This is a genomic window from Amycolatopsis sp. NPDC054798 (assembly GCF_053611505.1).
This window is the reverse complement of the sequence record NZ_JBSHAM010000018.1, coordinates 56,637-111,571: the sequence shown is the minus strand read 5'-3', so window position 1 is coordinate 111,571 and position 54,935 is coordinate 56,637. Positions and strand designations below refer to the sequence as shown.

Genomic DNA, 54,935 nt, shown 5'->3' with positions numbered 1-54,935 from the left:
GCGCCGGCGACCCCGGCGCAGACCACCGTCCGCTACCAGCGCGGCGACTTCTTGTTCGCGACCGCCCGGCGGGCCCTGCTCGCCCGCGGTGCGCTCGAGACCGTCACCGACGCCGACCCGCGCCGCCTCGCCCGCTCGGCAGCCGCCGAGCTGGACCGTTCCGGCGTGCCGCTCGCCGTCGGCGTGCTGCCGTTCGACACCGGACCCGGCGCGACCTCGCCGGGGCACCTCGTGCTGCCCCGGACGGTGCATCGCGCCCAGGCGGACGCTGAGACCCCGCCCGCGCCTCCCGCCGCCGCTCTGCCCGCCCCGGCGGCCACCCGGCGGCTCCCGTCCGCTGACGGCCACCGCGAGAACGTGCGCGCGGCCGTAGCCGCTCTGCGCGACCGCGACCTGCGCAAAGCCGTGCTGGCCCGTGCGCTCGAGCTGGAATTCGACGCGCCGATCCCGGTCGAGGCGATCGTGCGCAACCTCGCGCGCGGCAACCCGCGCCACTTCACCTATGCCGCCGAACTCCCCGGCGGCCGCACCCTCGTCGGGGCCACCCCTGAGCTGCTGCTTTCCCGGACGGGCGACTCCGTGTTCACGACCCCGCACGCCGGGTCGATGCCGCGTTCGGCCGACCCGGAGACCGACCGGGCCAACGGCGAAGCCCTCCTCGCGTCCGCGAAGGACCGGGAAGAGCACGATCTGGTCATCGACTACGTCGTCGAGTCGCTGCGGCCGTTCTGCCGGAAGCTCGACGTCCCCGCCGGTCCTGAGCTGGTGTCCACGCCCGCGATCTGGCATCTGCGGACGTCCATCACCGGCGAGCTGGCCGACCGCTCGGTGACCGCTCTCGACCTCGCCGCCGCGATGCACCCGACGCCCGCGGTCTGCGGCACCCCGACCGTCGCCGCGCGCGACCTGGTGCAGGAGCTGGAGCCCTTCGACCGCGGTTACTACGCGGGCGCGGTCGGCTGGGTCGACGCGGCGGGCGACGGCGAATGGGCCGTCGCGATCCGGTGCGCCGAGGTGGCCGAGCAGTCGATGCGGCTCTACGCGGGCGGCGGCATCGTGCCCGCGTCGGATCCGGACACCGAGTACCAGGAGACGATCGCGAAGTTCCGCACGCTGCTCGGCGCGATGGGGCTGGACGACAGCGCCTCGTGACGGTTTACGGCAGCCAGCGCTCCTCGGTGACGCTCAGGCTGTCCGAGGTCAGCGCCGCCACCGCCGCCCGATGCCCGTCGGCCGCCTTGAGGTCCGCGAGCCGGGTCCGCGCCGGGTCGAGCGCTTCGTCGCCGGAGACCACCAGCTCGGCGGGGGCGTCGTAGCGGGAGAACGTGATGCTCTGCAGCGGGATTTTCAGCCCCTTGCCGGTGGCCTTCATCACCGCTTCCTTGCGCGTCCAGTAGATGAAGAACGCCGCCGAACGCTCCTCGTCGGACAGGCCCGCGACGGCTTCCCGCTCGGCCGGGCTCAGCGCGTAGTCGACGAGCGAGGCGTCCGCCTTGCGGCTGGCGGTTTCGACGTCGAGGCCCACTGGCACCCCGTCAGTGACCGCGAGACCGATCAGATTGCCCGAATGCGAGATCGACAGCACGAGGTCCGAGCCCGGCACGCGCGGACGGCCGTGCGGTTTGCCGCAGTCGTCGCAGGTCGCGTCGAAGCGCACGGACTCCGCCGCGCCGCCGAGACGTTCCGCGACGAGGGTCTTCGCGAGCACCCGGCCGGTCAGGAAGCGGCGCTGGTCGATTTCGAGCCGGTACGCGTCGTAACGGCCGCGTTCCAGGTCGTCCAGCAGCTTCAGGTAGCGATCCTCCGCGGGCAGCGGTTCGGACCAGCGCACCACGATTTCGGTCACCGGCATTCCCTCCCTCGTCCGCCTCCGATCTTGCCGGGGCGCGGCGAGGTTTGTCATGCCCCTATCCGAAACGCGGCGAAGGCCCCCTCGGACTCCGAGGGGGCCTTCGCGGCGGAATGACGAGACTACTTGTTGTTGCGCATGGCGATCGGGACTCCGGCGAGGTCTTCCTCGTTGCAGAGCACCTTCACGTCGTAGTAGGGCGATCCCTGTCGCTCGTCGTAATCGAGGTGGATCGCGAGCACGTCGAGCGGTTCGCCGAGCCACTCCTGCGCCTGACGCAGCCACACTGCACAGCGTTCCAGCGCGCTGGGCAGATCGTCGTCGCGGAATTCGACCGGCCGATACGGGACGTCCTGGACCTGATCGCGAGGGTTGGCAGGTACGGGCAGGCCGGGCGAGAGCCCCGAATCGTCCAGTTCGAGTTGGATCGTTTGCTCACTCACCCTTCGAGCGTCCCCCACGTTCGCCGTCTGAGCAAGGCGTACGGCCCTAAAAGCCCTCCTCGCCGGGCAGATCCCACACTTGGGCGACCACTTCGAGGCACTGCCGGAGGTCTTCCGCACGGACCGCGACCGGATGGCCGAGCGCTCGCAGCGCCAGTTCGGCGTAGTGCGTGGCCAGGCCTTCGAGCTTGAGCGGGCCCTTCGGCGAATACCACCTGGCCACGCCGCTGCACATTTCCAGCAGCGCGAGCCGCGTCACGGTCGGTTGTGCGGTGTGGAACACGTTCGCCGCGGCGCCGTCTTCGATCGCCTTCGCCCAGTACTGCTCGTATTCGTCCCGCAGCGCGACGACCCGGGCACGCGCCGGAGCCGAAAGCGCGTCGACTTCGTTGTCCACCACCCGGGTTTCGCCAGGCTGGGCGGCGTGCGCGAGGACATGCAGCGCGACCAGCGTGCGCAGCCGGACCACCGGATCGTCGCTGCCCGCGGTGGCCTTCGCGACCGCGTCGATCAAGCGGTGCAGCGAGGTCGTCATGATTTCGACAAGAAGATCTTCCTTGGTGCCCATGTAGTGATAGAGCGTCGCCGAAGAAAGCTCGGCTTCCTGCGCCAGATCCCGAATGCCTGTGCCGTGGAAACCCTTGGTGGCGAACAGTTTCACGGCTGCTGCCCGCACCCGCTCACCGCTGCTCACTGCCACTCCCCGGTGCTGCGGTCCCACGAGCCGGCTCGGAGGTCGGCGACTTTCCGCAGTTCACCCTTGGCGACGCGTTCCGACGGCGTGCGCGGCAGATCGTCGGCGAAGGTCCAGAACCTCGGCACCTTGAAGTACGCCAGTTGCTGAGCGCAGAACTCCGCCAGCTCCTCGGGCGACGGGCGGTTCTCGCCGCACACGACGTACGCCTTCACTTCCTCGCCGCGCAGCTCGTCCGGCACCGCGAGCACGGCCGTGAGCTGCACTTTCGGATGCTGCAGCAGGGCACGCTCGACTTCGTCGGCGGAGATGTTCTCGCCGCTGCGCCGGATCATGTCCTTGGTGCGGCCGAGGTAGTAGACGCGACCTTCGGTGTCCATGCGCGCGAGGTCGCCGGTGTGGAACCAGCCGCCGGCGAAGGCGCGCGCGGTCGCTTCGGGATCGTCGTGGTAGCCGTGCATCAGCCCGATGCCGCGGATCAGCAGTTCGCCAGTTTCCCCGCGTGGCAACGGTTTCCCATCTTCGTCGGCGATCATCACTTCGCGGTCGCGGGTCGGCCGGCCGATGCAGCCGGTGCCCACCGCGGCGTCGTGATCGGCCTCGGAAACCCGGATGTCGCCGCCGGTCTCGGTCATCCCGAACGCCTCGTACCACGGCACGCCCCAGCGTTCTTCCAGCTGAGCGTGCAGATCAGGGGGGATCGCCGACGCGCTGATCGCGCGGACGCGGTGGTTCCGGTCGTCCGGATGCGGCGGCTGGCGCAGCAGCAGCGTCGGCATCAGGCCGAGGCAGTAGAACCAGGTGACCTCGTACTCGCGGACCTTCGCCCAGAACGTGGACGGGTGGAAGCGGTCCAGCACGACGAGCGTCGCTCCGGCGGCCAGCGCGAGCGCGACGTTCCACTGTGGATCGATGTAGTGGAAGGGTTGCGCGGTAAGCAGAATGTCGTCTTCGCTGACGGCGGGGAAGCCGGTGGCGAGGCCGAGCGCGAGCGTGGTCCAGTAGCGGTGCGGCAGTACGCAGCCCTTCGGCGCGCCGGTGGTGCCGGACGTGTACTGGATGTTGACCGGCTGTTCGGCCACTACGGCTGCCGGTTCGTAGCGCGTTTCCGACACCAGCGCGGCTGGCGTGAGGACGCGTTCCACCGCTGTTTCCGGCGCGATCTTCTCCAGCAGTTCCACGAACTCTTCGGCGGCTACAGCCAGTCGCGCGCCGGAGTGGCGCAGAACGTGCGCGCCGTCGAATTCGCGGTAGTTGATGTTCACCGGAACCAGTACGGCGCCGAGTTTGGCGAGCGCGAGCCACAGGAGCGGGAACTCCGGCTCGTTGCGGAGCATTACCGCTACGCGATCGCCCGCCTGGATGCCTTGGTCTTGGAGCGCTTTCGCCAGGCGTCCGCTGCGGTCGTCGACTTCGGCGAAGGTGAATCGGGTGCTGGTGCTGTCGAAGATCCACGCAGTGCGTTCCGGCCAGAGCTGCGCGGCGTGCGTAACCAGCGCGACCAGCGTGTCGATGTCCTGCAGCGGCGTCACGCCCGGCTCCGGAACGCTTCGGTCGACTCGCGGACGGCGGCCGAGTGCTCGGTGATCAAAGCGTGGGTGACCTCGAGTTCCAGCGCCGAATCGAAGGCGTGGTCGATCCCGGCGTCCAGCGCCCGCTTGGCCATCGCGGCGGCCTCCGGCGGATGATGCGCGATCTTCTCCGCCCAGCCGAGCGCGAGCGGCATCAGCTCGTCCGCTGGCACGGCGGCGTTGACGAGGCCGATGTCATGCGCGCGACGGCCGTCGAACCGGTCGCCGAGCAGGAGCAGTTCCTTGGCCTTGACCGGCCCGACCAGCAGCGGAAGCAGCCTGGACGCGGCACCGGTGACGCTCAACCCCAGCGACACCTCAGGGAACGCGAACACCGCGTCCTCGGCAGCCAGGATGAGGTCGCAACCCAGCGCGAACTCCGCACCCGCGCCGATCGCGTACCCGTGCACAGCTGCGATGACCGGCTGACGCAGCGCGCGCAGCCGGCGCGTGACGTCCTGGAGCCGCTCCAGCCGGGCGCGGGAATCACCCGCCGGGGTGGGTTCCTTCAGGTCGTGTCCGGCACAGAAGGCGCGGCCGTTGCCCGACAGCAGCACGACGCGGGCGTCACTGTGCGCGACCGCCTCCAGCGCGGTCAGGAAGTCGTCCACCAGCACGGGCGCGACGGCGTTGAGCCGCTCGGGCCGGTTCAGCCGGATCTGCGCGATGCCGCCCTCGACGGCCAGGTCAACGGTGCTCATGACGGTGAGCCTAGACGTTCGATCGATCGATCGATAGTGTCGGAGGCATGCAGGTTGACGCGGTGTACGAGAACGCCAGGCTGGTCACCGGCGACACCGCGCTGGCGGTGCTGCACGGCCGGATCGTCGCGCTGGGCGACGACGCGCGCGAGCTGTCCGCCCGCCGCCGGGTGGATCTCGGCGGGGGCTTCGTCGCGCCCGGGTTCCACGACGCGCACAACCACATGGCCTGGTTCGGCATGGGCCTGGACGACGTGCCGCTCAGCGACTGCCGCAGCGTCGACGAGGTGTACGCCGCCGTGGCGCGGCGCGCGGCCGAACTGCCCGCCGGGAGCTGGGTCGTCGGCAGCGGCTACGACCAGAACAAACTTGCCGGCGGCGAGCATCCGGACCGGCACGGCCTGGACCGCGCCGCCCCTGGCATGCTCGTGCGGCTCAAGCACACGTCCGGCCACATGACGCTCGTCAACTCCGCGGTGCTGGACCGGCTGGACCTGGCGAACGTGCCCGTCGGCGGCGACGTAGTCCTGGGTCTGGACGGCTCGCCGACCGGCTTGCTGCGCGAGCAGGCACAGCTGCTGCTGCGCCCGCTGACGTATCCGACGCCGCTCGAGTCGGTGGTCCGCGGCCTCGACCGAGCGAGCCAGCAGTACCTGTCCGAAGGCATCACGAGCGTCCAGGAAGCCGGTATCGGCGGTGGCCTGGTCGGCGAGACGCCCGCGGAACTGGCCGCGTACCAGCTCGCGCGCGAACGCGGCGTCCTGCGCGTGCGGAGCACGGTGATGGTCGCCGCGAGCGTCCTGCACGACCTGCCCGACGGCGCCGGCTTCGGCCTGGACCTGGGCCTGCGCACCGGCCTCGGCGACGAGTGGCTGCGCGTCGGCCCGATGAAGCTCTTCGCCGACGGCTCGCTGATCGGCCGCACCTGCGCGATGCACGAACCCTTCGCCGGCGAACCGGACAACCGCGGCTACTTCCAGGTGCCCGAGGACGAACTGGCGCGCACCATCCGCCAAGCCCACGACGCCGGCTGGCAAATCGCGACCCACGCCATCGGCGACCGAGCCGTCACGGTCGTCCTGGACGCCTACGAAGCCGCACTGGCCGCCAACCCGCGCGCCGACCACCGGCACCGCATCGAGCACTGCGCCGTGCTCCCGCCCGCGGAGCTGACCCGTCTGGCCTCGCTGGGCCTGATCGCCTCCCCGCAAGGCCGGTTCGTCAACGAGCTGGGCGACGGCATGCGCGCGGCACTCGGCGAATCGCGGGTGCCGTGGTGCTACCGCCTCCGCAGCGTCCTCGACGCCGGATGCGTGCTCCCCGCCAGCTCAGATCGCCCGGTCGTCGACGGTGCCCCGCTGCTGGGCCTCGCCGACATGGTCCACCGCCGGACGTCCACCGGCGAACCGTTCGCCGTCGAGGAGGCGCTGACCCCGGCGGAGGCCCTGCGCGCCTACACGTACGGCTCGGCGTACGCCACCTTCGCGGAAAGCTACCTCGGCACGCTGGAGCCGGGGAAGCTCGCGGACTTCGTTGTGCTGTCCGCGGATCCACTGTCCACTGTGGAGGACGCGCGGGTACTCGGCACCGCGGTGGGCGGCGAGCTTCTTTACGAGGCGGCGTGATGGGGGTGGCACGGGTTCGCTCGGCTGGCGGGCTGGGTTGCTCGCCGGGTGGGTGGCGTGCTCGCCGTTGCTCCGCAGTTGGGCGGCGTGCTGGCCATGGCTCTGCGGTTGGGTGGCGTGCTCGCCATGGCTCTGCGGTTGGGTTGCGTGCGTTCCGCCGCTCACCGGTTCGCTTGCGCGTCCGGCACGGTTCGCCGATGAGCTGGCCCGCGTCTCGCCGCTCAATGGTCAGCGCGCGTGTCCGGCACGGTTTGCCGATCAGGTTGGGTGCGCCTCGCTGCTCGGTGCCCAGCGCGCGGGTTCTCCGCCGTTGGCCGATCGGCTTGGGTGCGCCTTGCCGTTCGGCGGTGCGTTTGCCTGCTCGGCACCGTTTGCCGGTTGGCTTGCCCGCACGTCGCTGCTCGGCGGTCAGCGCGCGTGTCCGGCATGGTTCGCCGATCAGGTTGGGTGCGCCTCGCCACTCAGCACCCAGGGCGCCTGCTCTCCACCACTCGCCGCTGCGCTCGCCCACTCATCGCCTTATTCAATTGTCGATTCACCCCTCAACAACCACCACCTCCTTCCACCTCAAAACGCTCCACCCCGGCTCCGCCGCGCCGGACTCCCACAGCCTTGCTCTGATACCCGCACCGTAGCCGCCACCACCGACAAGAAAGGGGCGCCCGATGCCCGTTCGCGACGCCGTCTTCGAGGACGTCGAGGAAATCTGCAGCCTCATCGAGGAACACGCGGTCTACGAGGACAAGCACGACCTCAAACTCGACCGCGCCGAAATGAGCGGCCACCTGTTCGGTCCGGAGCCGAAGGCGTGGGTGCTGATCTGCACGCCGCCGGGACGTCCGGACGTCGTCGCCGGGTTCGCCTTCTGCAGCTGGAATTTCTCCACCTGGGAGGGCCGCCCGGGCATCTGGCTCGACGACCTGTTCATCCGCCCGGAGCACCGCAGGTACGGACTGGGCCGGGAACTGCTCGACGCACTGCGCGCCCGCACGGCGGGGCGGGTCGAATGGGACATGCAGGCGGGCAACGCCAAGGCGGAAGCGTTTTACGCGCAGCTCGGCGCGGAGCCGGTGCCGGGCTGGATCCGCTACCGCTGGCGGCCGTGAGCAGGCAGAGTCTGGTGACCGGGACGATTGGGCGCGAGCCCGGCCAGTAAAGCCGCGTCGATCATGACGGGGCCGGCTGGTTCCCGCTGACCGGCACCACCGTCCGGAGAGCCGAAGCGACCGAGACAAGCCCGACCGGGCTACCGCGGGCCGCGCTGACCGGCCGACCGCGGCGGGCCGGGCCCCGTATCGTATGCGGCATGGGAGATGGTTCCGTCCGGAGGTCGTCGTCGGTCGAGGACTACGTGCGGGTGATCTACGGGCTGGTCGAACGGGGCGAGGCGGTCACCAACGCGTCGCTGGCCGGGCGGCTTGAGGTGAGCCCGTCGTCGGCGTCGGGCATGGTCACGAAGCTTTCGCAGCTCGGCCTGGTCGCGCACGTGCCCTACCGCGGCATCGAGCTGACCGCCGAGGGGCGCCAGCTCGCCCGGTCGGTGCTGCGCAGGCACCGGCTGATCGAGACGTACCTGGTCTCCGAACTCGGCTACACCTGGGACGAGGTGCACGCCGAGGCCGACGCGCTGGAGCACGCGGTCTCCGACCGGCTCGTCGAGCGCATCGCGGCCAAACTCGGCAACCCGGTGCGCGATCCGCACGGCGACCCGATCCCGGCCCCGGACGGCAGCGTCGAGGAACTTCCGATGCGCATCCTGGACGACCTCCCTCCCGGCGCGGTCGGCGAGATCGTCCGCGTGTGGGACACCGATCCGGACCTGCTGCGCTACCTCACCGAGCACGCGATCGGCCTCGGCGAGCGCATCGAGGTGGTCGAGCGGCAGCCGTTCGGCGGGCCGATGGTGGTGAAGGTCGGGCAGCCGCCGGACGCCGCCACGCACGCGATCGGCAAAGAGATCGCGCAGGCGTTGTCGGTGACCCTGCGCTGAGGGCACGGCGTAGCCGGGCACGGCGGCTGCGCCGAGGAGCGTACGCGCGAGTGTCGCTGCCGGACGGATGTGCCGGACCGCGCCCGCGCCGACGATGGTCGGCATGACCACTACCAAGCCGTTCCGCTTCGGGATCGTCGCCGGGTTCGCCCCGGATCTGGAGTCCTGGACCGCGCAGGCCCGCCGGATCGAGGAGCTGGGCCTCGACACGATGTTCGCGACCGACCCGGTCGGCGGGCTCGATCCGTTGACGCTCGTGCCGGCCGCCGCCGCGGTCACGAGCAAGCTCACCGTCGGCACCTTCGTGCTGGCGGATCCGTTCCGTGAAGCCCGGAACCTCGCCTGGCAGGCCGATTCACTGCATCAGGCGACTGGCGGCCGGTTCCTGCTGGGGTTGGGCGTCGGCCATCCCGGGGCGGGCGAACACGCCGGAACGCTGGGACGCGAGTTCGCTTCGCCGGGGGAACGCGTCGCCCGGTTGGCGGAAACCATCGAGGTGCTTTCGCAGCGCCCCGACCGGCCGCGGTTATTGCTCGCGGGTTCCGGGCCCAAAATGCTCGCGCTCGCCGCGCGCACCGCCGACGTCGTGACGTTTTCCTGGGGACCGCGCACCACCGAGGAACAGGCTGACTCCATTGTGGACACTTTCCGCTCGTTCGCGGGAGACCGGGACGTCGAATTGGCGGTGAACCTGACCGCGATCGGGGACAAGCCTTCGCCGCACGTGGCGCGCTACACCGGGGTTGACGTGCCGCAACTGGTCGCGGAGAAGGCCGTGACCGTCGTGCCGGAAAACCCTGACGCCGCTGGGGAAATGCTTCTCCGCTGGCGCGAGCGGTGGGGGATTTCCTGTGTCACGGTCAATTCCGGCTACACGGAACCGTTCGCCGCGATTGCCCGGGCACTCTCCGCACAAGGGTGAAAACCCTTCCGATCATGGGTGGTCCGGCCTACGCTCCGAGGTTTCCCAGCGACGTGGTTCGGAGCGTGTGCGATGACCGGTCAGCGAACACCGACTATCGACCGGGGGAGTGCAACAGGGCGGGATCTCGGGCAATTGCTCGAAACCGGCCCGTTCGCCGAAGCGCTGCGCGCGGCGATCCGGGCCCGCGGGCTCGGCCTTGAACGCATCAGATATCGGCTTCGGGGAAGGGGAACGACGGTCAGTCTCGCGACCTTGAGCCACTGGCAATCCGGGCGCTGCCGCCCGGAACGCCCGGAATCGTTGCGGGCGTTGCGAAATCTCGAGCAGATCCTCGGCGTGCCGGACGGGTCGTTGCGCAGGTTGCTCGGGCCGCCGCGTCCGCGAGGCCAGTTCCATCAGCCGGGCCAGCCGCTTCCCTGAGTGCGGCCCGGCCGCGGCGGGACGGCGAAGCGCGCCGGGGGCATTCCGACGCTTACGCACCGTCGTTCACCCCGGCCTGCCCTACGACGATGGTGAGCGCCAGACCGCCCTATCGGCTGGGTGAGCGCGTGCCCCGATAAACCCCAATGTGGCATTGGGTGCGTGAGATGCACCGAACGCCACATTGGGTGCGTGAGATGCACCCAATGCCACATTGGGGGCACGCGAGCCCGGGTGAGCTGAAGCCAGCGGCCCGCGAGACGGCTTCTACGATCGGACCTATGCGTGCGGTCGTGATCGAAGAGTTCGGCGTGCTTCCGGAAGTGCGGGAAGTACCGGATCCGGGAACCCCGGACGGCGGGGTCGTCATCGCGGTCGAAGCGACCGGGGTGTGCCGCAGCGATTGGCACACCTGGCAGGGCCACGACAGCGCGGTCCGGCTGCCGCACGTCGTCGGGCACGAACTCGCCGGGCGGATCGTCGAGGTCGGGACGGGCGTCAAGGGCTGGGCCAACGGCGATCGGGTGACGGTCCCGTTCGTGTGCGCGTGCGGGGTCTGCGCGCAGTGCGCCAAGGGCGACCAGCAGATCTGCGACGACGAGTTCCAGCCCGGCGCGACCCACTGGGGTTCGTTCGCCGAGTTGGTCGCCATTGAGCATGCCCAGACGAACCTGGTCGCCTTGCCGGACTCGATGTCGTCGGCGGAAGCTGCTGCGCTCGGTTGCCGCTTCGGGACTGCTTTCCGCGCAGTGTTGCGCCAGGGCGGCGTACGCGCGGGGCAGTGGGTGTCTGTGTACGGCTGTGGCGGCGTAGGCATCTCTGCAGTCCTTCTGGCGGCTGCTGCGGGTGCGAAGGTGGTGGCGGTGGACGTCTCGCCGCAGGCGCGTGCGTTGGCGGAGCGGTCCGGTGCGGTGCTGAGCGTGGACGCCAGCGCGTTCGACGGGCCGGAAGCGCTGGCCGCGTACGTCCGTGAGCGCACTGAAGGCGGTACGCACGTGTCGCTGGACTGTCTCGGCTCCCCAGCCACCTGCGCGGCCTCGGTGGGTAGTTTGCGCAAGCGCGGCCGGCACGTGCAGGCCGGGTTGATGCCGCCCGGCCAGGGGGTGCCGCCGATCCCGATGCATCGGGTGGTCGGCGGCGAATTGGAGATCGTCGGGATCCACGGGCTGCAGGCGTACGAGTACCCCGAACTGCTCGGCGTGGTCGAGCGGTCCGGGATCGACCTGGCCGGGCTGATCGGCACGCGGATCGGGCTGGACGGAGTGCCGGCGGCGCTCGCTGCGATGAGCGATCCGGTGCCTGCCCGGGCCGGGGTGACCGTCGTCGAGTTCGGGTGACGAATGGTGACTGGCGAGCACCCTCGGTGGCGAGTCCGAGTTGTAGCTGACGAAGACCTGGCGGGTCCCGCGGCGGTGTGGGATTCTCCGAAGCTTGGCGGCAAATGGCGAGGGGAAACCGCCGCAGGAGCGCCCGGGAGGGCGGCTCCTGCGGCCGCCCTCCTCGGAGCGGCGTGATGGAGCTGCTGCCGCGTCCGCGCCGGGAGATTTCCCCGGGAGCGGTGCACGTCCCGGATTGGCTCACTGAGCAGGAACAACGCGACCTCGTCACGGCCTGTCGCGGCTGGCGTGGTTACCGTTCGACCCGGCTGCCGGGCGGCGGGGTGATGTCGGTGCGCACGGTCTGTCTCGGCTGGCAGTGGCGGCCGTACCGCTACGACCGGCTGCGCGAGGACGGTTCGCCGGTGGAGCCGTTCCCGGACTGGCTCGCCGATCTCGGCCGCCGTGCGCTCGCCGACGCCTACGACCGGCCAGCCGAGGGCTACCAGCCCGACGTAGCGCTCGTGAACTACTACGACGCTACCGCGAAAATGGGCATGCACCAGGACAAAGACGAGCTTTCGACCGAACCCGTGGTCTCGCTGAGCCTCGGTGACACGTGCTTGTTCCGCTTCGGCAACACCGAGCACCGAAACCGGCCATACACCGACGTCGAACTGCGCTCGGGCGACCTGTTCGTGTTCGGCGGCCCTGCCCGGCTGGCGTTCCACGGAGTGCCGAAAACCCTGCCGGGCACGGCGGATCCGGATCTTGGCCTGACCGGCCGGCTCAACCTCACGCTGCGGGTGTCGGGGCTCTGAACCGGACCCGTTGCCCGGGCCGGAGCTGGGCGGCGAGATCCAGGTCGTCCTCGTCCACGACGGCGGCGACGGGATAGCCGCCGGTCACCGGATGGTCGGCGAGGAACAGGATCGGCACCCCGGAAGGCGGCACCTGCAGCGCGCCCGGCACGGCGGCTTCCGGGGCCAGTTCGCCGGCGCGGGCGCGGGTCAGCGCGGGGCCGTCCAGGCGCACGCCGACGCGGTCGAGATCGCTCGTCACGGTGTAGGCACCAGTGAGCAAAGTGGACAGTGCGGACTCGGTGAACCAGTCCAGTCGCGGCCCCGGCTCCAAGCGCAGCACGGGTTCTTCCGTGAGCCGCGGCAGCGGGGCGAGGTCGACACAAGGGGTGTTCCGCACGACGGAACCGATCGGCAGCGACATCCCGGCCGCGAGGACCGGCGGCCCGAGTTTGCCCAGCGTGTCGGTGGCTCGCGCGCCGAGCACCGGCGGCACGTCCAGGCCGCCGCGCACCGCGAGGTAGCTGCGCAAACCGAGAGAAGGGACGCCGAGTTCGACTTCGTCCCCTGGCCGCAGGACGATCGGCGCACCGGCGGCAGCGGCTCGCCCACCTGCGCGGATCGGCAGCTGCGCGCCGGTGACCGCGATGACGGTGTGCTCGGAAACCCGCAGCCTCAGGCCGCCGAGGGTGACCTCCAGCGCGGCGTGCGTTTCGGGGTTGCCGACGAGCCGGTTCGCCAGTTTCAGCGAACCCCGGTCGGCCGCGCCGGACCGGCCGACGCCAATTGCCGCGTATCCGGGCCTGCCGAGGTCTTGCACGGTCGAGAACGGGCCGGGCGCGAGGATCTCGATTTTCCCGGTCACCGAACCGCCTCGAATCGCACTCGGGTGCCGGGGACCAGCAGGTTCGGCTGCTCGCGTTCAGCGCTCCAGACCTGCGCGCCGCTGTGGCCGAGCAGATGCCAGCCGCCGGGCGAGGGATGCGGGTAGATCGCGCTGTACTCGCCCGCGATCGCCACCGCACCCGCTGGCACGCGCGTGCGCGGCGTGCTCCGGCGCGGCAGGTGCAACACCGGGTCGAGGCCGGTCAAGTAGGCGAAACCGGGTGCGAAACCGCAGAACGCCGCGACGTAGGAGCCCGCCGAATGCCGTTCCACGACCTCGGAAACGGACAGTCCGGTGGCCTCGGCGACGTCCGCCAGATCGGCGCCGTCGTAGCGCACCGGCAGGGTGACGGTCTCGGTTTCCCGAGCAGATACGTCCACTGTGGACAGTGAAGCGAGCGAGCGGGTCAACGTGGCGGAATCGGTGCGAGCAGGGTCGAACCGGACCAGCAGGGTGCGGGCGGCCGGGACGAGTTCGACGACGCCCTCGGGCTGGGCGGCTTCGCAAGCCGCCTGAAACCCGAGCACGTCATCGACCTCGACCAGCAACGCGGAACGGCCGTAGCGCAGCACAGTGCTCACACGAACGACCTCAGCACCACTCCGGATTCGGTGAGCAGCTCCCGAATCCGCCGGGCCAGCTCGACCGCACCGGGCGTATCCCCGTGTACGCAAAGGGAATCCGCCCGCAGCGTGAGCTTGCCGCCGTCGATGTCGACAACCTCGCCGGTGGTCGCCATGGTGAGCGCCCGCGTCGCGACTTCGTCGGCGTCGTGCAGCACTGCGGTTGGCAGTTTGCGCGACACCAGCCGTCCTTCGGGCGTGTACGCGCGATCGGCAAACGCTTCTGCGTACGCAGGCACGCCAGCCGCTTGAGCCGCGCGCAGCATCTCGGAATCCGGAGGACACAGCAGGGCCAGATCGGTGTGATAGCGCCGTACGCCTTCGACAAGCGCAGCTGCCTGCTCTGGGTCAACAGCCGCGGTGTTGTACAGCGCGCCGTGCGCCTTCACGTAACGCACGCAGCTGTGCGCCGCGCGCGCGAAGGCGTCGAGAGCGCCGATTTGGTACAGCACTTCGTCCGCGAGGTCTTCCGGCGCGATGTCGAGCGCGCGACGGCCGAAGCCGGCCAGGTCGCGGTAGCCGACGTGCGCGCCGATGGCGACGCCGCGTTCCGCCGCGCTTTCGCACACGCGGCGCATCACGCTCGCGTCGCCCGCGTGGAAGCCGCACGCGATGTTCGCGCTGGTCACGATGTCGAGCATGGCTTCGTCGTCGCCCATCGTCCAGGCACCGAAGCCTTCGCCGAGGTCGCTGTTGAGGTCCATGTCATCCCACCTGGTAATCGCGGTCGGGCCGGTCGGTCAGGAACATGTAGCCGGGGGCGTGCGTGATGGCGAACGGCGGCCGGGACGCCATCAGCGCCGCCTGCGGAGTGACGCCGCAGGCCCAGAACACCGGCACGTCACCGGGTTCGGCATCGACCGGATCGCCGAAATCCGGCAGGGCGAGGTCGGCGATGCCCAGCTCGGCCGGGTCGCCGACGTGCACCGGAGCGCCGTGCACCGCGGGCATCGCGGCGGTGATGCGCACGGCTTCCTCGACCTGGGTTTCCGGAATCTGCCGCATCGACACCACCATCGGGCCGCTCAGCCGTCCGGCCGGTTCGCACTGCCGGTTTGTCACGTACATCGAAACGTTGCGGCCCTGCTCCACGTGCCGCAGCGGGATGCCCGCGGCGCGCAGCAACGTCTCGAAGCTGAAGCTGCAGCCGATGGAGAACGCGACCATGTCGCTCCGCCACACCCCGGTGGCGTCGGTGATTTCGCTGGTCAGCGCGCCGTTGTGCCAGACGCGGTAGCGCGGCAGGTCGGTGCGCAGGTCCGCGCCGGGCGCGAGCCGCGTGGTCGGATCGCCGGGTTCGCTGACGTCGAGTACCGGGCACGGCCGCGGGTTGCGGGCGCAGAACTCGCGTACGTCGTCAGCCCAGTCCGCGGGGACGGCGATCAGGTTGGTCTGCGCGTAACCATCGGCCCAGCCGGTGGTCGGGCGTTCGGTGCCGGCGCGGAAGAGCGCGCGGGCCTCGGCCGGAGCGAGCGTCGACGGATCGTAGGAGGTGGTCATACCTCCACCAGTTCCTTGCCTCGCGTTTCCGGAAGCCCGAGCAGCGCTACCGCGGCGATCGCATAGCCGACCGCACCGAGCACGATCGCGCCGCCTGCCCCGAGAAAGCCCACCACAGCGGGGAAAGCGGCACCGACCGCGCGGCCGAAGTTGTAGGTGAAGCCCTGTCCGGTGGCGCGCAGCGCGGTCGGGTACAGCTCGGCGAGGTACGCGCCGAAGCCGCTGAAGATCGCGGAAGTCGAGAAGCCGAGCGGGAAACTGATCAGCAGCATCAGCCCGTTCGCGCCGTAGGGCAGCTGCACGAACAGCACGATCAGAAGCGCGGAAACCACGGAGAACAGCAGGAACGTCTTCTTCCGGCCGAGCAGGTCGGTGAGATAGCCGCCGCAGACGTAGCCGATGAACGCGCCCGGGATCAGCAGCGCGAAGTAGCCGCCGGTGTTGACCACCGACAGGCCGCGGCTGCTCTGCAGGTACTTCGGCATCCAGGTGAACAGGGTGTAGTAGCCGCCCTGGACGCCGGTCGCGAGCAGCGCGGCGAAAACCGTCGTGCGCAGGAGATTCGGCCGGAAAATCCCGGCGAGCGAGCCTTTGACCTTGGCCGAAACCCGGCGGGCGGCGGCCTCCGGCGCGTCCTCGACGCTGCGCCGGACCCACAGCACGAGCAGCGCCGGGAGCACGCCGACCCAGAACAGCACGCGCCACGCGATGTCCTGGTCGAGCACGCTGAACAGCACCGTGTAGACGATCACCAGCAGGCCCCAGCCCACCGCCCACGCGCTCTGCACGAACGCCACCGTGCGGCCGCGGTACTTGGCCGAGCAGTACTCGGCGACCAGCGCGGCCCCGACCGCCCACTCGCCGCCGAAGCCGAGCCCTTGCAGGCCGCGGAAGATCAGCAGCGTCTCGAAGTTGGGCGCGAATCCGCAGAGCACGGTGAAGATCGTGTACATCGCGATGGTCAGCTGCAGCGTGCGGACCCGGCCGATGCGGTCGGCGAGCACGCCGGCTCCGACGCCGCCGATCGCGGACACGACCAGCGTGACCGTGCTGAGCAGGCCCGCCTGTCCGGACGTGATGCCGAAGTAGGCGGTGATCGCGGCCAGGCCGAAGGGGAGGGTCTGGTAGTCGAACGAATCGAGGCCGTAGCCGCCGAACGCGCCGAGGAAGGCGCGGCGGCCCTTGTGGCCGAGCGAGCGATACCAGCCGAACGGGCGGGCCGCGTTCGCGGTGCCGTCGGCGACGTTGACGTTCATAGGGCACCTCACAGGGGGACGAACTCATGGTGGCACGAGTCACATGGCCGCTACCGTACGGATCGTTCAACAATTCCACAAGTCCCTCATTTTATTGTTCATCGTCAGCTGGCTACGCTGGGCGACGTGGTCACCGACGGAGAGCCGATGGGCCTGGAAGCGGATCGCGGACTGCTCGGCCGGACGAGCACCGCGGAGCGGGTCGCCGGCGTGCTGCGCACGCGCGTTTCCGAGGGGTACTTCCTGCCCGGGGTGCGGCTTTCGGAGCAGGACATCGGCAGCGCGCTCGGGGTCTCGCGCAACACGCTCCGTGAAGCTTTCCGGCTGCTGACCCACGAACGGCTGCTGGTGCACGAGCTGAACCGAGGGGTTTTCGTGCGGGTGCCGAGCGTCGACGACGTGCGCGACATCTACCGGGTCCGCAAGATCATCGAGTGCGCGGCGGTCCGCGACGTGACCGAGAAGCCGGCGGAGTACGCGAAAATCGCCAGCACGGTCGAGGACGGCGATCGCGCGGCGAAGCAGGCGCAGTGGCAGGACCTGGGTACCGCGAACATCCGTTTCCACGCGGAACTGGCGGCGCTCACCGGCAGCGAGCGCATCATGGAGCTGATGCAGGCGCTCGCCGCGGAGCTGCGGCTGGTGTTCCACGTGATGGCCGATCCGCGCCGCTTTCACGAGCGGTACCTGCCGCGGAACCACGAAATCCTGGACGTGCTCGCGACCGGTGACGGGATCCGTACCGCGGAGATGCTCGCCGTCTACCTCGACGACGCGGAAGCGCAGCTGGTCGAGGCTTACGCGGAGCTGTCCGGCTCGCGCTGAGACGTTCGGTCGAAACCGGCCGGTTTGCCCGGGAAGGCAGCGAGAATGGCCGTTCGGCCCCTCCTGCCGCCCGGAACGCTCCACGGCGCCCGTGGTCTGGCTACGGTCGGCAGTGGGCCGCGTGAAAGCGCCGCCCCGGGCGCCGGGACCCCCAGCCGACGCGCGGTGGACGGCCCTACGGCCGGGCGGTCGACCTTGGTTCCCGCCCGGCCCGCGCGGCTTTCGCGGCGGGCCGTGGCCACCGGGGGGAGGTTACGGCCCGCCGTCTCTAGTCCACAGTGGACGGCTACTGGTTCACCGACCATTTCTGGTTGACATTGCCGGTGCACGTCCACAGCTGCAGTTTCGTCCCGTTGGCCGAACTGACCCCGGCGGCGTCGAGGCATTTGTTCGCGTGCGGGTTGACGATGTCGCGGGCCGCGGTCACGACCCACTGCTGGGCGTCGCTGTTGTTGCAGTCGTACATCTGGACCGGCGTGCCGTCGGCGGTGCCGGAGTACTTGACGTCCATGCACTTGCCGAGCGCGCGAATGGTCCCGTCGCCGCCGATGGTCCAGTTCTGCGCGGCGTTGCCGTTGCAGTCGGTGATCTGCAGCTGGGTGAAGTTCGCCGGATTGGCCCAGGGCACGTCGACGCATTTGCCGCCGATGCCGATGATCCGGCCGGTCGACCCGCCGGCGCCGCTCGTGCTCACGTGCACGTAGTCGACGACCAGCTGCTGCGGGAACTGCGTGTTCCCGTCCGGATCGCCGGGCCAGTCGCCGCCGACCGCGAGGTTCAGGATCAGGTAGAAGGGATGGTCGAAGACCCAGCGGTTGCCGTTCAGATCGGCGGGCGTGCGGGTCTGGTACGCGTTGCCGTCGACCGACCAGACGATTTTGTTCGGCGACCAATCGACTGAGTAGGTGTGGAAACCGTCGGCGAAAACCGGGCCGTTGTACGCCGCGCCGATCCCGCCCGCGCCGGAATAGCCGGGGCCGTGGATGGTGCCGTGCACGGTGTTCGGTTCGCGGCCGATGTTCTCCATGACGTCGATTTCGCCGTCGTTGGGCCAGCTTCCGCCGCCGAGCATCCAGAACGCGGGCCACATGCCCTGGCCGCGGGGGATCTTCATCCGCGTCTCGACGTGGCCGTACGCCTGGCCGAATTTCCCGGCGGTGTTGAGCCGGGCGGAGGTGTACTGGCAGGTGCCGTACCAGCAGGTGTGGCCGGAGTTTTCGCGTTTGGCGGTGATCACCAGGTGGCCTTGGCCGTCGAGCGCGCCGTTGGCGGCTCCCGCGGTGTACCACTGGCGTTCGTGGTTGTTCCCGTTGTTGTCGCCGGTTTCGTAGGTCCATTTCGACGCGTCGGCGGCGGCTCCGGCCGGGCCGTTGAAATCGTCGGTGAAACTGTCGGCGGCGGCCGCGGTGGGCGGCGCTAGAACGGCCGGCGCGGCCTGGAGGCCGAGTGCCAGCAGCGCGGCGGCGGCGAGAGCGGTGGGGAGACGTCTGAGGAAACTGGGCATGCGTTGTCACCTCGGTTTCGGGGAGGAACCTAGAGCGAGGGAGTGCTTTGTTGTGGCGGGCAACAAAGTAGGAAAAGTATGCCTGGTCTGGACCTCTGCGGCAATGGTCACGCACAGTCGCGGGTCACCTGGCCGAGGGTAAGGCTGTCCCCACCGCACTGAGGCCAGTCGGCACCATGGTCCGCCGCGGGTACCCCTCCTACGTTCGGAAGTGCCAGCCGAGAACGGATGACGGAGAGAGGCGATCATGACGGCGGGGACGGATCTTCGACCACCGCGGGCCACGCCCGCAGCGGAGCGAACGGTACGGGTCGAGCCGAAGAAGCACTGGTGGCGGAGACCGTGGGTGGGGCCGCTTGGGCTGGTAGTGGTCGCGTTCCTGGCGTATTCGCTGCCGCCGTATCTGGCGTTCGATCCGGCGCGGTCGAGGGTCCCGTCGACCTTCCCGGCGCACTATTTGTTCCTGGTGGGGCACGTGGTGTTCGGATCGATCGCGATGGTGACCGCGTTGCTGCAGGTCTGGCCGTGGCTCCGGCGGAAGCATCCGGTGCTGCACCGCTACTCCGGCCGTGCGTACGTGTTCGCCGGGGTGCTGCCGTCCGGGCTGCTGGCGCTGACGATCGGGGCGGCGACCCCGTTCGGTCCGGTGACCCGGGCCAGTGACGTCCTGCTCGCGGTGCTGTGGCTCGGTGCGACCTGGGCGGGCTACCGCGCCGCCCGCGAACGCCGGTTCGGCGATCACCGGCGCTGGATGGTCCGCAGTTTCGCGCTGACGATGTCGATCATCCTGAACCGGCTCATCGGCCCGATCGCGGCGATTTTCCTGGAACCGCAGCTCGCGACCACGTTCGGCGGCAGCGAGATCGCGCTGGGGCAGTCGATCGCGGCGCTCGGGGCGTGGGTGAGCTGGACGGTCGCGCTGATCGCGGCGCAGCTGTGGCTGGACCGGAAACCGAAGCGCCGCGCGAGTGTTTAGTTCTGGCTTAATAGTTTGTCGTCCGCGCCGCCCGCTTGTTAGAACACCGAGCAGGCGGCGCGGATGCGTTCACGGCATTCGGTGCGAGGGGTACACCGAACGCCGGCTCATCCGCGCCGCTGCAGGGACCGCGCGATGATCGTCCTCTGGATCTCCGAGGCACCCTCGTAAATGCGGGGCGCCCGGACTTCGCGGTAGAGATGTTCGAGCAAATGCCCTCGCCGCAGCGCGCGTGCGCCGTGCAATTGCACCGCTTGGTCCACCACGTATTGCGCGGTTTCGGTCGCGAACAACTTCGCCATCGCCGCACGGCCGGCCAAGTTCTGCTCGCCCGCGTCGTAAGCCGCTGCGGCAGCGTAGACGAGCAGACGGCCAGCTTCGGTCCGCGTCGCCATTTCGGCCAGCGTGTGCGCCACCGTCTGCTGCTTCACCAAGGGACCGCCGAATGCTTCGCGTGAAGCTGTGTACTCCACGGTCGCGTCGAGCGCGGCTTGCGCCATGCCGACGGCGAAAGCGCCGACGCTCGGGCGGAACAGGTCCAAAGTCCGCATCGCTACGGCGAAACCGCGGTTTTCCTCACCCAGCAGTTCGTCGCGATTCACTCGTACGCCGTCGAAAACCACTGTGCCGATGGGGTGCGGGCTCACCAAATCCAGGTGCTCGCCGCTGAGTCCGGCGCGGTCGCCAGGGACGACGAAAGCGCTGACCCCGCGCGAACCGGCGTCGGGGGTGGTGCGGGCGAAGACTGTGTAGAAATCGGCTTCGGGAGCGTTCGAGATCCACATTTTCGTGCCGGTGAGCCGCCAGCCGTCGCCGTCTGGTTCGGCGGCCAGTTGCAGGGCGGCGGCGTCGGATCCGGCGTCCGGTTCGGTCAGTGCGAAGGCGGCCACCGCGTCACCGGCGGCGACGGCGGGAAGCCAGCGCTGAACCTGTTCGTCTAAACCGGACTGGAGAACCGGGTAGCTGCCCAAGCCTTGCAACGCCAAGGCGGTTTCCGCTTCGGTGCTTTGGGTGGCGAGGGCTTCCCTCAGCAAGCACAGATCGGTGGCGGCGGCTTGCCGGGTTGGCTGTCCACTTTCGACACCGGGGAACAGGCGGGCGAGCAGGCCGTGCGAACCCATTGCTTTCAGCAGCGGCCGGTTCACCGCGCCTTCGGCGCCGGCGGCGGCCAGTTCGGCTAGCTGTTCGGCGGCGATCTTCCGGACGGAAGCGGCGTAGGCGGTTTGTTCCGGAGTGAAAGCGAAGGCGTTCATCGGGCGTCCTCCGGTCGCCAGCGGGCATGGGCGGTTTGGTGGCCGCCGGTGCGGACCAGGTCCAGTCGTGGCTCCGGGCCGTCGGTACGCCCGGTCTGCGGCGGCCGTTTGCCCGCTGCCCACTGTTTCGGCCACGCCACCGGATACTCCTGCGCAGCGGCCGCGTGCAGCGTCCATTGTGGATTGAACAAGTGAGTGCGGCCGAGCGCGCACAGATCGGCTCGGCCCGCCAGGATGAGCGAATTCACGTCGTCGTACGAGGAAATCGCGCCTACGGCGATCACCGCGGTGCCGTAGCGGCGGCCGACCTCGTTGCGGATCCGGTCGGCGTACGGAGTCTGGTAGCTGCGGCCGAACTTCGGCTTCTCCTCGCTGACCACCTGACCGGTCGACACGTCGATCGCGGCCGCGCCGTGTTCGGCGAACGCCTGCGCGATGGCCACGGCTTCGTCGGCGTCGTTGCCGCCCTCGAACCAGTCGGTGGCGGAAATCCGGACGGTCAGCGGGCGGTCCGCCGGCCACGCGGCGCGGACCGCGTCGAAGACTTCCAGCGGGAAGCGCAGCCGGTTTTCCGGGGAGCCGCCGTAGGAATCGGTGCGGTGGTTGGTCAAGGGGGACAGGAACGACGACAGCAGATAGCCGTGCGCGCAGTGCAGTTCCAGCAGATCGAAACCGGCGCGCGCGGCTGCTTCGGCGGCCGAAACGAACTGGTCCCGGATCTCGCCCAGTTCGGCGACGGTCAGCTCTCGGGGCGTCTGGTTGTTCGGCGAATACGGCAGCGCGGACGGCGCGCAGACCTCCCAGTTGCCTTCCGGCAGCGGGTCGTCAATGCCTTCCCACATCAGCTTCGTGGAGCCCTTGCGGCCGGAATGCCCGAGCTGCAAACCGATCTTCGCCGAGGTTTCGCGGTGCACGAACTCGACGATCCGCTTCCACGCGGCTTCCTGTTCGGAGGTGTAAAGCCCGGGGCAGCCCGGCGTGATCCGGCCTTCGGCGGACACGCAGATCATCTCGGTCATCACCATCCCGGCCCCGCCGAGCGCCTTGCTTCCCAGATGCACCAAGTGGAATTCGCCGGGTACGCCGTCGACCGCCGAGTACATGTCCATCGGCGACACCACGATCCGGTTCGGCAGTTCCAGCGAACCGATCCGCACCGGCTGGAACATCGGCGGCGCGACAGAAGTGCCGAGCGAATCGGCGAACCACTGATCCAATGAGGCAGCGAATTCCTTGTCGCGCAGCTTCAGGTTGTCATAGGTGACGCGACGGCTGCGGGTCAGCAGGTTGAACGCGAACTGCTCAGGTTCCTGATGGGTGTACTGCGCCAGGTTCTCGAACCACTCCAGGCTCGCCTGCGCCGCGCGCTGCGTAGACGCGACTACCGGGCGTCGCTCTTCTTCATACGCCGCAAGGGCTTCCGGAACGCTCGGCTGTTCGTGCAGACACGCGGCGAGCGCGAGTGCGTCTTCCATGGCGAGCTTCGTGCCGGAACCGATCGAGAAATGCGCGGTGTGCGCTGCGTCGCCGAGCAGCACGACGTTGTCGTGAACCCAGCTGTCGCAACGGACGGTGCCGAAGGTGGCCCACTTGGAGTTGTTGGCCAGCAACTGATGTCCGTCGAAAATGTCGGCGCACAGCTCGCGGATCAGCTCGATCGACTTCTCGTCGCTTTCGCCTGGAGCGAGTCCGGCTGCGGCGATCGGGCCGAATGCCCGCTGCCAGACGTCTTCGTGCATCTCCAGAATGAACGTGCTGCCGTCCCGGCCGTACGGATAGCCGTGGACCTGCATGATGCCGTGCGGGGTTTCGAGCACGTAGAACTTGAACGCGTCGAACACGAGGTCGGTGCCGAGCCAGATGTAGCGGCACTGCCTGCTCTCGACCGACGGCCGGAACGAATCGGCGAACGCCGTGCGCACCGCGGAATTCACGCCGTCCGCCGCGACCACGAGATCCGACGAAGCAGCCAGCTCTTCCGGATCCGGCGCGACACTGCGGAATCGGACATCGATGCCCATTTCGCGGCACCGCTGCTGAAGGATCGCGAGCAGCCGTTTCCGGCTCATCGCGGCGAATCCGTGCCCGCCCGAGGTGGAAACGGTGCCGCGGTAGTGCACGTCGATGTCGTCCCAGCGCGCGAACTCCCGGCTCATCGCCTCGTGCACGGCCGCGTCGGCGTGCTCGATGCCGCCGAGTGTCTCGTCGGAGAAGACGACGCCGAAGCCGAACGTGTCGTCCGGCGCGTTGCGCTCCCAGACCGTGATCTCGTGGTCCGGGCCGAGTTGTTTCGCGAGCACGGCGAAGTAGAGACCCGCAGGCCCGCCGCCGACTACTGAAATCCGCACGCCGTTCAGGGTATGTCGCGTGTCCTACGGTCGTCAAGAAGACGATAGATGGGTTACGCTCCCGGCATGGAGCGGATCAATCCCCCCGAGCTGGGCAAACCGTCGGGGTTCTCGCACGCGGTGGCGGCGCAGGGCCGGCTGGTGTTCCTCGCCGGGCAGACCGCGCTGGACGCGGACAACCGGATCGTCGGCGACGGCGTCGTGGAGCAGTTCGAGCGCGCGCTCGGCAACCTGCTCACCGCGTTGCGCGCGGCCGGCGGCGAACCCGCGGACCTGTGCAGCCTGACCGTCTACATCGTCGACATGGACGACTACAAGGCGCACGCGCGCGAGATCGGCCGCGTGTGGAAGCGGCTGGCGGGCGCGGATTACCCGGCGATGGCGGGCATCGGCGTGAACCGGCTGTGGGACGTCGAGGCGCTGGTGGAAGTGCAGGGCTACGCGGTCGTCAACCGCTGAGCACCTGCTGAAGGTGCGTGCGCGCGGCTTCCTCGAGCCGGTCGTGCAGCGTGAAGAACACCTCGGCGGCGCGGATCCCGGACCAGCCCTCCGGCAGCAATTCCGCGGGCAGGCACGGGTCGAGGTATGGCATCCGCCGCCAGCCGGTGAGCACGCGAAGGTAGTCAGCGAAGGCTTCGTCGGTGGGCGTCGTGCGACGACGCTGCCACCGGCGCAGCGCCGGTTCGTGTTCTTCGAGGAATGCCGTGTACAGCTCGTCTAGCTGGTCCAGGTCCCACCACTCGCGCACCTTCTCGCGCGGGTCGCCGAAGGCCAGGTGCTCGGCGCGGAACAGGTCGGCGTACGCGGCGAGCCCGAGGCGGTCCAGCGTGCCGACTGTGACTTCGTACAGGTGCGCCGGCGCGATCCAGACGCCTGAGGACGCGGTGCCGAAACCCAGCCGCGACAACTGTGTCCGCAGCACGTGCCGCTTGTGCCGTTCGGCTTCCGGCACGGAGAACACCGCGAGCAGCCAGCCGTCGGCAAGCTTCGCGCGGTCGCGGCGGAAGATGCGATCGTCGCCTTCGCGCAGCAAATCCAGTGCGGTACCGGACAATTCGTACCCAGCGGCTCCGTCGCGGCGCACCGCTTCGAGCACGCCGCGCCGTTTGAGCCGGGAAATCGACGACCGCACGGCGGGCTCGTCGACCCCGACCGCGGCGAGCAGATCGATCAGCGAGGCGACCGAAAGCCACTCGCCGCCCGCCTGGTGGTGCACGCCGTAGACCGACACAATGAGGTGCCGGGGCTGGGCCGCGCGCCCGCCGTCGGCGTCGGCTGCTTCCGGTACGGCCGTCACCCGGTCACCATACCGTGCCGTTCGTCGCCAATCCGGCTACAGACGGGTTTCTGCGAGCAGGACCGTCTCCGCCTCCTTCTGGTCGGATGAGCAACCGGCGCGGGGTAGCATTTCCGGCGCGATGGCGTTTGTGAGCGATGCACCTTTGGTGAGCCGGCTGACCCGCCGCGGACGGCTGATGGCGAAACGCACCTGCGACCGCCGGGGACACGCCTTCGCGTTCGGCCGGTTCCTTTTCCGCACCCCCACCGCGTGGGAGTACGCGGCGGCGGTCGCGGGTGGCAGCGATCCAGCCGCGCAGCGCTGGCTCGGCTGGCTGGCCGACTCCGTGGTGGCCGAGCCGATGCGCGGCGAGGCGCTGCGCGTGGTGCCCGGCACCGGACCGGACTGGACCACCCCGGACCCGCATTCGGTGGACGTCGTCGCGATCGATCTCGTGGCGGGCCGCTGCGCCGGTCTCGTGAGCGTGCACGCGGGCGAGGACGGCGGCCCGGAAACCGGCGGCTATCTCGCGCCGGAGTATCGCGGGCAAGGGTTCGGCCGCGACCTGTTCGCCGCCGGTCTCGTGCTGGCGCACGAGCACCTCGGGCTTTCCCGGGTGCGCGCGGGCGCGGAGGTCGGCAACGTCGCCAGCGGCCGTTCGCTGGAAGCCGCCGGACTGCGCCGGGTGCCGGGACCGCCGCAGTACACGCTGCCGGACGGGCGGGCCTGCGAGGCGTGGTGGTACCAGCACGACGCGGCGTGGCCGCGGAAATGCGCGGGACCGCAAGCGAAGTGGCTAGCCGTCTCGTGAGTGTCCAAGCCGGTTAGAACCGGCCGCAACACTCACGAGCCGTACCCCTCGTACACCTTCAGCGTCCTGATCACCAGCGCACGCTCGCTCGGGCTCAACGGCGTCAACGCTTCTTCCCACGCCTTCGCGCCGCGCGCGAGCCACGCGTCGACCGCCGGGCGCTTGTCCGCGTGGATGCTCACGATGGTGCGCCGCCGGTCGTCCGGGTCCTCGGTGCGGTCCAGCACGCCCTGCCGGGAAAGGTCGCCGATCATCAGACTCGCTGTGGTGGGCGCGATTTCGAGCCGTCCGGCGAGTTCGTTGACCGTCATCGGGCCGTCGAACAACAGATAGGCCAGCAGGGACAAATGCCGCGGCGCGAGCGTGACGTCGCCGAGTTCCGGAGGCGGCGGCGTCCGCTTCGCGCGCCCGACGATGCGGGGCATGAGAAGCAGCAGTTCGCGGACCCCGTCCTCGACGGTCGGGCCGGATTCGGTGGCCATGCCGCGACAGTACCTGCGCGTGTGTTGACAGCCCGATTCGCGCGATCTTAGGTTTGCTGTTACATCAGCAACAGGGAGTTCTCCGATGTCGGACTGGAATCAGCAAATCATCGACGAGTTCCGCGCGAACGCGGGCAAGGTCGGCGGGATGTTCGAAGGCAAGAACATGGTCTTGCTCACGCACACCGGCGCCAAAAGCGGCAAACAGCGGGTGACTCCGCTGGTGTACACGACCGACGGCGACCGGATCGTGGTCGTCGCGTCCAAGGGCGGCGCGGACACCAACCCGGACTGGTATCACAACCTCGTCGCGAACCCGTCCGTCACGGTCGAGGTCGGCACCGACAAGTTCCCGGCGACGGCGAAGCTCGTGACCGACCGCGCCGAGCGCGACCGGTTGTACGCCGGCATGGTCGCGCACGCGGAGGGTTTCGCGGAGTACGAGAAGAAGACCGAGCGCGTGATCCCGGTCTTCGTTCTCGAGCGCTGAGTTGCTAATCCGGCCAAAAGTAGGCCGACCCCCCCGCACGGCACGTAACCGTTGCTACGAAGCCATGAGGCCGTGACTGTGGTCGGATTAGCAATGATCGGCACAGTTACCCCAGCGGTTGTCCGTAGACGAAGCTCCGCAACCGTCCAGTCGACATCGGGTCCAGCGGAGCGAACAGCTTGGCGTGCGCGGCCCGCACGGTCGCCGCGTCCGGTTCGATCACTGAAAGCGCGCGCACGGTATAGCGCGAATCGGCGGTGAAATCCGGTGCGGAGGAGTGCTGGTACACGCCGCCGAGCAGGTCGATGATCAGCACGGTCGGTACCGGTGCGTCCGGGCCGGCGTGGTCGAGCACAGTGCTCAGCACGTCGTCCCGGAGCGTCGGCAGCACGCGGTTGTCGCCGAGGTAGGAGTGCGGGTTCGGCGGCTCCGCGGCGATCTGGCCGGAGTCGGTGTACGGCATCGTGGTGAGCGTTTCCTGCAGCGGGCCGAGCGCGCGCAGCGGAGCGACGAGCTGGTCGCCGTCGGTGCCGAGGTAGGCCACGCGAATGTGCGCGATGTGCTTGCCGCGCAACGGTTCCGGCACCATCGGCAGGTCCGGGTAGGGCACCATCGCGACCGACGTGCCGACGGTGTCCGGCAGGTCGGCGGTCCAGTCGCGCCAGGTGCGCAGGACGTCCGGGAGCTTGGCGGTGTCGAAGTACAGTCCGCCGCCGTACAGCGTGGTCACCGGGACCAGGTCGAACTCCAGCGCGGTCACGATCCCGGCGTCGAGCGGGCCGGTTTCGCGGGTGCCGTCGGGCCGGACGATCTCGGCGGAGCGGACGCGGTCCGAGGCCAGTCCGAAGTGCCGGCCGAGGAGACCGAAACCGCCGCCGAGGGTGTAGCCGACCACGCCGACGCCGGGGGCTGAACCGCTCAGCGGCGCGAGTCCGTGTTCCGCGGCTGCGGTGATGACGCTGCCCCAGGTGGTTCCGGCTTCGACCCGCGCGACGGCCCGGTCGGGGTCGATGGTCACGCCGGTCATCCGGCGCGTCGAGATCAGCACGCCCTCGGCGGGTGCGCGCAGCCCGTGTCCGGTCGCTTGCACGGAAACCGGCAGGTCGCGCTCGGCCGCGAGCCGGACCGCGGCGGCGACGTCGTCCGCGCTGGTGGCGGCGGCGACCAGCGGCGGGGCGGAGGTGATGCCGGTCTGGAACCCGGCGATCTCTTCGCGGTAGCCGGGCTGGTCAGGGGTGAACGTCTGCATGTCTTCAGCGTGCTCGCCGTTCAGTGATAAGTCCAAGAGATACTAGTTCCGGCAGCTAGAATTACTGTTTATGGAACTGCATCAGCTCGAGTACTTCGTCGCGGTAGCGAAGGATCTCCTAGTGCACACTGGATGACATGGGAGCTACGCAGCCGCTCCGCGAGCGGGGCCGAACACTGATCGACATAGACCCTGACCAGCTGGTTTGGGTGTTGCTGGGCCGCGAGTCGCGCGAGTCCGGCGAGGACGACGAGCAGGTAAACTACCAGCTCAGCGACCTTCGGGAGTTCGTCGACGGGATCGGCGGGCGGGTCGAGCTTGAGGTGCGGGAATCGAATGTGTCGTCGTCCAAGCGACGGCGGGTCATGCTGCCGGACGGCACCTACGGATATCGGGTTGTGCGCCCGGACCTGGAAGCCGCTCTGACGAAATTGCGGCGCGGCGAGGCCAACGCGTTGGCGGGAACGGATATCGACCGGATCACGCGTGATCCGCGCATTCTGGAAGATCTGATCGACGCGGTCGAGTTATACGGTATTTACGTCCGGAGCATGACCGGGAACATCGATCTCACGACGGACGCGGGAATTTCGGCGGCGCGGAGTCTGGTGAGCCAGCGCAATGACGAGTCCCGGAACACTTCGCGTCGAGTGGTCGACGGAAAGAGGAAAGCCGCGCGGAAGGGGCAGCACAACGGCGGGAGGATGCGGCCGTGGGGATGGCGCAAGGATCGAATCAAGCTGAACAAACGGGAATCCGGTCACATCCGCGCCGCGCTCCCGCGCATCCGCAAAGGTCTTACCGCGTTGACGCTGGCGAACGAGTGGAACAAGCGGAAAATTCCCACGGTGACGGGCAAGCCTTGGCGCGCGGCGACGATACGGAACATGTTCATCCGGCCGCGCATGTGCGGAAAGGTCGTGTATCGCGGCGAGATCATGAAAGACGCGAAAGGCAAGCCGGTGCGCGGCAGGTGGGAACCCATTCTCACCGACGACGAGTACGCCGAAGTAGTGCGCGCGTGGGGTCCGCGCGAACCGCAGGACCATTCTCGCCTGGGCGGAAAAGGGCGCGGCTACCGCACCATCTACCTGCTGTCACCGTTCGTGCGGTGCGGAAAATGCCGGGCGCGCATGCTCGGTGCCCCGCGCCGCAACAGGCGCGGGGAAATGGAGATTTGCTACCGGTGCCCGGGGAAAGGCCAGGGCGGATGCGGCGGAGTCACGCGCATCGCCCATCTGGTGGACGCTTACGTGACAGAGTTGGTGATTGCCGAGCAAGAAAAGATCCAGTTCCAGAAATTCGAGGAACTGCCGCCGTGGCCGAAACAGGCAGAGCTGGACGCCGCCCTGAAACGGATCGCCGACTCTACGGCGGAGTACGAAGCCGGGCGCTATTCAGCAGAGAACTACTTTCCGAGTCTGTCACGGATGGAAGCGCAGGTCGCGGAATTGAGGCGCGAAAGCCGCAAGTACGAGCGGCGGCGCGACTCGCGCCGCGCCGTGGTCGCGGACCTCAGGGCAGAGTGGGACAAGCCCGATTTCACCATCGAGATGAAACAGGCCGCGATAGCGAAAAGCCTGGTCGCCGTGGTCATCGAACCGGCAGGCAAAGGAGCCCGGTTCGACCCGGACAAGATCAAACCGGTCTGGCGGGAAGCCGGGTGAACCCCGCTCCCCGCGCACAGGACGACAAGAGAAGTGGGGGGGGGGGGGGGGCCGCGCGGGGGGGGGGGGATGCGCGGGGCGATGGGCGGGCTCGGGGCGGCTCCCGGGCTCCCCCCCCCCCCCCCCCCACACCACCAACCCACCCGGCCCCGGGCGGCGCCCCCCCCGCCCCACTTCTCTTGTCCGCGATTCCTTCCCGACCGATCACGCAGGACTGCGCCGTTCAGTCGGAGAGGTCCAGTCCGTAGAACCTCGCTATCTCTTCCGCCCACTGGCGGGACCGCTCAGGCGCGTTGACCAACTGTTGCTGTGCCCACTGTTCGGGCGTGGGAATCGCGTGCGCACCGGTGCGGGCGCTGCGCCGGGAGCGTCGCGCGGCGGCGGTATGCCGCCGGTTCCGGAGTTCCTTCGGCTGAACTCCGCGCCGTGCGCTGCGCGCGTCCTCTCCCGTAGAGGCGCCGTCGGGATCGCTGGCGGGTTGCCGGTCGCGGGCGTGGTGGTCGAGGTCCGGGCTGTCATGGTCGCTGCCTTTCGTTCGGTTCGGCGGGATGGTCGGGAGGTGTGGGCATCCGGTCTGCCCGGCTGCTCTACCCGTCATTGACACCCCCGGGGAGGGAGTCCGGCCCTGTGGTCTCCCCGCCCTGTTTCCGGGGGTTCCCGGGCTTCGCCCCAGTGGTGCGCTTGTGCCTCCCTGAACGGGGTTTGCGCTGGTCAGACCGGGGAGTTTCGGTCAGGGAGGGGGCAGGGAGAACTCCCTGACTCCCTGCCGGGTCCCTGTCTGCCTCCCTGTCCCCGGCGGCGAGCGCGGCGGCGACGTCGGCGGCCCGGACGACCATCACGCCGTCGGACTTGACCGGGGCGATGCCGTGCCCGGCCAACGCGGCGGTGAGGTCGGGCAGGGTCCATCCGTCGTACTCGTCCGGGTTGTGGGCGATGAGCCGGGCGAGCACGGTTTGTGTCCGGACTCGTTTCTCTCCGCCGATCACGTCGGCGATGTCGGCGAGGTGATCGGCCGGTTCCGGCACCTGTTCTTCCGTGCTGGTGGTGAGGGTGACCGGTCGCCCGTGTTCGGCGAGCAGTGCCATTGCTCGGGCGATGACCGGGGTCACCAGGTCGGTGCCGTCCTCAAAGGTCACGTAGAAGGTGCGGACCAGTTCCCACGGCTCATCGGTGATGCCGACCGCGACACAGGTTCCCCGGTCGGTCTTCATCCGCAGTTCCGTCGCGCGGATGCCCGCCCGGTACCGGCCCGCTCCCAGCAGCCCGTCATTGGCGATGTGATCGGCCACCGCGAACGCCACCCCGCACGAGACGTTGCGGGTGATCTCCTTGGGAATGCTGTCTTTCGTCGGCGACTGGGTGGCCAGCAGCAGGATGATGCCGTACTTGCGGGCCGCGCTTGATCAACCGCACCGCGAGTTCTTCGGCTTGCTTCCCGTATTTCTTGTGCTGGAACAGTTCGTGACACTCGTCGATGGCGATGACGAGCGGATGCAAGCCCAACGCCGGGCGGTCGGCGAGCTTGCGGGAGACCTTCGGCGGCTGCCCCGGCTGCGCCCCGAGTGTCCGGCCGCGCCGTTCCATCTCCTCTGTGAGGTCCCTCAACGCTGCCACGGCGTCGGCGGCTACCGAGTCGTCCATTCCCATCCGGTAGCGGCTCAGGCGCGGTTTCAGGGGCTCGAAATCGGGACTCTCGCCCATCACGAACACCCACAGTTCGGCGGTGGGGTCCAACGCGGCGCCGAGCAGCAGCGTCCGCATCGCTGAGGTCTTGCCCTGCCCCGGCCGTCCGCCGATCAGCCAATTGGCTTCCAGCAAGGGCGCGTTCACGATCAGCCCGCGCTGAGTCAGACCCCACGGCACCCCCTCGAACACATCCGCCGCACCGTCGTGCAACAACGGCCAGTCGCCCGCGCCGCCTTGCAACGTGCCCTTGTCGGCCACCCACAGGTCCAGCACTCCGTCTTCATCGCCCTTGGTGGGCCAGGTTTCCAGCGACGCGCGCCCGAGGTTCGCGGCCAGCGTGGGCCGCCGGTCGGCGACCATGTCGGCGGTCACCCCGAGCGGCATCCGGATGCGGGCGAACGTGCCGTCCCCGTCCGTCCGGGGAGGGATGGGGTAGACCAGTTCCCCACCGTTCTTGAAAAACGCGTTCATCGGCCCGATACCGAGATGCGCCAACGCCCGGGAGATCATCCGTTCGTCCACCCAGGAATCCGCGTCCGCCCGGTCCGGCTGGGTCAGCCAGCCCGCACCGGGGGCGCGGTCGCGTCCTTCCCACACCGCCGCCACGGCCCAGCCGAGCGGGCCGAGCACCGCCAACCATCGGGCGGCAGTCACGAGGACCGTGCCGCACACGTCGCGCACGTCGTACACCGTGGCCAGCCATCGGGGCATGGCCGCCCGATCGAACAGCATTTCCACCAGGGCCAGCAGGACGAGCACCACGGTGAGCACGGCCGAGCCGATCAGGACCCGGCGCAACCCGATGCCGAGTTTCGCCCATCGCGCTTTGGCGTCGGCGCGGATCGTTTCCTGTGCTTCGCGCCGCGCTTGCGCGTCCCCGGACATCCGGGCTTGGCGCGCGTCGCTGCGAAGGTCGGCGTAGGTGGCCCATGTCCATGCCTTGACGATCCACCGGCCGTGCCCGCGCAGCAGGAACCACAACAGCCGCGCCAAATCACGCGGGAGCTTCCGCGCCCGGTAGGCCAGCAGGCCCCGCCAGCGCGCCACCCGGCCGGACTCGCGCACCCGGCCGAGCAGGCGCCCGGTGCACTCGATGAACGCCTGCCGCACCACCGCCACCGGCCGCCGGTCCGTCTCCGTTCCACTGTAGTCGGTGCCGGTCACGATCGCGCCGTCGTACACCTTCGGCACCAGCTCGCCCCCGCGCTCGCGCGGGTCCTCGGGCGTGCTCATCGCGCACCCCCGTCCGCGTCGGCGGCCAGAGTGGCAGCCAGCCGGGAGGACAGCCCGCGCGAACACCCGGTGACCTCCCGGACCCACGCCGGGGTCACAGCGACGTCCGGCGTCCGCGCCTCCCGGGCGACGACGAGGTATTCGGCGAACGACGTCCGGCGCCGACGGCCGGATGCCGTGCCCGCACGAACTCCCTGGTCAGAGGCGGGTTTTTCCGGCCCGTCCGCGGCCGGCGACCTTCCCGCGGATTTCGCCGGCATTGGTCCGATCGTGGCCGGTTCCGGCTGGTCAGCGGCACCGGCGAACGCCGCCGATCCCGGCGCCGACACGCACCGCCCCGGCCCCGGCGCCGACAGGCGCCCGGCGGACTCCGCCGCCGACTGCGCGGCACCGAGCTTGTCCCGCAGATCGGTCACCGCCTCAGCGGCGACGAACACCACCAGCGGCGGCACCGAGTGCAACACCACCCCGGCCGGACTCCCGGCCGTGAACGCCTCCCAGGTGTTCATGACATAGGTGGCGGTGAGCGTGAACCACTTCGCCGCCCGCACCCACCGGCCCGTACGGACGCCGTGCCGCGCGGTCACCTGCTCCGCCCGCAGGATGGACAGCAGCACCACCGACACCATCGGATCCAACAGCCAGGCCGTGCACCACGGCAGCGACCACGCCGCCGCGCCGCCAGCGGCGAACTGCTGAACGTTGGTCATCGTGAACGCCAACCCCAACAGCACACCCGCCCAGCACAACCGATCTACTTGTGCGGCAACCCGTTCGACCGATTCGGCCCCACCGATGTTCATCGGCGACCACCCCGCTTCGCACGCGGGTAGTCCACAGTGGTCACCGTGAGCGCCCGGACCAGCGTGTAGGAGGAGAACAGCGCGGGCAGGCCGAGCGCCGCCACCCGCAACAGCCACGGCGCCCCGGGATAGGTGAACGCCAGCCACTGCACACCGGTCAGCACCGCCGCACCGACCACGACACGACCGGCCAGCGACAGCAGCCGGGCACTCGCCCGCGCCGCGTCCGCCGCCCGGCGGGCACGCCGCGCCGACGCACGCCACGCCCACAACACCAGCAGCGCCACACCCAGCGCCGCAAACAACACGGTCGGAGAGACGTTCATGAACGGCCCCCGTCCCGCCGTTCACGCCACGCCAGGTAGGCCGCGCGCCGGTCGTCCTCGGCCAGCGCACCCCACACCCCGAGCGTGTCGAACCCTTCCGTGCGGAATTCCAGTTCCAGACAGGCATCCCGCACCCCGCAACCCGCGCAGATGTGCGCGGCGGCCTCGCGGTCGGGGAAGCCCGATCCGGCCGAGTCCGGTTCCGCCCGATGGGCGGTGACCCACATGCACGCGCCGTCGCGGGTGACCAGATCGGACAGCACTCCCGGCGGCACAGCCTCCAAACAGTCGAGCCGGGCAGCAATCGCCGCGTAGAAATCGTCCGGTGCGTTCATCGCTGCCCCCCGTCGCCGGGAGCGGGCAGCAGCAGAGCGACGGCATGGGCGGGAACGACCAGCCGACCGCGACGGCGGACCGCAGGCAGCACGCCCACGCGGATCAACCGGGACACCTCGGACTCACCGACACCGAGAATCCAGCCGACCTCACGGATAGAGAAGAAGCCCGTGGAAACCGGGCGGGAAACATGTTCAGACATAGTTTTGGTTCCTTTGACTTGGGTTTCCGGCCCGCTTCTGCGAACCGTGAACCCAGTAAGCCGTCGAACCAAAAAAAACAACTATGCGCGCACCGGAATACGGCTATGCGGATCCCGGAATAACCCCAGATCCGGCCGCATATCCCCGCAGTTCCATATTCTCAGAAAGAATATTTTCGGCGCGATATTCTCCGCCGGAATGTTGATCTTCTCCGAGGTCGCCGCGGACGGGCCGCGGTGACCCTGAATCATGGCCTTGACATGCTGATATGCGGCGTCACGGGCACTTGCTGAACGCGACCACCTGACTGCCCTGCCCGCTGATCTGCTGCATGGTGAACACCCCGAATCGCGACGGCCCGGCACTCGGCGGATCGACGTTCACGCGGCACGCGTCCACGACTTTGCGCCCGCCCCCGATATCCGTGGTCGCCGACGCGTCGAGCACGTATGCGCCGGTCGCATTCTGATACGCGATGCCTCCGCGCACCCCGCCCGGAACCTGCCGCGAGAGAATGCCGATCGCGTGTTCGCACGTGTCCGCGCCGACCGACGCCGCGAAATCCCTGCCCGCCTGAGGCGCGAAGAAAAAGCATCCGCGTTCCGGGTGCACGGTCGCGATCGCGCCCACCAGCGCGTGGACCAGGTCCGCCCCGCTGCGGGGCAAGATCCCCGGATAGGCGGCATCGTGCGCCGCGTCGAGGTCGCGTTGCTGCTGCGCGGCCCGCTGCGCCGCGTCCGCGCGCCACCCGACCAGCCCGGCCGCGACCAACCCCAGTCCGGCCGCCAGCGCCGCCGCCGCGTGCCAGCCGCGCACCGGCCGCCCCAGCCCCGGAACGGGCAGCCTCGCGGCCCGGACCCGGGGAATCGGCGCGGTCACCTCCGCCGGACTCTCCGGCGGCACCACCGCCGCCTGAGAAGCCCTCGGCGCGGGCAGGCGCCCCGCCGGGGTCGTCGGCACCGATCGGTGCGCCCGCAGAGTCCACAGCCACCACAACCCCACCGCGAGGACGATCCCGCCGACCGCCAGCGCCCACCCCCACAACGGCACCGCCGACAACCACCACGCATCCGCCGCCGCCAGCCCGGCCGCCAGCGCCCCCGGCCGCCGCACTCCGATCATCGCGGCCACCGCCAGCACGCCCACCGCCAGCAGCCACGGCCACCAATCGCCGCTCAGGCGCCACAAAACCAGCGCCGCCGCGCCCGCCGCCGCCAGCGCAGCCCACTCGGCCCTGCCGGGCTTCCGACCCTGCCCCCGCCCTGTGTTCGCCATGAAACCCACAGTAACCCTCACCGGCCTTGACCTGCCGTTATGCGGAGCCGCGCATGCTCCATGCGAGATCCGGCATAGACGCCTCGCGTCCTCACGCCCGACTGTTGCCACTGACCCCGCACCGGCAACCAGGAAAGGCAGGATCTCCGATGACCTACCGCGCCCGCCGCACAGTGATTCCCGCGTGATCCTCACCGCAGCATTGGCCACTGGAATCGCGGTCGCCGCAGAAGGAAAGAACGCCGCCGCCGCGCTGGTGGACCAAATCCTCGACATCGACCACACAGAGCAGGAAAGCGTGTTGTGCGTCGGAGAGCAGGAGTTCTACACCTCCAAAAAAGACGGACCCTTTCCCAACCATCAATTTCTGATCAGCGTATCCACCGTGTACGCGTTTGCCGCACTGACTTACCGGGACCACGACGACCCGGTGATGCCCATCGCCACGTCCTACAATCCGGAACGACCGGTCCCCGAACTGGACCTTATCTGCGACGGCGAAACCGGCGCGGTATTTCCCCGAACCGCGCTGATCCCGGTTTCGCTCGCACGAATGGGACTTCTCGAATGGCTTGACACCTGGAAGCGCCCCACGTGCATCGAATGGAGACCTTACAAGGTTTAGCGAGGGGAAACAGAAGCGAGCGGAGCTGAATCATGAACAAGACCGGCTCGGCGGCGGTTCTCGACAGTCCACGGACTGTGCGGACTGTGCCGCACGCCTACGGCTACATGCGAGTACCGCGCGATGTGGAGGACGAGAAAGTCAAACTGCTCGAAGACCAGACAGTCGAATACGCCGAACGATCCGGACTGCACTTCGTCCGATTCTTTTTCGAGTTCCATTGCGGCTCCCGCGAGGCTTTCGAAGAACTGATCGCCGAACTGATCCGCGCCGACGCGCACCACGTGGTAGTGCCGAGCCTGCGCCACCTCGCCCAAAACGGCCTCCTGCAAGACCAGATGCTGGAACGCCTGGAATTTTCCGCCCGCGCACAAGTTCTCGCAATGCGACTAAGGACAGCAATTGAGTGACAAGAACCAGCCCAAGCCCGACCCGAAAGCAGCAAAGGCACCCGCACGGCCGCCGACAAAAAAAGAATCGCAAGCGGGCCGCAGCAGCCCTGCATGCCCTGTCTGAAGGAAAAATCCAGCAAGCGATATTTCTCGGAAATGTCCTGAGGATGACGCAAGAAGACAACGACAACGACGCGCAGAAAGAATAGACGAGCGGCCATGGACAACGAAACCAAGGCGCTCATCGACTCGCTTCGCGCGGTCAGCGCCCACGCGGAACCTGTAGCCAATGCTTTGATGCTCGGCACAATGACACCCGAGAAGCAACACGAGTACGCGGGCATGCTCGGGGAGCTTTCCCGACTTCTCCAAAATCACGCCGCCTTTCAGGAAGAGTCCGGGAGCGCGGTTCAGGATCGCCCGCCGTCCCGGCGGCATCCGCCCGAAATCCAATGAATGGCTGGGGGTTGTTCTCGCTGGCAGTGATAGCGGTACCCCTGGCCGCTCTCGGAACCTGGATGCTCAGCGAACATGCAAGCAGTCGCAGGCGACGCAAATTCCTCCGGCATTACAGCTCTCGTTCCGTAGCAGGAATACACAAGCGCATCGACCAGGAAACCGCCAGCGAGACAACCCGGCCCATCCCCAAAATCCGACGCGGGACGTTAACACCCGACCCGCTTCAGAACGGCACTCTCTCCGGCCGACTTCCCCTCCCAAAAACACCGCGACGCTACACGCGTCGACAAACACCTGGAGCGCCGCCTTGCTGAAAGCATATAGCAATAGGGGCTCCCGCAAATCCGGAAATACTCACTTGAATGTATGAGCTTGACTCCGAACTCAATCCACTTTTACTAGTGCGGCCGCGACTCCTGTTGCTTTGCGGCCTGAGCGATGGCGGGTGGTGCGGCGCAGCCCAGTTGGCGCGAATTGCCGACGTTCCCGCCTCCACCATCGCGATGCACGTTCGCACATTAAGGGACGTGGGATTCATATCAACAAATGTCAAATACATCTACCCGCACGGGCTCGATCATCTCTGTGTCCGCATCACAGCACCCGGCAGCGAGGCAATGCGCGGACACATCGAAGCGCTCGAAAATTTGCTAGAGGCGGCGAATTCTCTGACAAGAGAGCTGCAACAACCTACATCTTATTATGTCTTCAAATTGCACAAAAGCGATGGATCAGCGGTTTTCATCGGACGCAAGCAGATAGTTTATGCCGAAGCGTTCGAAAATACCTGCCGAGTAGTGACGCCCGACGGTACACATGCCCTGCCGGGGCGAGTGTCCCTGGCGAAACTCCAAGAACTGTACCCCGACCTGATCCGCGTGCACCGTCACTACCTCGTCGCCGTGGATGCAATTCGCGGACTCTATCAAAACACCGATAAAACCCATAGGCTGGAGACGGATATGGGATCAATTCCTGTAAGCCGACGGGGCGTAGCCAGGGCTCGTGAAGCCCTGGCGCGCAGCCGCTCATAGCATGTACACGGCCGCTCATAGCGTCTGCTGGGTGCTAGCCTTAGAGCGTGGCTGATTCAACGGGTGACAATACTGCGGCAGCGGGTGAGACTGAGTTCTCGCCCGCTGCAAGTCGTGCAACACTGACCGCCGCTTGCCGCGAGGTTGGGTTCAATCCAGCCGATGCGGACCTTATCCGGCTGGGCGAGAACGCTATATATCGTCTTGCAGATAGACCGGTAGTAGTTCGGATTGCTCGTACAATGGATTACTGGAGTCAAGTTCAGAACGAAGTACTTGTCTCGAAGTGGCTTAGTGGTTTTGAATTTCCCGCCGCTCGCGTTGTCGGCCGTTTGTCGCAGCCAGTCGAGGCTCAGGGGCATCCGGTGACGTTCTGGGAGTTCATACCCGGTCGCGTCGCGAACCCGAACGAGGTAGCGACACTTGGAACGCTCTTGCGTCGATTTCATGATTTGCCCGAGCCGCGGAATTTGCCAGATCCGTCCAATTTTGAGCTTCCTTCCGCTGGCATTGAAAGTCGACTTGAGCGCAGGCTGGAAACATCACCGGCACCCGAGGCTGACAAGTCTTACATCCTCGCCAAGTTCCGCGATTTGCGGGATGCATTCAATGATCTCGATTGGAAGTTTGACAAGGCACCGGTTCACGGCGATGGCCACATCCAAAACCTTATGATCTCCACTGACGGCTCTCCGGTTTTAATTGACTTTGAGCGGACGGGATGGGGACATCCGGAGCTTGACCTAGCAGTGACGGCGACCGAGTACACCACAGCGAAATGGTGGACCGACGAGCAGTACGCCGAATTCGCCGATGCATATGGATATGACATCACCAGGTGGAGTGGATTCGACGTCGTTAGGCAGCTTCAAGAGATCAAAATGACGACTTGGATCATGCAGAATATAGACCACTCCGAGGACATAAAAAGGGAGTTCGATGTCAGAATGCACACTATTCGCACCGGCGAAGTTGGGGATGCGTGGAGTCCGCGCTAGCCGATTAGCTTCATGGCCGGATAGTGGAGGTGTAGCGCCCCGGATATCTGAGCCCCCAGTTTCGCGTCCGCCGCAGTCAATGCGCCGTAGAAGTCTGTGATGTACTTGACATAGCGGGCCGACTGCAAAGACACCCCGAGCGATATCGCTTCGGAGGCCAATGAGGCGGCCTGCTCCGCATCGCCGCCTGCCAGCACGCCAGACGCGGCTACGAGTCGCATAAAGCCGAGAGTCCTCGGAGGCGTGTACTCCGGGTCGAGGGCGATACTAGCGAATTCGCGGGCTTTCTCAGCGTTCCCTAGATCTCTAAAGCCGTGCGCGGCCTCGCTGGCTATCTCCTGATCGTTGAAGTATGAAGACCACGCTGGATCATTCTCGATGTTGCGGGATTCATGAAGCTGTTCCGCCCGATGCATTGCCTTGGCAAATCCCGGGGCATCGCCCTTGCTAGCTAGTGCGCGAGCTTCCATGGAGACCAGCATTGCCATAACCGTGTTGCTTGCAGTACCCGATGCGACGTTCTGAGCATCTCTGGCAAGCTTTAAAGCCGTGTCGAACTGTTCAAGGAAGTTCGCTTGATGAGAGAGGTTGGAAAGTAGCCGTCCTTGCATCACGATATCTCCGGACTGTTTGGAAAGCTGCAAAGCCTTTATGAAGTAACGCTTCGCTTCTTCCTGGAGTCCAGCGTCGTATGCACTCCATCCAAGGAGTTGCAAGGTTTCTGCGGCAGCGCCGAACACCTCACATTGCAGAGTTGAATCCGGATAGTTCCAACTCAGCAGCGGGGCAACTTCATCCCTAAAGTAGTTCCGCAAGAGTCGCCGGACATGCCCACCCCCGTGCTTGAAATCCATAGTCATGAGGTCGGACGTCATCTCGCGAATGGTGCCAGCCAGGGCGGAGAGTGGAACAGGCTCACGATCCTCGTAGAGGAATTCCTCGGCAAGGAGGTAGCTGTCAACCGTATCTAGTGCGCTGAGGCCGGTTCCAATGAAATTCGCCGGTGCCGCTACAAGAAGATTGTCTATCGTGCGCTGTGGTGATGTTCGGCGACTCTGGCCCGGAAAGTCCCACCAAAGCATGTGCTGCGGCAGATGAAGCACCTGCGCATAGTGGGTCAGTGTCGTGATGTTCACCTCGCGCGGGCCGTTTTCAAGCCTGCTCACCTGGGCCTGGTTGATCCCGAGCCATTGGCCGAGTATTTCTTGGTTGAGCGCCTTGCCGTAGAGCTTCAAGTGCTGCGGATGATGCCTATACGCCTTGAAGACTCTGCCGATGTGATGGCTATCAAATGCGGCACGGAGTTCTGGCGTTTCGAAAAAACTGTCATCAAGGTGAGGCGGTGTCCGCAGTCGGTCCCGCTGATCCCTGAGGCACCGCCCACATGTTTGAGCGGTGTTGTCCGCTGCCAGCGCAGAGCCGCACCCCTGGCAGCGTCGGACTGCCGAGTGCCCCCGTCGCGAACCCTGTGCGCCCATCCTCTGCCCCTGAGTAGTGATCACCCTGCTGACCAGCGTACATCCGGCAGCTTGCACATGAGCGGGTTTTACTCCCGCCCCGCGAGCCGCGAGCCGCGAACACTCGTCATCACGGCCGCATGTACATCAGCCGCGCACACGGCCTCACCATGCCATGTGTAGAAGTACACCAGATCTTAGGAAGATATCCGCAGGTCAGAAGCCTCGGAAGAAGTGCACTAGGAGATCCAGGGTTGTCGCGGAAGAAGCCAACTTCACCCGCGCGGCGGCCCGGATGCACGTCGCGCAGCCCGGGGTCAGCGCGCAGATCCGACGGCTGGAACGCGAGCTGGGGCAGCCGTTGTTCGACCGGTCCGGCCGAACGGTACGGCTTACCGGCGTCGGCGAGGCCGCTCTGCCGCACGCCCGGGCCGCGCTCGCGGCGGTCGCGGCGGTGCGTGAAACGGTCGCGGAGCACGAAGGGCTGGTGCGCGGCCAGGTAGCGATGGGGATGGTGACTTCCCTCGGGCCGGTGGAGCTGCCGGAGTTCCTGGCCGGGTTCGCCGAGCGCTATCCGGGAGTGGAAATCACGCTCAGCGAAGCGAATTCCGACCTGATGGTCGACGCGCTGCGCGAAGGACGGCTGGACGTCGCGGTGATCGGACTGGCCGACGGCGTGCCCGCTGGGCTCACCACGCAGATCGTGCTCGACGAGGAGCTGGTCGCCGTTACCGCGCCGCGCGACGAATTCTCGGACCGCACCTCGCTCACCCTCGCTGAGCTGGCCGAACGGTCGCTGATCTGCCTGCCGAAGGGCACCGGGATGCGTGGTGTGCTGGACCGCGGGTTCGCCGCGGCCGGGCTGCGTTCGCGGGTGACGATCGAGGCGAGCGACCCGAACGTGCTGGCCAAGCTCGCGATGCGCGGCCTCGGCGTGGCGCTGGTGCCGGAATCACTGGCTCGCTACTACGCCGGGGACGTGCACACTCTGCGGTTGCGGCCGGAGCTGCGCGGGCAGCTGGCGCTGGCGTGGCGGTCGGACGGCCCCGCTGGACCCGCGGCTCGGGCACTCATCGAGTTTGCCCAGTCGGTGCTTTAGCGGGTCGCGAAGGATACCGACGCCGCCGCGGATTCGCCAAGGAATCCGGGCCGGAATTCCCGAACCGACGACCTGACGCTCCCGGACAGAACGGCCGCAGTGGGCCGTTCAGGTTGTCTTGCCGCGAATTCCCGGGAATTCGTCGTACTGTCGGAATCGACCGCGAGTGCGGTCGAACTTCCCGAGAAGACGGAGGCATTTCCGTGAAGCTTGTTCGTCTCGTGCGCAAGGCCCTCCCGAGCAAGAGCCTGAAGTCTTACGCCTGGTACGGCTGGATCTGACGGTCTCATCAGGGCGGTACCGGCCGGTTCCGGAATTCCCGGTACCGGCCGGTACCGCCGATCCCGAGGAGTTGTTCGGTGACTATTCCCGCTGAACGGAACAAAGTGCGGCAGGTGGTATTCGCGCCGCGGATTCAAGAACTGTTCGACCGTTATCGGGGGAAATCCTTCTTTCGGCTGGAACCGGACACGGTCGGCGTCGCCGGGGCGTCGTTGATGGACGCGCTGCTGCGGAGCCGGCCGGCGAATGCCGAGGAGCGGCCGACGTTCAAGCCGGTGCGCGGCCGGGTTGTCACGCGGCCAGAATCATCGGCGCTGATGCGGGCGGTCGGTGCGGACGTGCGGGCCGCGCTCAAGAAACCGCTCGGTGCCGCCAGCCTCGCCGGAACCTGGCCCGCCGTGCCGCACAACTACCTGCGTGACCTGGTCTTCGGGCGCGAACAGCGCCGATTCCGGGTCCTCGTCGACCGTCGGCTTGAGCTCACGCCGAAGATCACCTGGGCCGCAGTCGCCACCGGTGCCGCGCTGTGGGGACGGCCCGCGCCCGAGGTCGCGCTGTCCGCCTTGGCGCGGATGGTGCTCGAAGCGGACAGCTTCGAGGAGCGCCGCTTCGCGATGTACCTCTACCGGCGCGTGGCCGGGCCGATCTGCTTCACCGTCGCCGCGCTGGTCACGAACGCTTTGTGGCTCAGTTCGCCGCTCGACGGCGACGTGCCGACCGAGTACCTGCTCAACGAGGCACTGCGCCTCCTGCCGCCGTCGTGGAACATCCTGCGCGTGCGTTCGCCGGAGTTCGCCGAGGTGGACGCCCGGATCGGCCCCGGCGACGACGTCCTGCTGCTGCCGCTGCTCAGCCACCGCGACCCCGAACTGTGGGACGCGCCCGACGAGTTCCGGCCGAGCCGCTGGGCCGCGCTGGACCCGGATAACCACCCCGGCTATCTCCCGTTCGGGCACAGTAACGAGCGCTGCTGGGGACGGCACATGGTGCTTCCGCTGGCGGCGCACGTTCTCGACCTGGTCCGGCGCGACGGGCTCATCGTCGATCCGGTGCAAACGCGGGCTCGGGTGCACCTGGACGGGTTGCTGGAGGTGGCGGACGTGCGGGTCGTGCGCGCCTGACAGCTCTTGACAATGTGTCAACGGAGGGGTTCCCCTGGATGGATGCTCCAGGACGGCATGCTCGGCGTCAGCCTGCTCGCGGGCGGCGCGAACGTGATCATGCAGCTCGGCCGGCCGGCGGTCGGGTACGGCGTGCTGGAAAGCCGGGTCGATTCGGGGAATCTCTTCAAACATCCGCTGAAACGCACGCGCACCACCGTCACCTATCTCGCGGTCGCCGTGCTGGGCACCGACGCCGACCGGGCGGCGTACCGGCGGGCGGTGAACGCAGTGCACGCGCAGGTGGTTTCGACCGACGCGAGTCCGGTGCGGTACCGCGCTTTCGACCGTGAGCTCCAGCTGTGGGTCGCTGCCTGTCTGTGTCACGGCGTTGAGGACGTGCATCGCGTGTTTCTCGGCCGTCCCGCTCCGGAATCCTGGTACGCCGAGGCCGCGGTGCTCGGCACGACGCTGCAGGTGCGTCCGGAAGACTGGCCGGACGACTTCGCCGCGTACTGGGCGGACGGGCTGGCCAAGGTGGACATCGACGACCGGCTCCGGGAATACCTCACCGCCATCGCGAACCTGGAATTCCTGCCCCGGCCGTTCTCGCTCCTCTTCGGACGGTTCCACCGCTTCGTCACGACCGGATTCCTGCCGGAGGTGTTCCGCGAGCAGATGCGGCTGCCGTGGTCGGACGCGGACCAGCGGAGGTTCGATCGGCTGATGCGCGGGATCGGCCGAATGGCCGAACGGCTTCCGTTGCGCGCGCGGCGTTTCCCCTATGACGCCTGCCTCGCCGACTTCCGGCGGCGGTTGCGGAAAGGGAAACCGCTCGTCTAAGCGGTTGACCGGGATGGTCTGGTCGGCAAGGGTTGGCGGATGGCCACTGCCGACGTACTTCCTGCCGCGGAGGCAGCATGAGTAAAGCGGATGAGGTGCGCGAAGGGGTTTCCCTGACCAACCTCGACCAAGAGCTGTTCGTCGACGCCGGGGTGACGAAACGCGACCTCATCGACTACTTCGACGCGGTCTCGGACCGGTTGCTGCCGGTGCTGCGCGACCGTCCGCTGTCGGTGATGCGGGTGCTGCGCGGGCAGGACGCGTTCATGCAGAAGAACCTGCCGAAGTACACGCCGGAATGGGTGCCGCGGGCGAAACTGTGGGCGGAGAGTTCACACCGGACAGTCACCTATGGACTGTGCAACGACCGCCGGACGCTGCTGTGGTTCGGCAATCAGCGCGCGGTCGAACTGCATCCCGCGCTGTCCCGGGTGGATCCGGTCGGCCAGACCGATCTGATCATGGACCTCGACCCGCCGGAGGGCGCGGACTTCAGCGTCGCGGTGGCGGCGGCTCGATTGGTGCGGCAGGCCTTGGCCGATTCCGGGCTCGCCGGTGCGTTGAAGACCAGCGGATCCAAAGGCGTGCACGTGTTCGTTCCGCTGGTTCCCGGTCTGTCCTTTGAGGACGTAGCGGCGGCGACCCGTGCGGTCGGTGCGCGGGCGGAGCGGATTGATCCGCAGCTGGCGACCACGGCGTTCATCCGGGAAGACCGGCACGGCAAGGTGTTCCTCGATTCGACCCGCGCGGGCGGGGCTACGGTGGCGGCCGTTTACAGTCCGCGGATCCGGCCGGGCGCGCCGGTGTCGTTCCCGGTTCGCTGGGCGGACGCGGACAACGTGAAACCGGCGGATTTCACCGTGAAGACCGCGGTGGAGCTGCTGGGCGGCGCTGACCCGTGGGCGGAGGAATTGCCCGAGCCACAGGAACTTCCCGCGGATCTCGTCGCCGAAGGGCACACGATCCCGGTCGCCCGGGTCGCGGCGATGCACGAGGGCAAACGCCGGGCCCGGGCGCGGCGGGAATCAGGGGAGAGCGAGTAGATCTTGGTGGTGCACGGTGACGTCGGTGATCCGCCGATCCTCGGGTACTGCCAGGGACGGGTCTTGTTCCAGTGCGGCAGCGACGAAACCGCGATACCAGGTGTCGATGAGTTCGCGATGTTCTGGACCGAGCCGCCACGGTGACGGTCTGGTGTGGACTGTCCAGCCGTGCCGCTTGAACTCTGCCGCAGTGCAGGCGACCGCTTCCGGGCCTAGCTTTCCGCCGCGGCGTTGGTGGTCGTTGAAGGCGTCGTTGAGCGCTTCGTCTGCCTCGTCCGGTGGCGCTATCTCGGCCGATCCGGTCACGGACAACGTGAACAGCGCTGGGCTGCTCGCGTCCACACAGGACTTCACCAATCGCTGGATTTCTTCCTCGGTAAGGAGATCCAGCAAGGCGGAAGCCGTGACCAAAGAAGTGCCGCTCAGCTCCAGCCGGGTCACGTCCGCCTGTTCCGTCTCGACGTCGATCCCCGGCGGAAGGCTGCGCGCGGCGATCTCCAGCAGCCTCGGGTCCTGGTCGTGCAGAATCCACCGCTGCGGCTTCGGCAGGCGACCGCTCAGCCAGCGGCCCATCGCTCCGGTGCCGCAGCCGAGATCCCGGATGACCGCCGGGCCGTCCGGGAGCAGGGCGACCAGATCGGCCGCCCGCGCCGCGGTGTCGGCGGGCTCTCTGAGTTTCAGCCACTCCGGCGCGTAACCGGAAGAGTCCGCTGTGGTCACAAGGAACGCTCGTATCCGGCCGAAGCGGCGTGGGATTCGTGCAGCGTCACCGAAATCTGGGCCAGGCCGCGCGCGTTCTCGCCGAGTTCCCCGGCGTGGATCCGGTCCGCGAGCCGGTCGGCGATCACCTTGGCGAGGAATTCCGTCGACGTGTTGATCCCGGCGAAATCGGGTTCGTCGTCGAGGTTCCGGTAGTTCAGGTCGGCGAGCACCGCGCCGAGCTGCTCGGTGGCGAGCCCGATGTCGACGACGATGTTGTCCGAGTCCAATTCGGACCGCCGGAACGTCGCGTCGACCACGAACGTCGCGCCGTGCAAGCGTTGCGCCGGGCCGAAAACCTCGCCGCGGAAACTGTGGGCGACCATGATGTGATCGCGCACGGTGACACTGAACAACGCGTTCTCCTTTACGGGTAGGTGATCCGGTGAGCCAGTCCGCGCAGAGTTCCGTTCGCTAGCCGCGCCGCGACGTCCGGCAGCTCGGCGAACGTTGATTCGCTGGTGATCAGGACGTCGAACGCCGGGTCCGCGAGCAGCCGCAGCGCCAGCGCCATCCGGTCGCCGTAACCGCGCCGCGCCGAGCGGGCTGGCGAGACGGTACCGACCTGGCTGCCGCGCACGGTAAGCCGCCGCGAATGGAAGTTCTCGCCGAGCGGCACCGACACCTGGCGGTCGCCGTACCAGCTCAGCTCGACCACCGTGCCCTCGTTGCCGAGCAGTTCCAGCGAACGCGCGAGCCCGGCGTCGGTCGCGCTGGCGTGCACCACCAGGTCGAGGTCGCCGCTGGCGGTTTCCGGGGTGGCGTAACGGATGCCGAACGCGTCCGCGACCTCTTCGCGGTCCGGGTCGGGGTCGACGAGCTGGACGTCCACGCCGGGAAACCGGGACAGCAGCCGCGCGACGCTGCACCCGACCATGCCCGCCCCGACCACCGCGATCCGGTCGCCGACCAGCGGTGCCGCGTCCCAGAGCGCGTTCACCGCGGTTTCGACGGTCCCGGCGAGCACTGCCCGAGCCGCGGGAACGTCATCGGGCACCACCGTGACTGCCGACGCGGGCACGACGTACTCGGTCTGATGCGGGTAGAGGCAGAACACCGTGCGGCCGGTCAGCTCCGGCGGTCCGGAAAGGACCTCGCCGACGTTCAGGTAGCCGTACTTGACCGGCCACGGAAAGTCGCCTTCCTGATACGGCGCGCGCATGATGTCCTGCTGGCTCGCGGGCACCCCGCCGCGCAGCACGAGACTTTCGGTGCCGCGGCTCAACGCCGAAAAACGCGTTCGGACCAGCACTTCGCCGGCTTGCGGAGCAGCTGTTTCGGCCGATCGGATCTCCCCGCCCCCGGCCGAAGTGAACCAGAAGGCCTGCGCCGCCCGTGTCAAGGTTGTCCTCCGTTGCTGCCGGATCGAGGAGAAATGGCTGTCTCCACCTGTACACGAACCCCGGCCGAACTGGGTTCAACGGTCGTCCAGCAGGCCCCCGCGCTGCTGGCGCAGCTCGCCCTGCTGACCCTGCTGACGGTGACGACCGGCCTCGGCCTCGCCGGCTGGGCGGTCGGCGTGGCTTACCTCCTCGGCCTGTTGGTGCTGCTCACCCAGGGCGCTTGGCGGATCCGGGTGTACCGGCTGGGCCCCGCCGACCAGGTGACCCTCGCCCGCGCGGCCCTGATCGGCAGCGTGACCGCACTGGTCGCCGACCGTCTGGGCGGACACCCGCCGCTGGCCTTGATCGTCCCCATCGCGGCGGTCGCTCTTGCCCTGGACGCACTAGACGGCCACGTCGCGCGCCGCACCGGAACTGCCTCCGCGCTGGGAGCCCGGTTCGACATGGAAGCGGACGCCTTCCTGATCCTCGTGCTGAGCGTCCTGGTCGCGACATCGGTCGGCCCGTGGGTATTGGCGATCGGCCTGATGCGCTACGCCTTCGTCGCGGCGGCGCGGCTGTGGCCGTGGCTTCGGGCACCGCTGCGACCCAGCTGGGCGCGGAAGGCGGTGGCGGCTTTGCAGGGAATCGCCTTGACCGCCGCGGCGGCGGGGGTCGCGCCGGTGGTCTTGGCCGGGGTCGCGGTGGCGACGCTGAGCTGGTCTTTCGGCCGGGACGTGTGGTGGCTGTACCGGAACCGGGGCGCCTAGGACGCGGTTCGCGAATTCCGTCCCGGCATTTTCCCCGGCGTGGGTTTTGGTGCCGGAAAACGTGGTTTCCCCACTCTCGTGGCCCTTGATTCCGTGCCGCGGCAAAAAGGCCAGCCGCCTGCCCTGAGCAGAGGCCGCCCCGGCGGACTGCTGCAGGTCAAGCGACTGGCCTCGGGATGCGGTATCGGCCCCCCCTCAGGCTGATTGCCAACCTCCCGAAGCCCACCATAGCGGTGTCCGAATACCCCGGGTTAACCCGTCCGTGGTTAACCGGCTCGCATTCCTTTTCCGGGCATTTGCCAATGAGTCAATAGTGTCGGGAATTGCGCTCGAGCTGCAGATCCACCCCGATTAGCGATCGCAAAAAGAAACCGTACGTGCATCCTGCCGGGAAAGCTCAGCCCTTGGCGCTCAACTGCCACGACACGCCCCAGCGGTCGTTCACCCAGGCGAACGGACCGAAGCCGTAGTCGTCCAGCGGCATCAGCGTTCCGCCGCCCTCGCCGAGCGCCTCGTAGAGCCGCTTGAGTTCGCCGGCCGAGTCGACCGTGACGAACAGCGAGGTCGACGGCGTGAAGTCGAAGCCGTGCTTGATGAAGCTGTCGCTGCACCGCACCCGCTGCCCGGCGACGGTGAACTCGGCCATCACGATCGTCCCCTCCGGACCGGGGCCGTCGGCGCCGTAGCGCTGTTCGGACAGCACGGAGTCGCCGGGGAACAGCGAGGTGTAGAAGGCCATCGCCTCGGCGGCGTCGCGCTTCTGGAACATCAGGAACGGCACGAGGTCGGTCATCGGACTTCCCTTTCGCGGGTTGGGGTCGAGTCCGAAACTGGCATTGACAAGAAGTTTTGTCAAGCGCGCAGCGCGACGCACGCGAAGCCGAACGAGTCCCGGTAATCGCGGAGCCACTCGTTTCGGTGGGCGGCCGCCGCGGCGAGGGCTTCTGCCTGGTCGGGGTCTTCGGGGTGGTCCAGGGCCCATTCGGTGAGGCTGCCGGTCCACGACCATTCGTAGGCGTCCAGTTCGGCGCGGGTGCTGTTGTGGCCGTGGGCCGGGGTCCAGCCGGCGGCGATCACCTGGTCGAGGAGTTCGGGCAGGTCCGGCAGGTCGCCGAAGATTTCGAGGGCGGCGGGGGTCGGCTCGGCATCCCAGTAGGCGTCGCCGAGCAGGGCACGGCCGCTTGGGCGGACGTGGGCTCGCATTGCTTCGAGGGTGTCGGGCAGACCGCCGAAGGCGTGGGTGGAGCCGATGCACAGGACGGTGTCGAACTCGGCTGTGGCAGGGAATTCGGTGGCGGGCTGCTGGTGCAGGGTCAGCCGGTCGGCGACGCCTTGTGCGGCAGCGGCGGTCCGGGCGCGGGAGAGGGCGAATTCCGAGGTGTCGACGCCGACGGCGCGGAGTTTCGGGTGCGCGGTGAGGGCGCGGATGAGCCATTCGGCACCGCCGCAGCCCAGATCGAGTATCGCCGCGTCCTCGTGCGGGATGCTCAGGTCGAGCAGGCGCTGGCCCTCGTCGTCGCTGATCGGGGCCGCGATGGGGTGCCGGGTGTGGGCGAGTGCGGAAAGTCGTTCACGGTTCACGCGCGGCAGGCTGACACGTGATGCCTCGACCGCGCATCTCGATTACGAGCGGGTGCGCATCGGTGCCGACGGCGCGGTGCCGAGCACCCGGGCGGCGACCCACGCGAGGCCGTCGGCGGTCTCGGCGGGCGTGCCCGACGGCTGCATCACGTGGCTCAGCACCGTGCGCACTACGAGGTCCATGACCACGGTGAGCTGACCGTCGTCCAACGGCGGGGCGTAGCTGCGGACCCGGCCGCGCAGCACGGCTTTCGCCTCGGTGAGCAGGGTGCCGGCGCGCGTGGTCAGCAGCGGCAGGAATTCGTTGTCGGTGCCGTGGGTCGCGGAGGCGATGGCGCGCAGCAGGATGTTGTCGTCGGCCAGTTCGAGCACCGAGCGGACGGCGTCGTAGATCGCCTCGACCAGGTCGGCCGGATGCCGGTCGAAGGCGGTGCTCACCACTGCGAGGAACCGGTGCAGCTCGTGCGAGATCATCGCCTCGGCGAGGGCGGTTTTCGAGCCGATCTCGTTGTAGACGGTCTGCCTGCTCACGCCGACCAGATCGGCCAGCCGCGCCATAGTGACCGCTGACCAGCCGGACTTCGCGGTGAGTTCGATGGCGGCGGTGATGATGGGCTGCCGGTACTGGCCGCCCGCGGGCACCGGAAGCACGCTCATGACGGTCATTCTTCCACCTTCCTCCCCGCCACCGCCCTCAACGGGGTGGCTACGCCACGCAGTGTTCACTCGTTTCGAGTGCGAAGGCGACTGCCTCGGACCACGGCGTCCGCGCGGCGATCCGCTTGCGGTACTTCATGATGTCGCGCGGCCGGTCGACGGTGAACGCTCCGACGAGCCGGTCGCCGCGCCGGTACAGCGCGGTGAAGCCGTGCTCGGCCGGTACCGCGACGACGACCTCGTCCGCGCGCGGCGTTCCGACGAACTGGATGCGGTGCGAGTACCAATCGGACCAGAAATACGGCACGGCGCTGAACACCCGCGCGCTCGCGGGGTTCAGCGCGTGCCGGGCCGCGGCCGCACCCTGCTCGGCCGCGTTCGTCCAGTGTTCCAGCCGCATCAGCTCGCCGTCGAACAGCGCGTTCGCCACGTGCGCGACGTCACCGGCGGCGTAGACACCGTGTGCGGCGGCGAGAGTGCCGTCGCAGATGATGCCGCCGTCGCGTTCGTGCAGCAGGAGTCCGCTGTCGCGCAGCCAGCCGGTGGCGGGGGCCGCGCCGATTCCCGCGACGACCAGGTCGGCTGGAAGGACTTCGCCGGTAGACAGCCGGACCCCGGTTACCGCACCGTCTTTCGCCGCGAAACCGGTGACCCTGGTGCCCAGCCGGAGATCGGTGCCTGCCGTGCGATGCAGATCCGCGCAGACCTCGCCGACTTCGGGTCCGATCGCGCGCACCAAAGGCGTGTCCAGTGTTTCCACAATGGATACTGGAAGGCCGCGTTTGCGTGCTGCTGAAGCGACTTCTGAGCCGATGAATCCGGCACCGATCACGACTGTCCTAGCGCCACTGTCCAATGCGGACCTGATGGCCATGGCATCGTCGGCGGTCCGCAGGGAGTGAATGCCGGAGATCTCCGCGGTGCCCGGGACAACCCGGGCGGCGGCTCCGGTGGCGATGACCGCCGCGTCATAGGGGATCGTCGTGTCGCCGGTGTGGATCTCCCGGGCGATCGGGTCGAGCCCGGTCGCTGGGGTGCCCAGCCGGAGGTCGACACCGAGGCCGCGTAGGTCGTCCGCGCTGAGAAACGGTTCCACCGCAACGGGACCGTCCGCCGCGAGGAACGCCTTCGACAGCGGAGGCCGGTCGTACGGCAGCCGGTCCTCCGCGCCGATCAGCACGATCCGGCCGTCGTACCCGGTCCGCCGCGCCGATTCGACCGCTCGCAGTCCCGCCAGCGAGGCGCCGACCACCGCGAGCGTCATGACACCAGCTTCAACGCGAGCACCGGGCAGGCGTCGACCGCCGCGGCGAGGTCGGTCCGGTGCTCCTCGCCGGGGTTCCCGTCGAGCACGACGACCGTGCCCTCGTCGCCCACCTCGAAGAAGTCCGGTGCCATCGCTTCGCACATGCCCAGGCCGTCACACTTGTTCAAATCCGCTTCGATCCGCATCACACACTCATCCTTCCGGGAGCAACGAAGTCGACCTTTTCCCTTACGCCGCAGTCAGGGCAGCACCAGCTGTCCGGAATGGACGACCACGGCGTACCGGCGGGGAAGCCTTCGCGCGGGTCGCCGCGCTGTTCGTCGTACACATATCCGCAGCCCGGGCACATCCCGCCTTCGCTGGCGTCGCCGCGCACGTCGTCCAGCACTGCCACAGTCTCGGTAGCAGACGAGCCGTACCGGGCAAGGATTTTCTCCCGCTTCGACGGCTGGATGTTGGCCCGGCTGATGTCGCCGTCGAAGTGGTTGAGCACCCGCTGATCCATCACGCGACGCCACAGCGGCGGGAACAGCGCGAGCACGATCATCCCGGCGTACCCGGTCGGCAGCACCGGAGATTCGGCGAAGTCGCGCAGGGTCTGGTAGCGGCGCGTCGGGTTGGCGTGGTGGTCGCTGTGCCGCTGCAGGTGGTACAGCAGGACGTTCGTCGCGATGTTGTTGGAATTCCAGCTATGGCTGGGATCCACGCGCTCGTACCGGCGACGTTCGGGCGGGCCGACCTTCTGCCGCAGCATCCCGTAGTGCTCCATGTAGTTCACGACTTCCAGCAGCGAGAACCCGATCACCGCCTGGATCACCAGGTACGGTAGGATTTCGATGCCGAGCCAGGCCACCATCGCCACCCACAGCACCGCGGACATCAGCCACGCGTTGAGCACGTCGTTGCCGATCCGGAACGGATGCTTGTCACGGCGGGCGTAACGCTTGCGCTCCAGCCCCCACGCGGATTTCAGCGAGCCGAACACCGTACGCGGCCAGAACCGGTAGAAGCTTTCGCCGACCCGGCTCGACGCCGGGTCCTCCGGGGTCGCGACCCGCACGTGATGGCCGCGGTTGTGCTCGATGTAGAAATGCCCGTAAAAGCTCTGTGCCAGCGCGATTTTCGACAGCCAGCGCTCGTGGCTTTCCTTCTTGTGGCCCAGTTCGTGCGCGGTGTTGATGCCGATCCCGCCGATGCAGCCGATCGAAATCGCGAGTCCGACCTTGTCGGCAATGGACAGTTCGCCGCGGGCGATCAGCCAGAACGCGAAGACGAACCCGACGTACTGGATCGGCAGGAACAGGTAGGTGATCCACCGGTAGTACCGGTCCTGTTCGAGCCGTTCGATCACGTCGTCCGGCGGATTGCTCCGGTCGAGGCCGGCGACCAGGTCGATCGCGGGCACGATCGCCAGGATCACGATCGGCCCGATCCAGAACCAGACGCCCCAGCCGGTCGCGGCGTGCAGGCCGATCGCGAGGAACGCGAGCGACGGCACGACCAGCCCGATCAGCCACAGGTACCGCTTCTTGTCGGTCCAGCGTTCGGTCGACCCCAGCGGCACCGTGCCGGTCATCTCGCTCATCGCGCCCTCCTCCGTTGGCTGGCTTTACACGAAGGTAAGCGATGTACATCTTGATTGACAAGAGGTCGTGAAATGTAAAGTTGTCACGATGGGGTGAAGCCGCAGGTCAGGTCGAGCTGCTTTTACTCGGCGTCTGCCGAGAGAAGCTGGTGACCATCCCAGGTGAAGCGGGCGGTGGTGACAGCGTCGTCACCGTCGGCACCGGTGATGAGCTGGTGGATCCCGATCCCGCTGAGTTCCGCGTAAACGCACCATTCGTGGTCGGACGTGAGCATGAGATCCAGGTCCAACGCGGACAAGAGGGCGAACACCTGGCCCCGGTTCGTCGTGTCGACGCCGACGAAGACCTCGTCGAGCAAGATGATCCGGGGTGCCTCCGGCACGACCTGGTAGTGCGCGGCGACGGCGGCGAAGAGTGGCAGGTGAAGTGCGATGGCCTTCTCCCCGCCGGACAGCGCGCCGTGCAGTTTGCGGGTCAGCAGCTGCCAGCCCTCTCCGTTGTCTCGGTCGACCTTCACCACGAACCGGTGCCACCCGGTGTAGTCGAAGACCTTGGCCAGTTGCTGTTCCCAGCCAGTGGCGGTGTCGTCGGCCTTGGCCTCCTCGATCCGGTCGCGGAAGAACTGGTGCAGGGATTCCCGATCGGCCGCGGTCAGCCGGACGGGATCCTTCAGCAGCAGGTCGCGGGCCGCTTTCGTGCCGGGCGGAAGATCGGTGGCGACCTGCCACACCAGCCGGACGGCGACTTTCGACGCGGTACGCACCTGCTCCAGCCGGTTGTTCATGTTCTCGACCAGTTCGTTCGCCTGGCGGATCCGCGCGGCGAGGTGCCGTCGCGTGTCGCCGGTGAGGGTCTGGTCGAAGAGTTCTCGTTCCCGTTCGGTGATCTCGCGGCGGCTTTCGTCGGCTTCCGCGCACAGGATCTTCAGCAGTTCGGCCGCTCCGACCCGGATCCCGTCCACCACGGCGGTGAAGATCTGCACGTCCTCGTCGGTTTCGAGGTCGAGGTCGGCGCGGGTTTGGAGAACGTCGCGGCACGCGTGCATGGATTCGGACAGCCGGTGCAGCGCGTCGCCGATGTTGCTCTGGGAATGCGGAACGCTCGGCCAGGCAGCAGCTACCAGCCGCGCGGCATCCAGCGCGGCTCGGACGCCGTCGCTCGAACCTAGGACGGTTTCGAATCTCTCAAGGTCGTCGAGGCCGCTGTCGGCGGGGAACACCCCGGATGCCAGCCTGCGGAAGCGGAGCGCTGCCGCATCGCGATCGGCCACTGCGTTCTCGTGTTCGGCCGCGTCTGTCTCCCGTCGGTTGCGCCATTCCCCGACCTCGATCGCCAGCTCGGTATGCCGGTTTTGCGTGGACTTCCGTAAGGTTTCGAGTTCGTCGAGGTGCCCGCGAAGCTTTTCGATCTTGGCCGCGACCTCGCGATACTCGGCCCCGGCAGTGCTGTCTACTGCTTCGAGAGTCGCCGCTAGCTCCAGATATTCCTCCTCGGCTTCCGCTGCTTCTTCTGCCCGCTGACGAGCATCGCCAGCGGATCGGTCCGCTTGGGTGGCCAGGGAGCCGAGCACTTGCCGCGCTGAGCGCAGGTCGTCGTGGCTTTCCAGCCAGTTCTCGCAGGCGGCGTGGAACGCGCGGGTGGCCGAGGCCAGATTCGCCAGCGCGGCCCGTTCGGCGGGCATCCCGTGTTCGGCGGCACAGGCGGTCAGCGTCCGCAGGGCATCCGCGACCTCGCGTTCTCGCTTGCCGACCCGTTCGATGCGCTCGCGCACGAGCCGATCGGCCGCGGCGAGTCCTGCTTCCGCCAGGTCGAGCTGCCTCACGGCGGTGTTGAGGGCCGTGTGCGGAGGCAGGCTCGCCCGCTCGTCGCGCACGGTTCGCCGACGTAGGGAGAGCGCGGACAGTTCTGCCTCGACGTCGGCTATTTCCTTGCCCAGTAAGAGGATTTCGTTCTGCAGTTCCTCGATCCTCAGCTCGCGAGCGCGTCGGCGGGCGGCTGCGCCGATGTAGGCCGGACGCTTCTTCTGCCAACTGCCGGTGAGGTTTCCGAGCCGCCACGAGCCGTCCGCCCCGATCGCGGCGGAGCCTTCTGCGGGCAGCGCGTCGCCGAAACCCACAGAAGCGAGCAGCCTGTGCACCGCAGGTACCGGGACCTCGCCGCCGGGCTCGGGGGAAAGGACGTCCGCGAGCGAACGGCCGTCCGCCGCGGGCAAGACGTCCGGGTCGGCGAAGACGTCGTGGCCCTGAACCTCGCCGCGCGAACCGACCCAAGCGTCCAGCAGTCCCGCGCCTTCGAGCGCGGCTTCGATTCCGGCGC

General features: G+C 68.1%; 58 protein-coding genes (2 of these 58 cut by a window edge). 25 read left to right on the top strand and 33 right to left on the bottom strand.

Annotation, left to right across the window (positions count from 1 at the left end; all coding sequences use genetic code 11):
* Window positions 1–1,152, top strand: partial view of an isochorismate synthase gene (locus ACWGIC_RS14350; protein ID WP_452076358.1) — the 3' portion only. The gene continues 15 nt to the left of window position 1, outside the view; 1,152 of the gene's 1,167 nt are visible here — the last part of the coding sequence; its start codon lies beyond the left edge, outside the window; the stop codon is at window positions 1,150–1,152.
* A 4-nt stretch (window positions 1,153–1,156) separates the two neighbouring features.
* On the opposite strand, the gene ACWGIC_RS14345 is transcribed toward ACWGIC_RS14350, so the two are convergent.
* The 5 genes from ACWGIC_RS14345 to ACWGIC_RS14325 form a co-directional block, all read right to left on the bottom strand.
* Window positions 1,157–1,846 (bottom strand): 4'-phosphopantetheinyl transferase family protein, encoded by a 690-nt coding sequence (locus ACWGIC_RS14345; protein ID WP_452076357.1) that lies wholly within the window; start codon window positions 1,844–1,846, stop codon window positions 1,157–1,159.
* Window positions 1,847–1,971: 125 nt separating this feature from the next.
* A complete protein-coding gene (locus tag ACWGIC_RS14340; protein WP_452076356.1) occupies window positions 1,972–2,292 on the bottom strand; it encodes a hypothetical protein in 321 nt (106 codons plus the stop codon).
* 46 nt (window positions 2,293–2,338) lie between these two features.
* Entirely contained in the window at window positions 2,339–2,986 is a 648-nt protein-coding gene (locus ACWGIC_RS14335) for a TetR/AcrR family transcriptional regulator (protein ID WP_452076355.1), read from the bottom strand.
* Entirely contained in the window at window positions 2,983–4,518 is a 1,536-nt protein-coding gene (locus ACWGIC_RS14330; protein WP_452076354.1) for an ATP-dependent acyl-CoA ligase, read from the bottom strand. The genes ACWGIC_RS14335 and ACWGIC_RS14330 overlap by 4 nt, the downstream gene beginning before the upstream one ends.
* Window positions 4,515–5,258 (bottom strand): enoyl-CoA hydratase/isomerase family protein, encoded by a 744-nt coding sequence (locus tag ACWGIC_RS14325; RefSeq protein WP_452076353.1) that lies wholly within the window; start codon window positions 5,256–5,258, stop codon window positions 4,515–4,517. Before ACWGIC_RS14325 ends, ACWGIC_RS14330 begins: the two co-directional genes overlap by 4 nt.
* 47 nt (window positions 5,259–5,305) lie before the next feature.
* On the opposite strand from ACWGIC_RS14325, the gene ACWGIC_RS14320 reads away from it, so the two are divergent.
* The 7 genes from ACWGIC_RS14320 to ACWGIC_RS14290 all read left to right on the top strand — a co-directional run bounded on the left by ACWGIC_RS14320 (window position 5,306) and on the right by ACWGIC_RS14290 (window position 12,355).
* Window positions 5,306–6,883, top strand: a complete 1,578-nt coding sequence (locus ACWGIC_RS14320) for an amidohydrolase (protein ID WP_452076352.1) — start codon at window positions 5,306–5,308, stop codon at window positions 6,881–6,883.
* A 665-nt stretch (window positions 6,884–7,548) separates the two neighbouring features.
* On the top strand, window positions 7,549–7,989 hold the full coding sequence (locus tag ACWGIC_RS14315; RefSeq protein WP_452076351.1) for an N-acetyltransferase family protein: 441 nt from the start codon (window positions 7,549–7,551) through the stop codon (window positions 7,987–7,989).
* A gap of 200 nt (window positions 7,990–8,189) precedes the next feature.
* Window positions 8,190–8,873 carry a metal-dependent transcriptional regulator gene (locus tag ACWGIC_RS14310; protein WP_037369486.1) on the top strand — a complete coding sequence of 228 codons (684 nt, stop codon included), beginning with the start codon at window positions 8,190–8,192 and terminating at the stop codon, window positions 8,871–8,873.
* A 103-nt stretch (window positions 8,874–8,976) separates the two neighbouring features.
* Complete coding sequence (locus ACWGIC_RS14305; RefSeq protein ID WP_452076350.1) at window positions 8,977–9,795, top strand: LLM class flavin-dependent oxidoreductase; 819 nt, start codon at window positions 8,977–8,979, stop codon at window positions 9,793–9,795.
* Between the two features lie 72 nt (window positions 9,796–9,867).
* Window positions 9,868–10,218, top strand: a complete 351-nt coding sequence (locus tag ACWGIC_RS14300) for a transcriptional regulator (protein ID WP_452076349.1) — start codon at window positions 9,868–9,870, stop codon at window positions 10,216–10,218.
* A 281-nt stretch (window positions 10,219–10,499) separates the two neighbouring features.
* Window positions 10,500–11,555 (top strand): alcohol dehydrogenase catalytic domain-containing protein, encoded by a 1,056-nt coding sequence (locus ACWGIC_RS14295; protein ID WP_452076348.1) that lies wholly within the window; start codon window positions 10,500–10,502, stop codon window positions 11,553–11,555.
* Window positions 11,556–11,728: 173 nt separating this feature from the next.
* On the top strand, window positions 11,729–12,355 hold the full coding sequence (locus ACWGIC_RS14290; RefSeq protein WP_452076347.1) for an alpha-ketoglutarate-dependent dioxygenase AlkB family protein: 627 nt from the start codon (window positions 11,729–11,731) through the stop codon (window positions 12,353–12,355).
* On the opposite strand, the gene ACWGIC_RS14285 is transcribed toward ACWGIC_RS14290, so the two are convergent.
* The 5 genes from ACWGIC_RS14285 to ACWGIC_RS14265 are packed head-to-tail and all read right to left on the bottom strand — an operon-like array spanning window position 12,330 to window position 16,599.
* Window positions 12,330–13,199, bottom strand: coding sequence for a 5-oxoprolinase subunit C family protein (locus ACWGIC_RS14285; protein ID WP_452076346.1), 870 nt, complete (start codon window positions 13,197–13,199; stop codon window positions 12,330–12,332). The genes ACWGIC_RS14290 and ACWGIC_RS14285 overlap by 26 nt on opposite strands.
* Window positions 13,196–13,801 carry a 5-oxoprolinase subunit B family protein gene (locus tag ACWGIC_RS14280; protein WP_452076345.1) on the bottom strand — a complete coding sequence of 202 codons (606 nt, stop codon included), beginning with the start codon at window positions 13,799–13,801 and terminating at the stop codon, window positions 13,196–13,198. The genes ACWGIC_RS14285 and ACWGIC_RS14280 overlap by 4 nt, the downstream gene beginning before the upstream one ends.
* Window positions 13,798–14,547, bottom strand: coding sequence for a LamB/YcsF family protein (locus ACWGIC_RS14275; RefSeq protein WP_452076344.1), 750 nt, complete (start codon window positions 14,545–14,547; stop codon window positions 13,798–13,800). Before ACWGIC_RS14275 ends, ACWGIC_RS14280 begins: the two co-directional genes overlap by 4 nt.
* Before the next feature lies 1 nt (window position 14,548).
* The gene (locus tag ACWGIC_RS14270) at window positions 14,549–15,343 is read right to left on the bottom strand and encodes a putative hydro-lyase (RefSeq protein WP_452076343.1); all 795 of its coding nucleotides are present in this window, start codon (window positions 15,341–15,343) and stop codon (window positions 14,549–14,551) included.
* Entirely contained in the window at window positions 15,340–16,599 is a 1,260-nt protein-coding gene (locus tag ACWGIC_RS14265; RefSeq protein ID WP_452076342.1) for an MFS transporter, read from the bottom strand. Before ACWGIC_RS14265 ends, ACWGIC_RS14270 begins: the two co-directional genes overlap by 4 nt.
* 147 nt (window positions 16,600–16,746) lie before the next feature.
* Between ACWGIC_RS14265 and ACWGIC_RS14260 the strand changes: the two genes are divergently transcribed.
* Window positions 16,747–17,424 carry a GntR family transcriptional regulator gene (locus ACWGIC_RS14260; protein ID WP_452076372.1) on the top strand — a complete coding sequence of 226 codons (678 nt, stop codon included), beginning with the start codon at window positions 16,747–16,749 and terminating at the stop codon, window positions 17,422–17,424.
* 286 nt (window positions 17,425–17,710) lie between these two features.
* On the opposite strand, the gene ACWGIC_RS14255 is transcribed toward ACWGIC_RS14260, so the two are convergent.
* A complete protein-coding gene (locus tag ACWGIC_RS14255) occupies window positions 17,711–18,928 on the bottom strand; it encodes an RICIN domain-containing protein (protein WP_452076341.1) in 1,218 nt (405 codons plus the stop codon).
* Window positions 18,929–19,274: 346 nt separating this feature from the next.
* Here ACWGIC_RS14255 and ACWGIC_RS14250 point away from each other — a divergent pair, with 346 nt between their 5' ends.
* The gene (locus ACWGIC_RS14250) at window positions 19,275–19,904 is read left to right on the top strand and encodes a DUF2306 domain-containing protein (protein ID WP_452076340.1); all 630 of its coding nucleotides are present in this window, start codon (window positions 19,275–19,277) and stop codon (window positions 19,902–19,904) included.
* A 107-nt stretch (window positions 19,905–20,011) separates the two neighbouring features.
* Here ACWGIC_RS14250 and ACWGIC_RS14245 read toward each other — a convergent pair whose 3' ends face one another.
* Window positions 20,012–21,157 carry an acyl-CoA dehydrogenase family protein gene (locus ACWGIC_RS14245; RefSeq protein WP_452076339.1) on the bottom strand — a complete coding sequence of 382 codons (1,146 nt, stop codon included), beginning with the start codon at window positions 21,155–21,157 and terminating at the stop codon, window positions 20,012–20,014.
* Entirely contained in the window at window positions 21,154–23,505 is a 2,352-nt protein-coding gene (locus tag ACWGIC_RS14240; protein ID WP_452076338.1) for a bifunctional salicylyl-CoA 5-hydroxylase/oxidoreductase, read from the bottom strand. The genes ACWGIC_RS14245 and ACWGIC_RS14240 overlap by 4 nt, the downstream gene beginning before the upstream one ends.
* A 66-nt stretch (window positions 23,506–23,571) precedes the next feature.
* On the opposite strand from ACWGIC_RS14240, the gene ACWGIC_RS14235 reads away from it, so the two are divergent.
* Window positions 23,572–23,964, top strand: a complete 393-nt coding sequence (locus tag ACWGIC_RS14235; protein ID WP_116201139.1) for a RidA family protein — start codon at window positions 23,572–23,574, stop codon at window positions 23,962–23,964.
* On the opposite strand, the gene ACWGIC_RS14230 is transcribed toward ACWGIC_RS14235, so the two are convergent.
* Window positions 23,954–24,802, bottom strand: a complete 849-nt coding sequence (locus ACWGIC_RS14230) for a PaaX family transcriptional regulator (RefSeq protein WP_452076337.1) — start codon at window positions 24,800–24,802, stop codon at window positions 23,954–23,956. The genes ACWGIC_RS14235 and ACWGIC_RS14230 overlap by 11 nt on opposite strands.
* A 121-nt stretch (window positions 24,803–24,923) precedes the next feature.
* Here ACWGIC_RS14230 and ACWGIC_RS14225 point away from each other — a divergent pair, with 121 nt between their 5' ends.
* Window positions 24,924–25,595 (top strand): GNAT family N-acetyltransferase, encoded by a 672-nt coding sequence (locus tag ACWGIC_RS14225; RefSeq protein ID WP_452076336.1) that lies wholly within the window; start codon window positions 24,924–24,926, stop codon window positions 25,593–25,595.
* Window positions 25,596–25,627: 32 nt separating this feature from the next.
* Here the strand turns inward: ACWGIC_RS14225 and ACWGIC_RS14220 are convergent, their stop codons facing one another.
* Window positions 25,628–26,077, bottom strand: a complete 450-nt coding sequence (locus tag ACWGIC_RS14220; RefSeq protein WP_452076335.1) for a MarR family winged helix-turn-helix transcriptional regulator — start codon at window positions 26,075–26,077, stop codon at window positions 25,628–25,630.
* An 85-nt stretch (window positions 26,078–26,162) separates the two neighbouring features.
* Between ACWGIC_RS14220 and ACWGIC_RS14215 the strand changes: the two genes are divergently transcribed.
* Window positions 26,163–26,567, top strand: coding sequence for a nitroreductase family deazaflavin-dependent oxidoreductase (locus ACWGIC_RS14215; RefSeq protein ID WP_452076334.1), 405 nt, complete (start codon window positions 26,163–26,165; stop codon window positions 26,565–26,567).
* Window positions 26,568–26,673: 106 nt separating this feature from the next.
* Here ACWGIC_RS14215 and ACWGIC_RS14210 read toward each other — a convergent pair whose 3' ends face one another.
* Complete coding sequence (locus ACWGIC_RS14210; protein WP_452076333.1) at window positions 26,674–27,816, bottom strand: FAD-binding oxidoreductase; 1,143 nt, start codon at window positions 27,814–27,816, stop codon at window positions 26,674–26,676.
* A gap of 137 nt (window positions 27,817–27,953) precedes the next feature.
* Here ACWGIC_RS14210 and ACWGIC_RS14205 point away from each other — a divergent pair, with 137 nt between their 5' ends.
* Window positions 27,954–29,483 (top strand): recombinase family protein, encoded by a 1,530-nt coding sequence (locus ACWGIC_RS14205; RefSeq protein WP_452076332.1) that lies wholly within the window; start codon window positions 27,954–27,956, stop codon window positions 29,481–29,483.
* 587 nt (window positions 29,484–30,070) lie between these two features.
* Here ACWGIC_RS14205 and ACWGIC_RS14200 read toward each other — a convergent pair.
* From ACWGIC_RS14200 to ACWGIC_RS14175, 6 genes are all read right to left on the bottom strand, one after another.
* A complete protein-coding gene (locus ACWGIC_RS14200; protein WP_452076331.1) occupies window positions 30,071–30,772 on the bottom strand; it encodes a hypothetical protein in 702 nt (233 codons plus the stop codon).
* Window positions 30,750–32,402, bottom strand: a complete 1,653-nt coding sequence (locus ACWGIC_RS14195) for a hypothetical protein (protein WP_452076330.1) — start codon at window positions 32,400–32,402, stop codon at window positions 30,750–30,752. The genes ACWGIC_RS14200 and ACWGIC_RS14195 overlap by 23 nt, the downstream gene beginning before the upstream one ends.
* Window positions 32,399–33,205, bottom strand: coding sequence for a hypothetical protein (locus ACWGIC_RS14190; RefSeq protein ID WP_452076329.1), 807 nt, complete (start codon window positions 33,203–33,205; stop codon window positions 32,399–32,401). The genes ACWGIC_RS14195 and ACWGIC_RS14190 overlap by 4 nt, the downstream gene beginning before the upstream one ends.
* Window positions 33,202–33,531 carry a hypothetical protein gene (locus ACWGIC_RS14185; protein WP_452076328.1) on the bottom strand — a complete coding sequence of 110 codons (330 nt, stop codon included), beginning with the start codon at window positions 33,529–33,531 and terminating at the stop codon, window positions 33,202–33,204. Before ACWGIC_RS14185 ends, ACWGIC_RS14190 begins: the two co-directional genes overlap by 4 nt.
* Window positions 33,528–33,866 (bottom strand): WhiB family transcriptional regulator, encoded by a 339-nt coding sequence (locus ACWGIC_RS14180; protein ID WP_452076327.1) that lies wholly within the window; start codon window positions 33,864–33,866, stop codon window positions 33,528–33,530. The genes ACWGIC_RS14185 and ACWGIC_RS14180 overlap by 4 nt, the downstream gene beginning before the upstream one ends.
* A 480-nt stretch (window positions 33,867–34,346) precedes the next feature.
* Entirely contained in the window at window positions 34,347–35,345 is a 999-nt protein-coding gene (locus ACWGIC_RS14175) for a hypothetical protein (RefSeq protein ID WP_452076326.1), read from the bottom strand.
* A gap of 184 nt (window positions 35,346–35,529) precedes the next feature.
* Between ACWGIC_RS14175 and ACWGIC_RS14170 the strand changes: the two genes are divergently transcribed.
* The 5 genes from ACWGIC_RS14170 to ACWGIC_RS14150 all read left to right on the top strand — a co-directional run bounded on the left by ACWGIC_RS14170 (window position 35,530) and on the right by ACWGIC_RS14150 (window position 38,853).
* Window positions 35,530–35,970, top strand: coding sequence for an Imm1 family immunity protein (locus ACWGIC_RS14170; RefSeq protein ID WP_452076325.1), 441 nt, complete (start codon window positions 35,530–35,532; stop codon window positions 35,968–35,970).
* 32 nt (window positions 35,971–36,002) lie between these two features.
* Window positions 36,003–36,380 carry a hypothetical protein gene (locus ACWGIC_RS14165; RefSeq protein ID WP_452076324.1) on the top strand — a complete coding sequence of 126 codons (378 nt, stop codon included), beginning with the start codon at window positions 36,003–36,005 and terminating at the stop codon, window positions 36,378–36,380.
* Between the two features lie 201 nt (window positions 36,381–36,581).
* Window positions 36,582–36,818 carry a hypothetical protein gene (locus ACWGIC_RS14160; RefSeq protein ID WP_452076323.1) on the top strand — a complete coding sequence of 79 codons (237 nt, stop codon included), beginning with the start codon at window positions 36,582–36,584 and terminating at the stop codon, window positions 36,816–36,818.
* A 365-nt stretch (window positions 36,819–37,183) separates the two neighbouring features.
* Window positions 37,184–37,855, top strand: a complete 672-nt coding sequence (locus ACWGIC_RS14155; protein ID WP_452076322.1) for a LytTR family transcriptional regulator DNA-binding domain-containing protein — start codon at window positions 37,184–37,186, stop codon at window positions 37,853–37,855.
* 47 nt (window positions 37,856–37,902) lie between these two features.
* Window positions 37,903–38,853: a phosphotransferase enzyme family protein gene (locus ACWGIC_RS14150; protein WP_452076321.1), complete on the top strand. Its 951-nt coding sequence runs from the start codon at window positions 37,903–37,905 to the stop codon at window positions 38,851–38,853.
* Here the strand turns inward: ACWGIC_RS14150 and ACWGIC_RS14145 are convergent.
* The gene (locus tag ACWGIC_RS14145; RefSeq protein ID WP_452076320.1) at window positions 38,850–40,088 is read right to left on the bottom strand and encodes a helix-turn-helix domain-containing protein; all 1,239 of its coding nucleotides are present in this window, start codon (window positions 40,086–40,088) and stop codon (window positions 38,850–38,852) included. The genes ACWGIC_RS14150 and ACWGIC_RS14145 overlap by 4 nt on opposite strands.
* Before the next feature lie 427 nt (window positions 40,089–40,515).
* Here ACWGIC_RS14145 and ACWGIC_RS14140 point away from each other — a divergent pair, with 427 nt between their 5' ends.
* From ACWGIC_RS14140 to ACWGIC_RS14120, 5 genes are all read left to right on the top strand, one after another.
* On the top strand, window positions 40,516–41,409 hold the full coding sequence (locus ACWGIC_RS14140) for a LysR family transcriptional regulator (RefSeq protein WP_452076371.1): 894 nt from the start codon (window positions 40,516–40,518) through the stop codon (window positions 41,407–41,409).
* Window positions 41,340–41,690, top strand: coding sequence for a tryptorubin family RiPP precursor (locus tag ACWGIC_RS14135; RefSeq protein ID WP_452076319.1), 351 nt, complete (start codon window positions 41,340–41,342; stop codon window positions 41,688–41,690). Before ACWGIC_RS14140 ends, ACWGIC_RS14135 begins: the two co-directional genes overlap by 70 nt.
* Before the next feature lie 78 nt (window positions 41,691–41,768).
* Window positions 41,769–42,812: a cytochrome P450 gene (locus ACWGIC_RS14130; RefSeq protein WP_452076318.1), complete on the top strand. Its 1,044-nt coding sequence runs from the start codon at window positions 41,769–41,771 to the stop codon at window positions 42,810–42,812.
* Between the two features lie 42 nt (window positions 42,813–42,854).
* Complete coding sequence (locus ACWGIC_RS14125; protein WP_452076317.1) at window positions 42,855–43,634, top strand: oxygenase MpaB family protein; 780 nt, start codon at window positions 42,855–42,857, stop codon at window positions 43,632–43,634.
* A 77-nt stretch (window positions 43,635–43,711) separates the two neighbouring features.
* Window positions 43,712–44,677 carry a DNA polymerase domain-containing protein gene (locus ACWGIC_RS14120; RefSeq protein WP_452076316.1) on the top strand — a complete coding sequence of 322 codons (966 nt, stop codon included), beginning with the start codon at window positions 43,712–43,714 and terminating at the stop codon, window positions 44,675–44,677.
* Here the strand turns inward: ACWGIC_RS14120 and ACWGIC_RS14115 are convergent.
* Genes ACWGIC_RS14115 through ACWGIC_RS14105 form a run of 3 tightly spaced genes read right to left on the bottom strand, consistent with a single transcriptional unit; the run spans window position 44,660 to window position 46,778 of the window.
* On the bottom strand, window positions 44,660–45,397 hold the full coding sequence (locus ACWGIC_RS14115; protein ID WP_452076315.1) for a class I SAM-dependent methyltransferase: 738 nt from the start codon (window positions 45,395–45,397) through the stop codon (window positions 44,660–44,662). The two genes, ACWGIC_RS14120 and ACWGIC_RS14115, sit on opposite strands and share 18 nt — an antisense overlap.
* Entirely contained in the window at window positions 45,394–45,792 is a 399-nt protein-coding gene (locus tag ACWGIC_RS14110) for a 6-pyruvoyl trahydropterin synthase family protein (protein WP_452076314.1), read from the bottom strand. Before ACWGIC_RS14110 ends, ACWGIC_RS14115 begins: the two co-directional genes overlap by 4 nt.
* Window positions 45,793–45,803: 11 nt before the next feature.
* Window positions 45,804–46,778, bottom strand: coding sequence for a zinc-dependent alcohol dehydrogenase (locus ACWGIC_RS14105; protein WP_452076313.1), 975 nt, complete (start codon window positions 46,776–46,778; stop codon window positions 45,804–45,806).
* A gap of 33 nt (window positions 46,779–46,811) precedes the next feature.
* On the opposite strand from ACWGIC_RS14105, the gene ACWGIC_RS14100 reads away from it, so the two are divergent.
* The gene (locus ACWGIC_RS14100; protein ID WP_452076312.1) at window positions 46,812–47,528 is read left to right on the top strand and encodes a CDP-alcohol phosphatidyltransferase family protein; all 717 of its coding nucleotides are present in this window, start codon (window positions 46,812–46,814) and stop codon (window positions 47,526–47,528) included.
* A 397-nt stretch (window positions 47,529–47,925) separates the two neighbouring features.
* Here the strand turns inward: ACWGIC_RS14100 and ACWGIC_RS14095 are convergent, their stop codons facing one another.
* The 7 genes from ACWGIC_RS14095 to ACWGIC_RS14065 form a co-directional block, all read right to left on the bottom strand.
* Complete coding sequence (locus ACWGIC_RS14095) at window positions 47,926–48,321, bottom strand: VOC family protein (protein WP_452076311.1); 396 nt, start codon at window positions 48,319–48,321, stop codon at window positions 47,926–47,928.
* A gap of 59 nt (window positions 48,322–48,380) precedes the next feature.
* Window positions 48,381–49,109 (bottom strand): SAM-dependent methyltransferase, encoded by a 729-nt coding sequence (locus tag ACWGIC_RS14090; protein WP_452076310.1) that lies wholly within the window; start codon window positions 49,107–49,109, stop codon window positions 48,381–48,383.
* Window positions 49,110–49,151: 42 nt separating this feature from the next.
* Complete coding sequence (locus tag ACWGIC_RS14085) at window positions 49,152–49,775, bottom strand: TetR family transcriptional regulator (RefSeq protein WP_452076309.1); 624 nt, start codon at window positions 49,773–49,775, stop codon at window positions 49,152–49,154.
* A gap of 40 nt (window positions 49,776–49,815) precedes the next feature.
* Window positions 49,816–51,030 carry an NAD(P)/FAD-dependent oxidoreductase gene (locus ACWGIC_RS14080; RefSeq protein WP_452076308.1) on the bottom strand — a complete coding sequence of 405 codons (1,215 nt, stop codon included), beginning with the start codon at window positions 51,028–51,030 and terminating at the stop codon, window positions 49,816–49,818.
* Window positions 51,027–51,218: a ferredoxin gene (locus tag ACWGIC_RS14075; protein ID WP_067576490.1), complete on the bottom strand. Its 192-nt coding sequence runs from the start codon at window positions 51,216–51,218 to the stop codon at window positions 51,027–51,029. Before ACWGIC_RS14075 ends, ACWGIC_RS14080 begins: the two co-directional genes overlap by 4 nt.
* On the bottom strand, window positions 51,218–52,618 hold the full coding sequence (locus tag ACWGIC_RS14070) for a fatty acid desaturase (RefSeq protein WP_452076307.1): 1,401 nt from the start codon (window positions 52,616–52,618) through the stop codon (window positions 51,218–51,220). Before ACWGIC_RS14070 ends, ACWGIC_RS14075 begins: the two co-directional genes overlap by 1 nt.
* 122 nt (window positions 52,619–52,740) lie before the next feature.
* On the bottom strand, window positions 52,741–54,935 hold the 3' portion of the coding sequence (locus ACWGIC_RS14065; protein WP_452076306.1) for a TIGR02680 family protein. It continues 1,858 nt past the right edge of the window; only the last 2,195 of its 4,053 coding nucleotides appear in the window; the start codon falls outside the window, past its right edge; its stop codon occupies window positions 52,741–52,743.

Bases quoted from the DNA above. Each gene is read 5' to 3' on its own strand.
- ACWGIC_RS14080 (WP_452076308.1), bottom strand. From the start codon at position 51,030: ATGACGCTCGCGGTGGTCGGCGCCTCGCTGGCGGGACTGCGAGCGGTC.
- ACWGIC_RS14195 (WP_452076330.1), bottom strand. From the start codon at position 32,402: ATGAGCACGCCCGAGGACCCGCGCGAGCGCGGGGGCGAGCTGGTGCCG.
- ACWGIC_RS14265 (WP_452076342.1), bottom strand. From the start codon at position 16,599: ATGAACGTCAACGTCGCCGACGGCACCGCGAACGCGGCCCGCCCGTTC.
- ACWGIC_RS14215 (WP_452076334.1), top strand. From the start codon at position 26,163: ATGTCGGACTGGAATCAGCAAATCATCGACGAGTTCCGCGCGAACGCG.
- ACWGIC_RS14255 (WP_452076341.1), bottom strand. From the start codon at position 18,928: ATGCCCAGTTTCCTCAGACGTCTCCCCACCGCTCTCGCCGCCGCCGCG.
- ACWGIC_RS14175 (WP_452076326.1), bottom strand. From the start codon at position 35,345: ATGGCGAACACAGGGCGGGGGCAGGGTCGGAAGCCCGGCAGGGCCGAG.
- ACWGIC_RS14310 (WP_037369486.1), top strand. From the start codon at position 8,190: ATGGGAGATGGTTCCGTCCGGAGGTCGTCGTCGGTCGAGGACTACGTG.
- ACWGIC_RS14325 (WP_452076353.1), bottom strand. From the start codon at position 5,258: ATGAGCACCGTTGACCTGGCCGTCGAGGGCGGCATCGCGCAGATCCGG.
- ACWGIC_RS14220 (WP_452076335.1), bottom strand. From the start codon at position 26,077: ATGGCCACCGAATCCGGCCCGACCGTCGAGGACGGGGTCCGCGAACTG.
- ACWGIC_RS14070 (WP_452076307.1), bottom strand. From the start codon at position 52,618: ATGAGCGAGATGACCGGCACGGTGCCGCTGGGGTCGACCGAACGCTGG.
- ACWGIC_RS14260 (WP_452076372.1), top strand. From the start codon at position 16,747: ATGGGCCTGGAAGCGGATCGCGGACTGCTCGGCCGGACGAGCACCGCG.
- ACWGIC_RS14315 (WP_452076351.1), top strand. From the start codon at position 7,549: ATGCCCGTTCGCGACGCCGTCTTCGAGGACGTCGAGGAAATCTGCAGC.
- ACWGIC_RS14320 (WP_452076352.1), top strand. From the start codon at position 5,306: ATGCAGGTTGACGCGGTGTACGAGAACGCCAGGCTGGTCACCGGCGAC.
- ACWGIC_RS14180 (WP_452076327.1), bottom strand. From the start codon at position 33,866: ATGAACGCACCGGACGATTTCTACGCGGCGATTGCTGCCCGGCTCGAC.
- ACWGIC_RS14160 (WP_452076323.1), top strand. From the start codon at position 36,582: ATGGACAACGAAACCAAGGCGCTCATCGACTCGCTTCGCGCGGTCAGC.
- ACWGIC_RS14185 (WP_452076328.1), bottom strand. From the start codon at position 33,531: ATGAACGTCTCTCCGACCGTGTTGTTTGCGGCGCTGGGTGTGGCGCTG.
- ACWGIC_RS14305 (WP_452076350.1), top strand. From the start codon at position 8,977: ATGACCACTACCAAGCCGTTCCGCTTCGGGATCGTCGCCGGGTTCGCC.
- ACWGIC_RS14095 (WP_452076311.1), bottom strand. From the start codon at position 48,321: ATGACCGACCTCGTGCCGTTCCTGATGTTCCAGAAGCGCGACGCCGCC.
- ACWGIC_RS14075 (WP_067576490.1), bottom strand. From the start codon at position 51,218: ATGCGGATCGAAGCGGATTTGAACAAGTGTGACGGCCTGGGCATGTGC.
- ACWGIC_RS14270 (WP_452076343.1), bottom strand. From the start codon at position 15,343: ATGACCACCTCCTACGATCCGTCGACGCTCGCTCCGGCCGAGGCCCGC.
- ACWGIC_RS14155 (WP_452076322.1), top strand. From the start codon at position 37,184: ATGTATGAGCTTGACTCCGAACTCAATCCACTTTTACTAGTGCGGCCG.
- ACWGIC_RS14120 (WP_452076316.1), top strand. From the start codon at position 43,712: ATGAGTAAAGCGGATGAGGTGCGCGAAGGGGTTTCCCTGACCAACCTC.
- ACWGIC_RS14165 (WP_452076324.1), top strand. From the start codon at position 36,003: ATGAACAAGACCGGCTCGGCGGCGGTTCTCGACAGTCCACGGACTGTG.
- ACWGIC_RS14275 (WP_452076344.1), bottom strand. From the start codon at position 14,547: ATGGACCTCAACAGCGACCTCGGCGAAGGCTTCGGTGCCTGGACGATG.
- ACWGIC_RS14100 (WP_452076312.1), top strand. From the start codon at position 46,812: ATGGCTGTCTCCACCTGTACACGAACCCCGGCCGAACTGGGTTCAACG.
- ACWGIC_RS14125 (WP_452076317.1), top strand. From the start codon at position 42,855: ATGCTCCAGGACGGCATGCTCGGCGTCAGCCTGCTCGCGGGCGGCGCG.
- ACWGIC_RS14235 (WP_116201139.1), top strand. From the start codon at position 23,572: ATGGAGCGGATCAATCCCCCCGAGCTGGGCAAACCGTCGGGGTTCTCG.
- ACWGIC_RS14300 (WP_452076349.1), top strand. From the start codon at position 9,868: ATGACCGGTCAGCGAACACCGACTATCGACCGGGGGAGTGCAACAGGG.
- ACWGIC_RS14225 (WP_452076336.1), top strand. From the start codon at position 24,924: ATGGCGTTTGTGAGCGATGCACCTTTGGTGAGCCGGCTGACCCGCCGC.
- ACWGIC_RS14085 (WP_452076309.1), bottom strand. From the start codon at position 49,775: ATGACCGTCATGAGCGTGCTTCCGGTGCCCGCGGGCGGCCAGTACCGG.
- ACWGIC_RS14210 (WP_452076333.1), bottom strand. From the start codon at position 27,816: ATGCAGACGTTCACCCCTGACCAGCCCGGCTACCGCGAAGAGATCGCC.
- ACWGIC_RS14295 (WP_452076348.1), top strand. From the start codon at position 10,500: ATGCGTGCGGTCGTGATCGAAGAGTTCGGCGTGCTTCCGGAAGTGCGG.
- ACWGIC_RS14245 (WP_452076339.1), bottom strand. From the start codon at position 21,157: ATGAACGCCTTCGCTTTCACTCCGGAACAAACCGCCTACGCCGCTTCC.
- ACWGIC_RS14205 (WP_452076332.1), top strand. From the start codon at position 27,954: ATGGGAGCTACGCAGCCGCTCCGCGAGCGGGGCCGAACACTGATCGAC.
- ACWGIC_RS14190 (WP_452076329.1), bottom strand. From the start codon at position 33,205: ATGAACATCGGTGGGGCCGAATCGGTCGAACGGGTTGCCGCACAAGTA.